Genomic DNA, 57,671 nt, shown 5'->3' on the forward strand with positions numbered 1-57,671 from the left:
GGGGTGGGCTCGACGTGGAGCTCCGCCGGGGTACCGAACTTTCGCAGCCACACCGCGCGCATGTTGTGCCTCCTGGTTCTGGGGGTGGTCGGGGCTGGTCCGGGCTGGTCAGCGGCTGGTCCGAGGCTGGTCCGAGGCTGGTCTGCGGCTGTTTCAGGCCGGTTCTGGGCCTGTTTCTTGTTCTGCCTGTTTCCGAACCTTTTCCGACCGCTCGCCCCGGCCTCGTCCCCCTCGATCCTCGCCGGGCGGCGCGCCCGCCGGATCCGGCCCGAGGCGGCACCGGTATGAGACTTTCGTCCTAAGACCGCTGACAGCTCCTGCTAGCAGCGCTAGCATGGAGCCATGGGCAACCAACAGTTGAACGCGCGCGTCCCCGACGCGATCGCCGAGGCCGCCCGCGCCGCCGCCGCGGACGCCGGCGTGAACCTCGGCGAGTACCTGACCGGCCTGATCGACGCCGACACCCGCGGTCGCCGCACCGTCTTCGACTCGGTCTTCGACCAGTTCGTCCAGGACGCGAAGGCCTCCGGCGCGTTCGGCGACGACCTCATGCCGGCCGCGTGAGCCCAGAGGCCTCCCCCGGTCGACCGATCGACATAGCCTGGCTCCTCGACGCCGCCCAACGCCTCCCCGGCGACCCCGCCGTCGTGGACTACGGCGCCCTGTTCGCCGCCCTGGCCCGCACCGAGGCGGTGGTCCTGGGCCGCCGCGTCTACGAGCAGCCGCACCATCAGGCCGCTGCGATGCTGCACCAACTGGCCCGCGTCCCGGCGCTGGAGAACGCCAACCGCTTGTTCGCCGCCGCGACCGCCGTGGCGTACCTCGCCGCGTGCGGACTCCCGGTGCTACCGGACGTGCGCGAAGCGGCCCGGCTGGCGGGGGACGCGGCCGAGGGGAAGTTGGATGTCGGGGCGATTTCGTGGGTGCTGCGGAACTGGACCAAGGACTAGCAGCCGCGTGATGGTGTGATGGCCCGGTCCATAGGCGGGCGCCCGGACCACAGCGCTCGCCCGTTCGCTGCGGGGCGCCGCAACTCCTCTTACCCCTGGTCAGAAGTGGTCGGGTTCTCCGGCCGCCCGCTATCGGTCAAGGCGCCCGCGTCGTGACGACGGCGGCGCGGCCGGGAGTTCGGCACCTCCGACTCGGCCGCCCGGAACAGCAACAAAGCCAGGACACGGCGGGCATCGGCACGGCGAGACGCGTCGGCCAGGCAGCCCACCAGGACCGTGACAGCGATCGCGGTGGCATATACCCCGCCGACGTAACCGCCTGCGGTGAACAAATGGGACAGAGTGAAGCCCATACGGTCGCACGCGCAAGCACCCGGCGTCTCGCGCGCAGCCTCCCGTCTTGGATGTCACGGCCGACTGTGTGGTGCCCTGGATGACGGAAGCCGATCTGCCGGGAGGCGACCGCCACTGCGGCCATCACCCCCGTGCCTCCGGGTTCAGGCCGTCGCCGTGACCACTGCTCGGGTTCGCATCCTTGTCCGATGCACAGTTAGCGCCCAATGCGACGGCGCCCCATGCGGGTTACGAAATCCACAGCGGCGGGACCAAATCCATCCCGTCACGGTGCATCAATCAGTATCCCACCTTCGGTCCCGCACACCAGAAAATGCTGACTCACACCGAACAGTGCGGACTCACGCCGAAGAAGGTACAGCGCAACGTTTCCGCTCAAATGACGGTTATGGGCTAGGCATCAGGATCGATGGCATCCAGCCTCGTATATGCGTCCTACAGACCGCCCGCCAGTGATGAGAACGGGCCGGACCGACGATCAGCTTCGTCGGCACGGGCCTCCTCTTTCGCCTCCGCAACGCGCTGACCTGCGACTACAGCACCGGCAGATACCGGTTCAGCTCGAACGGCGTCACCTGGTGCCGGTAGTCCAGCCACTCGGCGCGCTTGTTCCGCAGGAAGAAGTCGAAGACGTGCTCGCCGAGCGTCTCGGCGACCAGCTCGCTCTCCTCCATGCGGGAGATGGCCTCGGACAGTGACGAGGGCAGCGTTTCGATGCCCAGCGCGCGTCGTTCGCCGTCGGTGAGGGTCCAGATGTTGTCCTCGGCGCCTGCGGGGAGTTCGTAGCCCTCCTCGACGCCCTTGAGGCCGGCGGCGAGCATTACCGCGAAGGCCAGGTAGGGGTTGCAGGCCGAGTCCAGGGAGCGGACCTCGACGCGGCTGGACTGGGACTTGGAGGGCTTGTACATCGGGACGCGGACCAGGGCGGAGCGGTTGTTGTGGCCCCAGCTGATGTAGCTGGGGGCCTCGCCGCCGCTGAAGAGGCGCTTGTAGCTGTTCACGAACTGGTTGGTGACGGCGGTGAACTCGCTGGCGTGGTGCAGGAGGCCGGCGATGAAGCTGCGGCCGGTTTTGGACAGGCTGTACTCCGCGCCGGGTTCGTGGAAGGCGTTGCGGTCGCCTTCGAACAGCGACAGGTGGGTGTGCATGCCGCTGCCGGGGTGCTCGGCCAGGGGTTTGGGCATGAAGGAGGCGTAGACGTTCTGTTCCAGCGCCACCTCCTTCATCACGTGGCGGAAGGTCATGATGTTGTCCGCCGTGCTCAGCGCGTCGGCGTAGCGGAGGTCGATCTCCTGCTGGCCCGGGCCGCCCTCGTGGTGGCTGAACTCCACCGAGATGCCCATCGACTCCAGGTGGGTGATGGCCTGGCGGCGGAAGTCGTGGCCGATGCCGTGCGGGGTGAGGTCGAAGTACCCGGAGTGGTCCACCGGCTCCGGGGCCTTGCCCGGCTTGGGCTGGCCCTCGAACAGGTAGAACTCGATCTCGGGGTGCGTGTAGAAGGTGAACCCGCGCTCGGCGGCCTTGGCCAGTGTGCGCTTGAGGACCCAGCGGGGGTCGGCGTAGCTGGGCGCGCCGTCCGGCATCAGGATGTCGCAGAACATGCGCGCCGTGCCCGGGGACTCCGCGCGCCAGGGCAGGATCTGGAACGTCGCGGGATCGGGCTTGGCCAGCATGTCCGACTCCGCCACCCGGGCGAAGCCCTCGATGGACGAGCCGTCGAATCCGATGCCCTCGCTGAACGCCTGTTCAAGCTCCGCCGGGGCGATCGCCACAGATTTCAGGAAGCCCAGGACGTCGGTGAACCATAGGCGCACGAAGCGGATGTCCCGCTCTTCGAGGGTGCGGAGTACGAACTCCTGCTGACGTTCCATGAGCACAGTATGAACGAGGTGAGTTTCCATGTGATTACGGCGCTAAGAAGTCCCGCGCGCGAGGACGGTTCGTGGCCATGCGATAACGGAAGGAGCGCAGCGGCCAGTTGGTGGTGACGCGGCCGTCCGCGGTCTTGTACCAGGACGTGCAGCCGCCCTCCCAGGCCGTGCGCGCCAGCAGCCTCCGCATGGTCGCGTCGTACTCCGCCAGCGCCTCCTCGGCCACCTCGACGTGCCCGCCGCGGGTCGCCCGCAGCCACCGCATGATGTACCGGACCTGCGACTCGATCATGTAGACCACCGAGTTGTGGCCGAGGTTCGTGGTCGGTCCGTAGAGCAGGAACATGTTCGGGAACTCCGGCACCGCCATGCCGAGGTACGCGCTGGCGCCTTCCCGCCAGCGGTCGTGGAGCCGCGCGCCGCCACGCCCGACGATGTCGATCGGCGCCAGGAACTCCGTGGCCCGGAACCCGGTGCCGTAGATGAGCACCGATACGTCCCGCTCACGGCCGTCCGCGGTACGCACCCCGCCAGAGGTCACCTCTGTGACCGCCTCAGTGACGACCTCCACGTTGTCCCGCGCGAGCGCCGGATACCAGTCGTCCGAGATCAGGATCCGTTTGCAGCCGATCGGGAAGTCCGGCGTGAGCTTAGAACGCAGCTCAGCGTCGTCCGGGATCTGCTTGTGCATATGGCGCGTGGAGAACCTCTGCACGCAGCGCCCTAGAGAGCTCCCCGCTATAGCGGAGTACAGCAGAGCCTCTCCCACGACCGCGTACATGAACCCGCGCATCGCCAAACGCAGACCCGGCACCCTTCGGAACGCCCAGCGCGCCGCCGCCCCGAAGGCGTAGTCGTACTTGGGGATCACCCAGTTAGGGGACCGCTGGAACACATAGAGGCGGCGCGCATAGGAGGCGATCTCAGGGACGAACTGCACGGCCGACGGACCGGTCCCGATGACGGCCACGTCCCGGCCGGCGAACGCCTCCGGCGGCCAGGCCGGATCCCACCGCGCCGAGTGGAACGCCGCCCCCTGGAACCCCTCGCGTCCCGGCACAGAGGGGTACCGCGGTCTGTTGAGCTGGCCCACGCCGCACACCAGGACCCGGGCCGTGTAGTCGGACCCCGAGGCGTCCCGGAGCCGCCACAGACCCTCCTGCGGCTCCCACCGCGCGGAGACGATCTCGGTGTCGAGCTGAAGATGTGGTCCGAGTTTCCAACGCCTCACACAGCCACGCAGGTAGTCGAGGATCTCCCGCTGCTTGGGATAGGCACGGGTCCATCCGGAGTAGCGCGCGAACGAGTACGAGTACAGGTGCGACGGGACGTCGCAGCCGCAGCCCGGATACACGTTGTCCCGCCAGACCCCGCCGACGTCCGACCCCTTCTCGAACACGACGAAATCCCGCACGCCGTCGCGCTTCAACTGGATCGCCATACACAGTCCGGAAAACCCGGCACCGATGATTGCCACTCGATGTGCAACCTGATGCCTACTCCCGGTCGTCATGTAGTGAGTAGACCGCCATACCGACGCCGCGTCGACATGGCGGCTCGTGCCGTACTCCGATACTCGGCCAGCAAAGCGGAACAGATCCGGACAGAAGCGGACAGGATCCGGTCACACCGGGTATTCGCGAGGAAACTCTGAAGATCTTTGCCGAAAAACTCTCCGGAACCCCTCGCCAAGCGTTGTTGAACGGAGAATAATCCTGCAACGAGACCTCATCGTCCCCCCGTGCGATGGGGTCTCCCATCCCGAGGCCTCACCGTCCCCCCGTGCGGTGAGGCCTCGGACCTTTTCCGGGTTCGGGTCGACCCCCGCGGAACCTGTGCGCGTCCCCGCCGGAACCCGTGTGCACCCCCCTTAACGTCACCTCGACGAGAACGGGGTAGCCTGTTCCCATGACCACCAGCTCCGTCCCGACCTCGCGGCTGCGCATCACGCTGGCGCAGCTCAACACCTCCGTCGGCGACATCGCCGGCAACTGCGACAAGATCGTGGAGTGGACCGGCCGGGCAGCCGCCGCCGGCGCCGACATCGTCGCCTTCCCCGAGATGGCCGTGGTCGGCTACCAGGTCGACGACCTGGCGCTGCGGTCCTCGTTCGTCACCGCCTCGCAGGCCGCGCTGAACGCGCTGGCCGGCCGGCTGGCCGAGGCCGGGCACGGCGACGTGGTCGCGGTCGTCGGCTACCTGGACGGCAGCGACCAGGTCGAGCGCCGCACCGGCCGCCCGGCCGGCTCCCCGCAGGACGCGATGGCCGTGCTCCACCAGGGCCGGGTGATCGCCCGCTCGACCAAGCACCACCTGCCGAACTACGGCGTCTTCGACGAGTTCCGCTACTTCGTGCCCGGCGACACCCTGCCGGTGGTGCGGGTGCGCGGGGTGGACGTGGCCATCGTGATCTGCGAGGACCTGTGGCAGGACGGCGGCCCGGTCAGCGCCGCGCGCGACGCCGGCGCCGGGTTCCTGCTGTCGATCAACGCCTCGCCGTACGAGCTGAACAAGGACGACGCGCGCCTGGAGCTGGTCCGGCGCCGGGCCGCCGAGGCCGGCTGCGCGCTGGCCTACGTCAACCAGGTCGGCGGCCAGGACGAGCTGGTCTTCGACGGCGACTCGGTGGTGGTGGACTCCGGCGGCGCGATCGTGGCCCGCGCCGGCCAGTTCACCGAGGAGATGCTGACCTTCGACCTGGACCTGCCGACCGCCGAGGGCCTGCCGCCGACCGCCCCGGTCGCCGACGGGATGACCGTGGACCACGTCCTGGTCTCCGCCGAGCCGGCGCCGGCCCGCGAACCGATCGCGGCCCCGGTCAGCGAGCGACTGTCGGACGAGGCCGAGATCTGGGGCGCGCTGGTCCTGGGGCTGCGCGACTACGTCCGCAAGAACGGCTTCCGCTCGGTGGTGATCGCGCTGTCCGGCGGCATCGACTCGGCGCTGAGCACGGCCATCGCCTGCGACGCCATCGGCGCGGAGAACGTGTACTGCTACGCGATGCCCTCGAAGTACTCCTCGGAGCACTCCAAGGGCGACGCCGCCGAGATGGCCCGGCGCACCGGCGTGCACTTCGGCACGGTGCCGATCGAGCCGATGGTCAAGGCCTTCCTGGCCACTGTCGGCGAGGCGGTGACCCCGCTGACCGGCCTGGCCGAGGAGAACCTGCAGGCCCGGGTCCGCGGCACCACGCTGATGGCGCTGTCCAACCAGCACGGCCACCTGGTGCTGGCCAACGGCAACAAGAGCGAGCTGGCGGTCGGCTACTCGACGCTGTACGGCGACGCGGTCGGCGGCTACGCGCCGCTGAAGGACCTGTTCAAGGTGCGGGTCTGGGAGCTGGCCCGCTGGCGCAACAAGGCCGCGGCCGAGCGCGGCGAGGTGCCGCCGATCCCGGAGAACTCGATCGAGAAGCCGCCGTCGGCCGAGCTGCGCCCGGGCCAGCTGGACACCGACTCGCTGCCGGACTACCCGGTGCTGGACCGGATGCTGGACCTGTACGTCGAGCAGGACCAGGGCCGCGACGCGCTGGTCGCGGCCGGCTTCGACGAGGCGCTGGTGGACAAGACGCTGCGGCTGGTGGACCTGGCCGAGTACAAGCGGCGGCAGTACCCGCCGGGGACGAAGATCACGTCGAAGGCGTTCGGGCGGGACCGGCGGCTGCCGATCACGAACGCGTGGCGGGAGCGGTCGCTGCGGAACTGATCACGGGATTGATGACGGGACTGATGACGGCACTGCTGAGCCGAGCAAAGCTCGCGGGCTGAGCGCGCCCCGGCGGGGTAGAGGACACGGCAAGGAGGCCGACATGATCCTGGTGACCGGAGCGAGCGGCACGCTGGGCCGGACCCTCGTCCCGACCCTGACCAGGCGCGGAGCGGACGTGCGCGCCCTGAGCCGGCGGACGCGCGGCGGCAGCGGCCCCGGCGGCCCCGGCTCGTTCGAGTGGGCGGTCGGGGACCTGGCCGGCGGCGCCGGGCTGGACGAGGCGGTGGACGGGATCGACGTGATCGTGCACGCCGCCTCCAACACCCGAGGGCAGGGCAAGGGCGACACCGACGCGGTCTGGCGGCTCGTGGAGGCCGCCAAGCGCGGAGGGCGGCGGCCGCACCTTGTGTACATCTCGATCGTCGGCGTCGACCGGATCCCGTTCGGCTACTACCGGATCAAGCACGAGGTCGAGCAGGCGGTCGAGGCGAGCGGCCTGCCGCACACGATCCAGCGCACCACGCAGTGGTTCCAGCTGCTCGACAAGTTCCTGACGCTGGCGGCCAAGTCCCCGGCCGTCCCGGTGCCGGCGGCGCCGTTCCAGCCGCTGGACGCCGCCGAGGCCGCCGTGCGCCTGGCGGACCTGGCCGGCGGCGAGCCGCTGGGGCGTGTCGAGGACATGGGCGGGCCAGAGCTGCTGGACTCCGGGGACATCGCGCGAGCGTATCTGCGCGCGACCGGGAAGCGGCGGCTGCTGGTGCCGCTGCGCGTGCCGGGGCAGGCCGGGCGGGCCTTCCGGGCCGGGGCGCACACGTGCCCTGAGAGCCGACAGGGCAAGGGCACGTGGACGGAGTACCTGGCGGGCGAGTACGGGGCCTGACGGGGCCCGCAGGCACCGTCCCGGCGTACGACGACACCCACCGTCGGCACTGTCTTCTCAGAGCACGGCCTGAACGCACGCCCTCAGTGCACGTTCTCAGAGCCCGCCGTCAGCGCGGCCTCAGCGCGCGGCGATGCCTTCCAGCAGCGTGTCCACCAGCGCCCTGACGAACGCGTCGTCCACCGGCCAGCCCGGGTGCTCGGACTTCATCGCGTGCACGATCGGCCCGGCGAACATCCGCACCCCGAGCTCCACGTCCAGGTCGGCGCGCAGCTCCCCGGCGGCGATGCCGTGCCTCAGGATCATGCGAAGCAGCTCGCGCCGGGGCTCGATCGCCACCTGCTGGTACATCTGCACCAGCTCCGGATGCAGCTGGGCGGCGGCCATCACCGAGGCGTACACCAGCCCGGCCGTGTCCTCGTGCATGATCTCGGCCATGGTGTCCAGGTACTCGACGATCCGGTCGCGGGTGGAGCGGTCGTCGCTCAGGTCCGGCGGCGGGCACTCCTGCCACAGCGTGGCCATCGCGTCGACGACCAGGCTCTCCTTGTTCGGCCAGCGCCGGTAGACGGTGGCCTTGCCGACCCCGGCGCGGGTCGCGACCTGCTCCATGGACAGCGAGCCGTACGGCACGCCCTCGCTGAGCAGCCCCAGCACCGCGTCCAGAATGGCCCGCTCGGCGGCCTCGCTGCGCGGGCGGCCCGGCCGGCGGCGGCCGTCCCGCACGCCGGCGCAGGCCGGGTCGCCGCAGGCGCCGTCCACGTGCCCGGGATGGCGCTCTTCGGGGCGGGGGCCGTCATGGATCATCGTCATAGCGTTCCATCATCTCCTCGATGCGGGGCCGATGGGGACAACACGGGAGATACGGCGATCCGGCTCGGTCCGGACCGGTCCGGACCGGTCCGCCGGCCGACCGCCGGACGCCCATGATCGGGCGTCGCGGCGGGCCGGGTCATGTCCTGCCGTGCTGCGTTTCCGGTCCCGCTCAGGCCACTCCGGCGGCTTCGGCCGCGGCCGCGGCGTCGGTGCCGGTGCCGGACTGCGGGCCCCGCTGCGGACCGGCCGCGGCCCCGGCCTGCTTGCGCGGCAGCCAGGTCAGCGACACGATCGCGGCGAGGAAGGCCACGATGGCCGAGATCGTCACGGTCATGTGCATCGCGTGGATGAACGCCGCGTCGGCCTGCGGGTAGAACCGGGCCAGCGCCGGGATGTGCTCGCCGGCACCCTTGGTGGCCTGGATCGAGCCGTCGATGTCGTGCAGCGTCGAGGCGTTCGGGATCACGGTCTTCAGCGGGCCCTCCATCCGGCTGCGGTACGCCGTGGTGAGCAGCGTGCCCAGCACCGCGACGCCGAGCGCGCCGCCGACCTGCCGCACGGTGTTGCTCACCGAGGAGCCGACGCCGGCCTTCTCCCGGGGCAGCGAGGTCATGATCGTCGTGGTCGCCGGCGGCATCACGTTCGCCATGCCCATGCCCTGCAGGAAGAAGATCAGCAGCAGCAGCCAGGCCGCCGAGGTCTGGTTCACGAACTGGTACATCAGGAACGTGACGCCGATGGTCACCATGCCGAAGGTGGACACCGCGCGGGCCCCGAAGCGCTGCACCAGGCGGGCCGACAGCGGCGAGAAGATCAGCTGCGCCAGCGCGAACGGCGTCAGGAACAGACCGGCCTTCAGCGGGGTGTAGTTCAGCACCGACTGCAGGTAGAAGGACAGGAAGAACAGCACGCCCATCATCGCGAAGAAGGACAGGCCGACCAGCATCACCGAGGCGGAGAACGGCCGCGAGCTGCGGAACAGCCGCACGTCCAGAGCGGGGTGGTCGGTGCGCAGCTCCCAGTACACGAACCCGGCGGACAGCAGCACCCCGGCGGCCAGCGAGCCCCAGATCTGCGGGTTGCCCCAGCCGACGTCGGCGCCGCGGATGATGCCGTAGACGAACACCACGATCCCGGCCATCGACAGGAACACGCCGAGCGGGTCCAGCCTGCCGGGCTTGGGGTTCCTCGAGTCCGGCACCAGGATCGTCATCGCGATCAGCGCGATCACGATGATCGGCACGTTGATCAGGAAGACCGAACCCCACCAGAAGTGGTCCAGCAGCAGGCCGCCGAGCACCGGGCCGATGGCCACCCCGAGGCCGACGCCGCCGGCCCAGATGCCGATCGCCTTCGGCTGCTCCTTGGGCTCGAAGACGTTGGCGATGATGGCCAGCGTGGCCGGCATGATCGCGGCGCCGAAGAAGCCCATGGCGGCCCGGGTGATGATCAGCGTCCCGGGGCTGCCGGCGTAGGCGCACAACACCGAGGAGATGCCGAACCCGACCATGCCGGCCATCAGGATCTTCTTGCGCCCGAACCGGTCGCCGACGATCCCGAAGGTGAACAACAGGCCGGCGAAGACCAGCGTGTAGGAGTTGATCGCCCATTCCAGATCCGACTGCGAAGCCCCCAGACCCGGCTGGTGCGGATCGTTCTTGGGCTGCGAGATGATCTTCAGGGCGACGTTGAGGATCGTGTTGTCCAACACGACCACGAGCAAGCTGAAAATGAGTACACCGAGGATCGCCCACCGGCGCCTCTGCAGGGTCTCCCGATCCATGTTCCCCTATCCCCTCGATCGGTGCGGATCAGATACGGAACGCACCCGTATCGATTTCCTGCGGCGACTGTACGCCGGGGCTTATCGAAACGCAACCGTTCCGTATTGAATTCCGAGGGGCACGTGCGGGCTGGTCAGGCGCCGGAGCGGACGCCCAGGCCGCCGCCGGGGTCCATCGCGCAGATCGCCCGGGAGGCCGGCTGCGATTCCAGGACGATCTGACGCCGCTCATCACCGCGCGGACGGGTACCACGGAACTGGCGGCCCGCGCGGTGATCGCGACCGCCTTCGCCTGCCTGGACGCCGCGACGATGACCTGGGTCGGCAACGACGGCGACGGCGACGTGATGGACCTGTACGACGCTTGCCTGGCGGCCGTGCAGCAGCGCTAGCGAACTGCTCTGCCGCCCTACCGATACGTGTCCGCGGACCCGCCGGAAACCTGGTCGATCAGCGCGGTCAGCCGGTCCCGGAACCCGAGTCGCGGACCGCCCCGGCCGCCGCGGCGGCCGTCGCCCTCCCCCGCCGTCGAGGCGAGCAGGTGCTGCGCGGCGTCGAAGCCGGGCACGATCCCGTTCTCCGGCACCAGGAGCGCGTCGTGCGAGATGGTCAGCAGTTCGCTCGAGGTTTCTTCGTCCTCTGCGAGGGTCAGGATCGCCGCCCCGCGCCGGCGGGCGTCGTCGACGCGCTCCAGCAGCGGTGCGCCGGGGTCGTCGGGCGCCACGATGAACACCGCCTCGCCCTTGCGGGCCTGTTCCAGCCGGGCCAGCGGCACCGCCAGGTGCGGGGGCGCGCCGTCGGGGACCTGGTGCCGTACCAGGGTCGGCGCGAGCTGCGGCAGGTTCGCCAGCCCGGCCTCGGTGTCCAGGTGCGCGGCGAGGTGCCAGGGCTCCTCCTCCGGGGTGCCGACGAGCAGCAGGCCGCCGGGGCTGCGCGGGGCGCGGATGAGGGTGCGGGCGAAGCCGCGACATTCGCCGAACCACGGGGTGCCGCTGACGAGTTCGCGGAGGAAGGTGGTCTGCTCGGCATCCATGGCATTCATACTGCCGGTCCGGGCGCCGCCAGGACACCCGGACCGGGATATTCAGTGTGGACCAGTGTGGACCAGGGTGGATCAGGGCTCAGTGGTACGAGTGCGACTCGTCCGGGTACGCGCCGTGCACCACGTCACTCGCGAACGCCCGTGCCGCGTCGCCCAGCAGGGCCCGCATGTCCGCGTACTGCTTGACGAACTTCGGCACGCCGCCCGGCGTCAGCCCCGCCATGTCGGTCCAGACCAGGACCTGCGCGTCGGTGCCGGCTCCGGCGCCGATGCCGACGGTGGGGATGTCGATCTCGGCGGAGACCCGCGCGGCCAGCTCGGCCGGGACCAGCTCCAGCACGATCGCGAAGGCGCCGGCGTGCTGGAGCGCTTTGGCGTCCGAGATCAGCTTCTCGGCCTCCTCGTCGCCGCGTCCCGCTATCCGGTAGCCGCCCAGGACGTTCACCGACTGCGGGGTCAGGCCGATGTGCGCCATCACCGGCACGCCGGCCTGCACCAGCGCTTCGACCTGCGGCAGCACCCGGCGGCCGCCTTCGAGCTTCACCGCGCCGACCCCGGACTCCTTCATGAACCGCGACGCGGTCTCCAGGGCCTGCGCGGGCGAGGACTGGTAGGAGCCGAAGGGCAGGTCGCCGATCACCATGGCGCGCTTGGTGCCGCGCACCACCGCACCGGAGAGCATGACCAGCTGGTCGACGGTCACCGGCACGGTGTTCTCGTAGCCGAGGTGGTTGTTGCCCGCCGAGTCCCCGACGAGCAGGACCGGGATCCCGGCCTCGTCGAAGACCCCGGCCGTGAGGGCGTCGTAGGCGGTGAGCATGGCCCACTTCTCGCCCTCGCGCTTGGCCTTGGCCAGGTCCCGGACGGTGACCCGGCGCCCCGTGCCGGTCCCGCCGTAGAGCGAGAGCTTCGGCTGGGCGGCTGCGGATGTGGCCGATGATGTCGGCGATACTGCGGATTCCTGCGTGGCGCTGCTTTCAGCGGTCATGCTGGTTTCTCCTTGAAGAGACGACTCGAGGCGCCGAAACGGCGTACCCGGACGAGGCTGATCGTCTCACGCCGCGCATCCCTTGTTAAGAGGTCCCGAGCACCCGCGCGACCCACGCGTGACTCCCCTCACACGCGTGGAAAGTCGTTTGCAGAGCGTGGGCACCGGCCCGAACAATCGGCCGCGTGACCGGAGATCCAGCGGCGTCCGGCGACGCGCCCCCACAGGCCCGCACGCCCCGACGCCGTCGGTGGCGCGAGCTGAGTGTCGACCTCACGCCGCTGCGGGTGTCGCGCGACTACCGGTTCCTCACCGCCTCGTCGGTGATCTCGGGCTTCGGCTCGTTCCTCACGTATGTCGCGGTCCCCTTCCAGATCAAGGAACTCACCGGATCCGCGCTCGCAGTCGGCCTGCTCGGTGCGACCGAGCTGGTGCCGCTGGTGGTGTGCGGACTGTGGGGCGGGGCACTGGCCGACGCGATGGACCGGCGCAAGATGGTGGTGGCGACCGAGGCCGCCGCGGCGCTGTTGGCGGTGCTGCTCCTGGTGAACGCGCTGCTGCCGCATCCGGCGCTGTGGCCGATCTACGCGCTGACGGCCGCGTTCGCGGCGGCGAACGGCCTGCAGCGGCCCTCGCAGGAGGCGATCGTGCCGCGCATCGTGCCGCCGGACCTGGTGGTGCCCGCCGGGGCGTTGCAGTGGATGCTGGGATCGTTCACGCAGATCGCGGGGCCGGCGGTGGGCGGCGTGCTGGTCGCCACGACCGGGCCGACGGTCTCCTACCTGGTCGACGCCGCGACGTTCGTGATCTCCGTCGGCTTCCTCCTGCGGCTCAAACCGTCGCCCCAGGGCGAGGACGCGGAGGAAGCCAGCCTGCGCGGGATAGCCGCCGGATGGCGTTACGCGCGCAGCCGCCAGGAGCTGATCGGGACCTACGTCGTGGACATCGCGGCGATGGCGTTCGCGATGCCGACCGCGCTGTTCCCGTTCCTCGCCGACCATCTGCACGCCTCGTGGTCGCTGGGGCTGCTGTACGCCGCGCCCGCCGTCGGCTCCGCGCTGGTCTCGCTCACCAGCGGCTGGACGAAGCACGTCCACCGGCACGGCATGGCGGTGATCTGGGCGGCCGGCGCGTGGGGCGTGGCGATCGCGCTGGTCGCGGCGACCCAGCAGGTGTGGATCGTCCTGGCCTGCCTGGCCGCCGCCGGCGCGGCGGACGCGGTGAGCGGGGTGTTCCGGATGTCGATCTGGAACCAGACCATCCCCGACGCCCTGCGCGGCCGGCTGGCCGGGATCGAGATGCTGTCGTTCTCCACCGGACCGATCCTGGGGCAGGTGCGGGCCGGGTCGATGGCGGCGTTGCGGGGCCCGGTGTTCTCGGTCGGGTTCGGCGGCGTGGCCTGCGTCGGGGCGGTGGTGGGGCTGGCGGCGTGGCTGCCCGGGTTCCGGCGCTACGACGCGCGCACCGACACCCACGCCGTCGCGGTCCGGGCCGAAAGGCTGGCGGCCCACGCTGAGCCCTCCCTATGATCGAAGGCCTTACGGGGCCGAACAGGGGGTTGACATGGACGACGGGGACCGGAGTGTGCCGCCGTGGGGCGTGCCGCCGGATACATCGGGGGATTCCGGCGGGCCGCCGCCGGGCGGGGCCTGGCAGGGCAACGGTTTCGGGGGGCCGAACGGACCGCAGCAGGGCGGGCCGGCACAGGGTCAGGCGCAAGGACAGTCGCAGGGCCAAGCGCAAGGACAGTCGCAGGGGCAACCGCAGGGTCGGCCGCAGTGGGGAGCGCCGGGGGAATCGCAGGGTTCGATGACGTCGTTCCCGCTCGCGGCGACCGGCGCGTACGCGGCCGTCCGTCCGCCGGAGCCGCCGCCGATGCAGGCCGCACCGCAGGCGCCGCCGCCGATGACATCCTTCCCGCTCGCCGCGACCGGCGCCTACCAGGCGGTCGGGCAGCAGGGCCGTACGGACCTGTCGGCCAGCGGGTTCGGCGCGGTTCCCGGGATGGCGCCCGAGCCGGGCCACCAGTTCGGAGGCCCGATGGGGCCCGGCGCCCCGAGCGGCCCGTTCGCCCCGCCGGGACCGGCCGGACCGGCCGGAGCACCGCCCTCTGGCGGGACCGACAAGCGTCGCAGGGCCCTGTTCATCGGCGCCTCGGCGCTCGCGGTGGCCGGTGTCGCCGCCGGCGCGATCGCGTTCGCCACCAATGGTGGCGGCAAGAAGCAGCCGGGACCGGCGTCCGCGACGGCGTCCGGCTCGGCGCAGGCGGCCGCCTCCACCGGCGCGACCGGCCCGGGCGGCCAGAACGTCAGCGGCCCGGGATCCCCGTCGTCCAGCCGCAGCGGACAGAACGTGCCGAGCAGCACGCCGTCGTCCTCGAAGCCGGTCGCCGCGCCCGCCCCGGACCTGCTGCACTGGCGCCTGAACGACAAGGTCGGCAGCACCACGGCCGCCGACGGCTCCGGCAAGAACCACGTGGGCGCGCTGTCCGGCGCCGCCGGATTCTCGACCGCGCACGGCGGGTCCGCGGAGTTCAGCGGCCCGGCGAACCAGATCAAGGGCGGCCAGATCCAGACCAAGGGCCCGGCGGTCGACACCACGAAGAGCTTCACGGTCTCGATGTGGGTCGACCAGACCGGCCTCAGCACGCCCACGAAGTTCGCGGCCGCGTTCAGCCAGGACGGGCCGCAGTGCTTCGCGTTCACGTTCAGCTACTCGACGGAGTCCAAGACCTGGTCGTTCGTCCGGTCGGAGTCCGACAGCGCCAACCCCAAGACGGTCAACGCCGGCGCGACGGGCCCGACGCCGATGAACACCTGGGTCAAGCTCACCGGGGTCTACGACGCGCAGGCCGGGACGATCGCGTTCTTCGTGAACGGCGTGCCGCAGGGCGGGCCGGTCAAGACCGGGTCGGCGCCGTACGCCGCGACCGGGCCGTTCGCGATCGGGCGGAGCTGGTACGGGAAGTACGTGTCGAACCCGTTCAAGGGATACATCTCGGACGTGCAGGTGTTCAGCCGGGCGCTGTCGGCCGACGAGGTGAAGGCGTTGTAGCGGCTGTGGACTAGCGGACCAGCGGTGAGCCCGGACACCACGCGGGTGTCCGGGCTCATCGCTAACTGTCGGCGTCCGCGGCCTCGTCCGCCTTCTTCCACGCCTCGTTGCGCTCCTGCACGCGTTGCAAGGCGTGTTCGGCCTCCTCCTGGGTCGCGTACGGCCCGAGGCGGTCCTTGGCGGCGCAGGCGCCCGCCGGCTCGACCAGGCCGTGCTTCACGCAGTAGTACCAGCCGTCGTCGTCCGGCGGCTCGCCCTTCTTGGTCCAGCGCATCGCACTCTCCCTGCTGTCACCGGGTGCCTAGACTGTCTGACTATGGCGACACTCGTACCCGGCACCGTCTCTCCCACTCTGCCCGTCCCGGCGTCGATCAAGCGACCGGAGTACGTCGGACGCAAGGGGCCCAAGCCGTACACCGGCGGTGAGGTGCAGGACGCCGAGACCATCGAGAAGATGCGGGTGGCCTCCCGGATCGCCGCCGACGCGCTGGTGGAGACCGGCAAGGCGGCCAAGCCCGGCATCACCACCGACGAGCTGGACCGGATCGGGCACGAGTACCTGCTGGACCACCGCGCCTACCCCTCCACGCTGGGCTACAAGGGCTACCCGAAGTCGATGTGCACCTCGGTGAACGAGGTGATCTGCCACGGCATCCCGGACACCACGGTGCTGGAGGACGGCGACATCGTGAACGTCGACATCACCGCCTACATCGGCGGCGTGCACGGCGACACCAACGCCACCTTCGAGGTCGGCACCGTCGACGAGGAGTCGCACCTGCTGGTGGAGCGCACGCGCGAGTCCCTGGACCGGGCGATCAAGGCGGTGCGGCCGGGGCGGCCGATCAACGTCATCGGCCGGGTGATCGAGAGCTACGCCAAGCGCTTCGGCTACGGCGTGGTCCGCGACTTCACCGGGCACGGCATCTCCACGGCCTTCCACACCGGCCTGATCATCCCGCACTACGACGACCCGCACGCCACGCTGGTGATGCGGCCGGGGATGACGTTCACCATCGAGCCGATGCTGACGCTGGGGACCGCCGACTACGAGATGTGGGCGGACAAGTGGACGGCCGTGACGCGGGACCGGAAGCGGACCGCGCAGTTCGAGCACACGATGGTGGTGACGAACGACGGCGTCGAGGTGCTGACGCTGCCGAGCGGGGAGTGAGCCGCGCGGGTCGCCGGTGACGGTGGTCCTCGAACCTCAAGTCGCGCTCAAACCGGGCTCAGGCCGTGCTCAGGCTGTGCCCGGACAGCGCCGACGGCACTGAGGCCGTGCACAGACGGCGCTCGACCGCCCTCAGGCCGCCTCAGGCCGCCCTCAGGCCGCCGAGAACTCCGCGAGCACGTCGGCCAGCACCTCCAGCACCACCACCGCGTCCGGCAGCGGCGTGCCGTCGGCGGGCCAGTACACCCAGCGCGCCGTGTGCCCGGACATGCTCACCGACGGCGGCACGAAGACGTAACTGCCGCGGTCGTGCCAGCGCAGTCCGGGGTGCTCCTGCAGGGTCTCCGGGCGGCAGTCCAGGGAGCTGGACCACCACTCGTCCTCGTCGACGTCGTCGGTATCAGGGTTCGTACGCGGCGCGGTGAAGAACAGGTAGCGGCCGTCCACCTCGGCGACCGGCCCCGGGGCCGTGCCGGCGACCAGGATGCGGCGCAGCGCGTCGGCGCCGGCCTGTTCCGGGACGTCCAGGACGGAGTGGGTCTTACCGGTCGGCGTGACGTAGTTCGCCTCGGGGTGCCGGACGCGCCACAGCGCCAGCCGTTCGGGGTCGGTGCTGGCCTCGACCTGCCACGCGCGCGACAGCGGATGCGCGGCCGGCTCGGGGCAGCCCAGGCGATCGCAGCTGCACGAGCCGTCCCGCGGGGCGGCCGCCGGGACCACCGCAAATCCCGCCGCGACCAGCCGGTCGAGCGGATCCAGGAGCCCTTCCGAGCGCAGCCCATCGAGGGAAGCGGCGTGCTCGCGCTTCCGGTTCTTGGCAGGTCGCCAGCTCCTCGGCACCCAAGCCCCCTGACGTGGTCGAAGGCCTAACGCGGTAAGGGTCAGGATACCTCGCGGTAACCGGGTCTTCGTCAGGGGGTGCCAGTGGGGCGAAGCGTGGCGCGGGTAGCGTGTGCGCGTGACCACACCTCCGGAGGCGAACCAGCCCGCCGCCGCCGACCGCCGCATCCCGTTGGCCGGCACCTTCAACGTCCGCGACGTCGGCGGCTACCCGGCCCTCGGCGGCACGGTGCGCGCCGGCCGGCTGCTGCGCGGCGACGCCCTGCACCGGCTCGACGACCAGGCCCGCGCGACCCTCGCCGACCTGCCGGTCCGCACCGTGGTGGACCTCCGCGAGGACTTCGAAGCCCGGCTGTCCCCCGACGCCCTGGAGGGCACCGGCATCGCCGTGCTGCGCCTGCCGGTCTTCCGCTTCACCGGCGACTCCTTCGGCCGGGCCCCCGAGGACCTGAAGTCGGTCTACGACCACATGGTCGACGACTGCGGCGCGGTCCTGGCCACCGCCGTGGGCCACGTGGCGACCCCGGACGCGCAGCCGGTCCTCGTGCACTGCTCGGCCGGCAAGGACCGCACCGGCGTGGTGGTCGCGGTGGTGCTGTCGCTGCTCGGCGTCCCGGACCCGGTGATAGCCGAGGACTACCACCTCACCAGCGCCTACCTCGCCGAGGAGTTCACCCAGGCCGTCGAGCAGCTGCAGGCTTCCACCGGCCTCGGCCAGCGGCTGAACGGCCAGGCGCTGGCGTGCCCGCCGGAGCTGATCCTGGCGACGCTGGAGCGGATGCGCGCCGCGCACGGCTCGGTGGAGGGGTACTTGCTGGCGCACGGGTTGACGGCGGAGCAGATCGCGGAGCTTCGCAGGAGTCTGATAGAGCCGGGCGACGGCTGACGCGCCTGCCGGCGGCCTACCCGACTACCTGCTGGACAACGGGGTCTCTGAAGCGGACCTCGCCGCCTTGTACTCGCGACTCGCCGAGTGACAGAACTCACATATCGGTGAGCACACCGGCGCGCTCACCGACCGCAAGTCAGCCGCCGAACCCACCGGCCCGCCGCCGCGCGAGCAACCGCCTACATCTCCGGCTGCCGCACCGCCGACTGGATCGTCCCGACCACCTCGCCGAAGCCGATGCGCGTGCCGTTCGGGCCCGGCGCGACGCCGCCGATCGCGACGGTGTCGCCGTCCACCAGGAAGGTGCGCGTCGAGCCGTCGGCCAGGGCCAGGGGCTCGGTGCCGTTCCAGGTCAGCTCGATGAAGGAGCCGCGCTGTTCGGGCAGCGGGCCGGAGACCGTGCCGGAGGCGTAGAAGTCGCCGGTGCGCAGGCTGGCGCCGTTGACCGTCATGTGGGCCAGCTGCTGGGCCGGGGTCCAGTACAGGCCGGCGAAGGGCGGGGTGGAGACCGTGTGGCCGTTGAGCTTCACGTCCAGGTGGATGTTGTAGCCCCAGGTCTCGCCCTGCAGGTACGGCAGCGGGACCGGGTCCTGGTAGGGCGGCGCGACGCGTGCGTGCTGCAGCGCGGCCAGCGGCACCACCCACGGGGAGACGGAGGTCGCGAACGACTTGCCCAGGAACGGTCCCAGCGGGACGTACTCCCAGGCCTGGATGTCGCGCGCGGACCAGTCGTTGACCAGCACCACGCCGAAGACGTGGTCCTGGAACTGCTCGACGCGCACCCCGCCGCCGAGCGGCGAGGGCGTGCCGACCACGAAGCCGACCTCGGCCTCGATGTCCAGGCGGACGCTGGGCCCGAACCGCGGCTCCTGGTCGGTCGGGGCCTTGCGCTGGCCGGAGGGCCGGACGATCGGGGTGCCGGAGGGCACGACCGTGCCGGAGCGGCCGTGGTAGCCGATCGGCAGGTGCTTCCAGTTCGGCATCAGGGCCTCGCCGTCCGGCCGGAAGATGCGGCCGAGGTTGGTGGCGTGGTCCTCCGAGGAGTAGAAGTCCACGTAGTCCGCCACCTGGAACGGCAGGTAGAGCACCACGTCGGTCAGCGGAACCAGCAGCGGCTCGACGGCCTTGCGGCGGTCGGGGTCGGTGAACAGCTCGGTGAGCCGCTCCCGCACCGCCGCCCAGGCCGGCGCGCCGAGCGCCATGAACGGGTTCAGGGTGCCGATCGCGAAGTACGCCGCCGGCTCCTCGATGGTGCCGTCCAGCAGGCCGGCCGCCGCCAGCGCGCCGAGGCTGACGACGAAGTCCCCGATCCGGGTCACCACGTGCGCCGGCCGCTCACCGTGGGTCGCGACGCCGTAGGGCAGGTTCTCGACCGGGAAGTCGGTCGGGTCCGGGAGCGGGACCCAGGTGGGCTGTGTCATAACCGTCCTTGCAGTCCTTCTACGCGGTGGGCAGCAGACCGAGCTTTGACAAGTCATCGATCGGCTCCTGGAAACTACAGGAGCCGAAGCCGTGGAACAGATCCCGGGTCCGGGCCGTGTCCTCGACCGTCAGAGCTTTGACACGTTCGGCCAGGTCGGCGCCGTCCGTGACGGCCAGGACCGCCGCCACGTCCTCGATCTCCGCGCCGTCGCTCGCGCGCTCGGCGGCCAGCAGGACGTTCACGAAGCCGTGGTGCGTGAACCCGGTTGCGGCGTCGGTGTGCCGGACCGCGTTGTGCAGCCCGGCCGTGCACTTCAGCCCGAGCTCCAGATCCGCGCAGCCGACCAGGAACTCGGCGACTGCCAGCGGGGTCGGGAACGCCTCGGCGGACAGGCCGCCGGTGCGCAGCTTGGCGTGCAGCAGCTCGCGGCCGGTGACCGTGGGGAGCAGGGAGCGCATGTCGGCGGGCGCGATCTCGATGTAGGCCTCGACGCCGTAGGGCAGCCGCCGCTCCAGCTCCTCCAGGCGCTCGCCCGGATGGCGGATCTCGGCGGCCTCCAGGATCAGCCGGTCGTCGTCTTCGAGCTCTGCGAAAGCCGCGAGCAGACCGTCCACGCCGGTGTCGGCGATCAGGCCCAGACGCAGGCCCGCGTCCTCGTCCAGCAGCGGTTTCAGGTCGGCGAGCTTGGAGACCGGGCACAGGAAGCGGCCGAGCATGCCGCTGTGGACGCCCGCGTCGTAGGCCAGGTGCGCGGGCACCGCCTCGGGCATCGGGGCGTCGCCGGGCGGGAACAGCGCCGCGTCGTCGATCAGCTCTGCGAACAGGACGCCGAGGGCGCCGGGGTCGGCGGTTGACATGACCGCCACGGTAGCCCATGGTCGAAGAGAGCGGACAGTGACGTCCGATTATCGAACACATTCCAGCCCGGAGCGGCTGAGACAGTGAAGGGGACGGCGGCGATGCCCTACTACCGCGCCGTGGGCGAGATCCCGCACAAGCGCCACACCCAGTTCCGCCGGCCGGACGGCGCGCTGCACTCCGAGGAGCTGATGGGCGTCGAGGGTTTCTCCTCCGACTCCGCGCTGCTGTACCACGTCGGACTGCCCACGGCGATCGTGGACTCCGCGGAGTGGGAGCCGCCGGGGCCGATCTCGTCCGCGGTCGCGAACCGGCCGCTGAAGCCGCGGCACTTCCTGACCCACAAGCTGGACGGCTCCGGCTTGGACGCCGTCACCGGCCGGCATCTGTTGCTGGGCAACGGGGACGTGCGCCTGTCCTACGTCGCGGCCACCGAAGCTTCTCCCCTGTACCGGAACGCCATAGGCGACGAGTGCGTGTACGTGGAGTCCGGGTCCGGCGTCGTGGAGACGTCGTTCGGCGCGCTGGCGGTCGGCCAGGGCGACTACGTGATCCTGCCGACGTCCACGATCCACCGCTGGGTCCCGGCCGCGGGCTCCGGCGAACCGCTGCGGCTGTTCGTGATCGAGGCGACCGGGCACATCGGCCCGCCGAAGCGCTACCTGTCGGCCAAGGGGCAGTTCCTGGAGTCCTCGCCGTACTGCGAGCGGGACCTGCGCGGGCCGAGCGAGCCGCTGCTGGCCGAGGGCTCGGACGTGGACGTGCTGGTCCGGCACCGCGCCGGCGGGACCCGGCTGACGTACGCGCACCACCCGTTCGACGTGGTCGGCTGGGACGGCTGCCTGTACCCGTACGCCTTCAACATCGCCGACTTCGAGCCGATCACCGGCCGCGTGCACCAACCGCCGCCGGTGCACCAGACCTTCGAGGGCCCGAACTTCGTGATCTGCTCGTTCGTGCCGCGCAAGGTGGACTACAACCCGCTGTCGATCCCGGTGCCGTACAACCACCACAACGTCGACTCCGACGAGGTGCTGTTCTACACCGGCGGGAACTACGAGGCGCGGCGCGGATCCGGGATCGGGCAGGGCTCGATCTCGCTGCACCCGTCGGGCCTGACGCACGGCCCGCAGCCGGGCGCGGCGGAGCGGTCGATCGGCGCGGAGTTCTTCGACGAGCTCGCGGTCATGGTGGACACGTTCCGGCCGCTGGAGATCGGCGAGGGCGGCGTGGCGTCGGAGGACCCGGGGTACGCCTGGACGTGGTCCGGGCGGCACAACGGGGCCTGAGAGCGTGACGGGGGCCTGCGAGCGCGGGGCCTGATGTCTCGGAGCCGTCCTGACCGCCGGAAGCGCTGACGCCCCTGCGAAGGGACGGCCCGGCAGACCGTTGAGGCGGCCCGGGTTCGGGTAGCGTCACCATGTGCTGAGAAGGACTCTGGCCGCCCTCGGGTGCGCGGCGCTGCTCGCCGGTCTCGCCGTCGGCGCGCCCGCCGCAGCCCGCGCCGCCGACCGCGCCGCCGTCCACGCCACCGCCGCTTCGTGCCCTGATCCGGGGTTCGATCTCCAGGCCTCGCGCCTCTGGGACGCCGCGGGCACCAAGGGCAGCGGCGTCACCATCGGCGTGGTCGGGGCGCCGGACCGGGTCGCGGAGGCGGCGTGCGCGATCAGCGCACTGGCCCCGGACGCGACCGTGGTTTCCGGCTCGGCGACCGGGGCGATAGTGGTCGTCGCGGACACCTCGGTCGATCCCGCGTCGATCGGCGGCCAGGCGCTCCTGATCGCGGCGGCCGGCGACACCGGGGGCCCGATGACCCAGCGTCCGCAGGGCGTCGTGAACGTGGCCTCGGCGCAGGTGACCAAGACCGCGCAGCCGTCGTCCGCCTGGGGCGAGCAGATGACGCTGGCGGCGTTCGGCAACGACACCTCGACCGCGGCCGGCTACGTCGCCGCACTGGCCGCGATCCTGCGCGCCGACCACGGGGACTGGCCGGCGCGCCAGGTCGTGGCGCAGATGGCCGGCTCGATCTACGGGGCGTCCGGGGCCAGGCACGACGACCGGCTGGGGTACGGGGTCATCCAACCCGTGCAGGCGGTGAGCACGGACCCGCCGGTCGATCCCGAGTCCCTGCCCGGGTTCGACGCGCTGTTCCCGGTGAACCAGCCGCCGCGGACCGGTGCCTCGCCGAGCACTCGGTCGGCGCCGACGAGCGCGGCGTCCGGGGCTTCCGGCGCTCCGTCGTCGAATTCCTCAACGGCGGCCACCGGATCTCCTTCGGCCCCGCAGACACCGCAGACCTCTGCGCCGGGCACCACCGACACCGCCAACATCTGGCCGACCAAGCCGGTCTTTCCCACAGGTCCCTCGAACGGGTCACACGCGGCAGCCGGCAGCGGCGGCGGATCAGGGGGCTTCAGCCCGATCCTGTTGATCGGCTTCGTCGTGATCCTCGCTGGTGGCGGGTACGTCCTGTGGCAGCGGCGGCGTCAGCCCAAGCCCGCGCCCGGAAAACCGGAGGCGGAATGGGAGGCTCCCAGCGGTCCCCGGCATTCGGGATACAGCCCACCGGAAGAATGATCGTCCGCTAAGTTGTGGCCCATGCCGCAAAACCACCGGGGCCCGCAGGAACCCAGAGGTTTCTCCCCTAACGTGTCCGGCATGAATGGCGACGAGGCGCCGACGGAGTACATCCCGCGGATAACCGACTCCCCCTCGCCCGCCGAGGCGCAGACGGAGTACATCCCGAAGATCGTCCTCACCCCGCCCCCGCCGTCCGAGTTCCCCGGCGAGAACGGATACCCGGCAGCACAGCCGGAATCCGAGCCCGAACCCGGTCCCCGGTCGGCGCGCGGCTCGGCCCGGGTCGCGCGGCAGGCGCAGCGCAAGCTGGTACTGCTGTCCAGCGTCGGCGAAGTGCTGATCACGCTCGGCGCGGTGATGGCGCTGTACGTCGTCTACACGCTGTGGTGGACGAACGTGGAGGCGCACAAGGCCGCCAACGCCGAGGCCAACCAGATCCAGCAGCAGCTGAAGCCGGCCGGGCCGAGCGGGACGCCGAAGTCGGCGTTCGCGCCGAGCGAGGGCTTCGCGCTGATGACCATCCCGGCCATCGGGAAGGACAACATCCCGGTGATGCAGGGTGTGGACAAGGAGAAGGTGCTCGACAAGGGCGCCGTCGGGCACTACACCACGCCTGCCACCGCGATGCCCTGGGACCCGACAGGGAACTTCGCCGTGGCGGCGCACCGGCGGACGTACGGCGAGCCGTTCCGGTACATCAACCAGCTGCGAATCGGCGACCACGTCGTCGTGGAGACCACGCACGGCTGGTTCGTCTACGCGCTCGACAAGGAGCTGCCGCAGACCGACCCGACCAACATCGGGACGATCGCGCCGATCCCCAAGGGCGGGCCGTTCACCAAGCCCGGCCGGTACATCACGCTGACGACGTGCACGCCGGAGTGGGCCTCGACGTACCGGCTCATCTGGTGGGGACACCTGGTCCGGGTCGATCCGCTGAACGGGCCCGCGCCGGCCGAGCTGAAGGACGCCAACCGGCACACGTGACGGTGCTCTTGACACGGTTGACCTGCGCGATTCTTGGATTCGAGACCCTGCCCGCTACCATGGACCGAAATCCAAGCGAACGCTGCGCGGGACAGGTCACCTAGAAGCCGGTCGGAAACCGGCTTCCGTCATGTGACGCAGAACGCAGTGGCCCGGGGTGAACGACTCCCGGTCAACCACTTCAGGCGCGGCTATCGCCTACCTGGTCATCCAAAACTGGAACCAGGCCGCCTTAGTGACCGTTCTGTAGTACCGCTGCGGCGCAATCCATGCGCTCGCACGCCCCTGAGAACGTGTCCGTTTTCAGAAGGGCTTTATCAGCCATGTCTGCAATCACCCCTGAGAATGATGTCGTGCGCGAAAGCGCCGACGTCGACGAGACTTTTGCTCTGGAGAGCGACGAGGTTCTGGAGAGCGACGCTCTCGAGACCGACGCTCTTGAGACCGACGAGGTCGCGGACCTCGACGAGACCGAAGACCACGACGAGGACGACGACGAGCTCGAGGGCCTGGACGAGGTCGAGACCGTCGACACCGACGCCGCCGGCTCCGAGCCGGTCGCGTTCACCGAACTGGGCCTGCCCGAGGAACTGGTGAAGAAGCTCGCCGAGAACGGCGTGCAGAACACCTTCCCGATCCAGGCCGCGACCATCCCGGACGCGCTGGCCGGCCGGCACGTGCTGGGCAAGGCCCAGACCGGCTCCGGCAAGACCCTGGCCTTCGGCCTGGCGGCGCTGGCGAACCTGAAGGGCAAGCGGGCCCGCAAGGGCAAGCCGCTGGCCCTGGTCCTGGTGCCGACCCGCGAGCTGGCCATGCAGGTCAGCGACGCGCTGCAGCCGTACGGCTTCGCCGTCGGCGCGGACATCGCCTCGGTCTACGGCGGCGCGCCGATGTACAAGCAGGTGTTCGCGCTGCGCCGCGGCGTCGAGGTGCTGGTGGCCACCCCGGGCCGGCTCACCGACCTGATCGAGCAGGGCGAGTGCGACCTGTCCCAGGTCGAGATCGCGATCCTGGACGAGGCCGACCAGATGGCCGACATGGGCTTCATGCCGATCGTCTCGGAGCTGCTGTCGCAGACCGACCCGGCCGGCCAGCGCCTGCTGTTCAGCGCGACGCTGGACGGCGCGGTGGACGAGCTGGTCCGCCAGTACATGACCGACCCGGTCCTGCACTCGGTCACCCCGGACAGCGACGACTCCGCGCAGATGGACCACCACCTGCTGATCGTCGAGCCGGCGGACAAGGCCCTGGTCACCGCCGAGATCGCGGCCCGGCACACGCCCGGCGACGACGACGGCCGGCGCACCATCCTGTTCGCCCGCACCAAGCTGGGCGCGGACCGCATCGCCGAGAAGATCCGCGAGGCCGGCGTCTCCGCCCTGGCCCTGCACGGCGGCATGACCCAGCGCGCCCGCACCAAGACCCTGGCCGACTTCAAGGACGGCCGCGTCCCGGTCCTGGTCGCCACCGACGTCGCCGCCCGCGGCATCCACGTCGACGGCATCGACCTGGTCCTGCACGTCGACCCGGCCGGCGACCCGAAGGACTACCTGCACCGCGCCGGCCGCACGGCCCGCGCCGGCGAGAGCGGCACGGTCGTGACGCTGGTCCTGCCCAAGCAGCGCAAGAGCACGGTCCGCCTCCTGGAGTCGGCCGGCATCGACGCCGAGCTGACGAAGGTGACCCCGAGCTCGGAGGCCCTGCGCGAACTGACCGGCGGCCGCCCGGTGGCGGAGTACGTCGCCGAGGCCGACGCCTACCACGCGGCCCGCCGCGCGGCGCGCGAAGCCCGCCTGGGCGGCGACGACCGCCGCGAGGGGCGCGACAACCGCGACGGCTTCCGCGGCGGCCGCGAGGGCTTCCGCCCGGGCCGCAGCGAGTTCCGTCAGGACCGGGACCGCTTCGACCGCGGGCACCGCGACGGGCGCGGGTTCGGTGGCGGCGAGCGTGGTTCGGAGAACCGCGGCACCGGCTTCGGTGGCGAGCGTCGGTCGTTCGGGGACCGGGACGGTGCGCAGGGTCGCACCGGCGGGTTCAACCGGGACAGCCGTGGCGGGTCTGAGGGCCGCAGCGGTGGCTTCAGTGGCGAGCGTCGGTCGTTCGGCGACCGCGATGGCGCCCAGGGTCGCACCGGCGGGTTCAACCGCGACAACCGCGGCACCGAGGGTCGCAGCGGTGGGTTCAGTGGCGAGCGTCGGTCGTTCGGGGACCGGGACGGTGCGCAGGGTCGCACCGGCGGGTTCAACCGCGACAACCGCAGCTCCGAGGGCCGTACCGGCGGTTACAGCGGCGAGCGTCGCTCGTTCGGCGACCGCGACGGCGCCCAGGGTCGCACCGGCGGGTTCAACCGGGACAACCGCGGCACTGAGGGTCGTACCGGTGGCTTCAATCGGGACAGCCGTGGCACTGAGGGTCGTACCGGCGGGTTCACCGGCGAGCGTCGCTCGTTCGGCGACCGCGACGGTGCGCAGGGCCGCACCGGCGGGTTCAACCGGGACAACCGCAGCACCGAGGGTCGTACCGGTGGCTTCAATCGGGACAGCCGTGGCACTGAGGGTCGTACCGGCGGGTTCAACCGTGACAGCCGTGGCACCGAGGGTCGTACCGGCGGTTACAGCGGCGAGCGTCGCTCGTTCGGCGACCGCGATGGCGCCCAGGGCCGCACCGGCGGGTTCAACCGCGACAACCGCAGCACCGAGGGGCGTACCGGCAGCTACAACCGCGACAACCGTGGCACCGAAGGCCGCACCGGCGGCTACACCGGCGAGCGCCGCTCGTTCGGCGACCGCGATGGCGCCCAGGGCCGCACCGGCGGGTTCAACCGCGACAACCGCAGCACCGAGGGCCGCACCGGCGGCTACAACCGCGACAACCGCAGCTCCGAGGGCCGTACCGGTGGATTCAACCGGGACAGCCGTGGCACCGAAGGCCGCACCGGCGGCTACAACCGTGACAGCCGCGGCACTGAGGGTCGCACCGGCGGCTTCGGCGGCTCGCAGGGCCGCAGCTACGGCAACCGCGACGATCGCGGTGGCTTCGGCAACCGCGACAACCGCGGCGGCACCGGCGAGCGTCCCTCCTTCGGCGACCGCGACAGCCGCCCGAGCCGCGACGACGAGCGTCGCACCTTCGGCGAGCGCACCGCGTTCGGCCGCCCGCGCGGCGGCTACAGCAACGAGCAGCGGGACAACCGCCCGCCGCGTGACCGTCGCTGGTGATCGCTGAGCACCGATCGAAGTACTGGTTGAAGTACTGACTGAGTAACTGGCAAGGGACCGCGCACCGTGCGCGGTCCCTTTCAGCTTTCCCAGCTCGTGGCAAAACGCAGGGGCCCCGCCCGAAGGCGAGGCCCCTGCGCCGTGCGACAGCGAATGAACTACTCAGTGATGCCCGTGCCCGGCCTCGATCTCCTTGTACTCCTCGACCGTCGTCTCGACGTTGTCGGAGAACATCGCCTTGGAGGCCTTGGCCCGCAGCTTCAGCGCACGGTTGCCCGGGCGCTCGACGCCGTTCTCGTCCGTGGCGGGGCCGAGTTCCAGCGGCTTCTGCACTTCGTGCGCGGTGAGGCGGTAGCGCTCGCCGGCCGACAGCGGCTCGTGGACCTCGGTGAACTCCCCTTCCAGCGAGACCTTGATGATGCCGGTCTCGCGGCCGTGGAGGACCTTGTCCTTGTCGCGCCGTTGCAGGCCCAGGGCGATGCGCTTGGTGCACCAGAAGGCGATCACCGGGCCGAGGAACACCAGGACGCGGAACGTCCAGGTCAGCGCCTCCACCGAGAGGTGGAAGTGGGTCGCGATCAGGTCGTTGCCGCCGCCGAGCCACAGGATGCCGTAGAACGTGATGCCGCCGACGCCCAGGGCGGTGCGGGTCGGGCGGTTGCGCGGGCGGTCCAGGATGTGGTGCTCGCGCTTGTCGCCGGTGATCCACTGCTCCAGGAACGGCCACACGGCCAGGGCGGTGAACAGGATGCCCGGGACGACCAGCGAGGGGATCAGCACGTTGAAGGACAGCGTGTGGCCCCAGATGTTCCACTCCCAGTTCGGCATCATGCGAAGGGAGCCTTCGAGGAAGCCGATGTACCAGTCTGGTTGGGAACCCGCGCTGATCTGGTCCGGTGTATATGGCCCGTAGGCCCAGATCGGGTTGATCTGCACCAGGCCCGCCAGCAGGAAGACCACGCCGAAGATCACGAACATGAACCCGCCGGCCTTGGCGGTGTACACCGGCAGCAGCGGCAGGCCGACGACGTTGTCGTTGGTCTTGCCCGGCCCGGCCCACTGCGTGTGCTTCTGCACGAACACCAGGATCAGGTGCGCCGTCACCAGGCCGACGATCAGCGCCGGGATCAGGAGCACGTGGATGGTGAACAGCCGCGGGATGAAGTCGTGCCCGGGGAAGTCGCCGCCGAACAGGAAATACGACACGTACGTGCCGACGATCGGGATCGACAGAATGACGCCCGAGGCGATGCGCAGACCGGTACCGGACAGCAGGTCGTCCGGCAGCGAGTAGCCCGCGAACCCTTCCAGCAGGCCCAGCACCATCAGCGTGAAGCCGATGAGCCAGTTGATCTCGCGCGGCTTGCGGAACGCACCGGTGAAGAAGATGCGCAGCATGTGCACCATGATCGCCATGATGAAGATCAGGGCGGCCCAGTGGTGCACCTGGCGCATCAGCAGGCCGGCGCGCACGTCGAAGCTGATCTTCAGCGTCGAGGCGTACGCGTCGGACATCGACACGCCGTCGAGCGGGAAGTACGAGCCGTGGTATTCGACCTCGCTCATGCTCGGGTTGAACCACAGCGTCAGGAACACGCCCGACAGCAGGATCAGGATGAACGAGAACAGCGCGATCTCGCCGAGCAGGAAGCTCCAGTGGTCCGGGAAGACCTTCCGGATCAGGTTCTTCGAGCCCTTGTAGATCCCGAGCCGCTCGTCCGCCCAGTTGGAGACCGGGTCGGTCTTCACTTCCTCGTTCTCGCCTGCGGCCCCGTGCGCCGGGGCGGTCGTGGCGCTCATCCGCGCTCCCAGAAGCTCGGGCCGACCGGCTCCCGGAAGTCGCTCACGGCGACCAGGTTGCCGTCGGCGTCGACCGTGATCGGCAGCTGCGGCAGCGAGCGCGCGGCCGGGCCGAAGATGACCTTCCCGTCATCGGAGAGGTCGAAGGTCGACTGGTGGCACGGGCACAGCATGTGGTGCGTCTGCTGCTCGTAGAGCGCCACCGGGCAACCCACGTGGGTGCAGATCTTGGAGAACGCCATGACGCCGTCCACCGACCAGTCCCACTGCTTCTTCTTCTGCGCCTCGGAGCCCTTCAGGGCCTCCTGCGGCAGCCGGACGACCAGCACCGCGGCCTTGGCCAGGTTGTCGATCCGGTTCTCCGGGTCGTCGGCCAGGGCCGCCGGGTTGGCCAGCGCCAGGGTGCCGACGGAGACGTCGGAGACCTTCAGCGGCTGCCCGGTGTTCGGGTTGACCAGCTTCTGGCCCGCGGCCCACAGCGTGTGCCGCAGGTTGTCCTTGGGCATCGGGCCCAGGTCGCGCAGCAGCCACACCGCCGGCAGCGGCAGCACCATCATCGCGGTCAGCAGCGAGCGCCGGATCAGCGGGTACTTGGTGAAGCCCGAGTCCGCGACACCCTGCTTGAACTCCGAGACCGCGAACGCGCGGGACTCGGGGTCCGACTTCATCGGGTGCCGCTCCTGGACCAGGTCCACGTCGGTCATCAGGGTCCGGGCCCAGTGGATGGCGCCGCCGCCCAGGGCCAGGAACGCGATGCCCAGGCACAGGCCCAGCGCCAGGTTGTTGGCGTTGACCGCGCCCAGGCCCGTGATGTGCCCGGTCACCCTGGAGTTCGGGATGAACGTGTAGCACACCATCGACCCGATGATGCCCGCGATCGCGACCAGGAACAGGCCCGCGACCTGGCGCTCGGCGCGCTTGGCGGCCCTGGGGTCGAGGTCGGTGACCCGGGGCCGGTAGGCCGGCAGACCCGGGTCCTGGAAGGGGTTCTCCACCGCGGCGTCCTTGGTCAGGGTGCCGTGGCCCGCCCCACCGGTGTTCTCTGGCAGGTGGTCCGTTTCCATGTCCCGATCAGTCATTGTCGGTGGCGTCCTTCCCGGTGGTCGCCTCGAAGTGGGCGACGCGGGCGCGGGACGCCTTGGTGGTGTGCGCGCCGATCCAGCAGGCGAACACGATCAGCAGGCCCAGCACGATCGTCCAGACGAACAGGCCCTCGGAGACCGGGCCGATCGAGCCCAGGTCCAGCCCGCCGGGGTTGGCGGTGGTCCGGGTCTGCACGAGGTAGGCGATGATGTCCTTCTTGTCCTGCGGGGACATCACGCTGTCGTTGAAGATCGGCATGTTCTGCGGGCCGGTGAGCATGGCCTCGTAGATGTGCTTCGTCGAGGTCTCACGCAGCGACGGCGCGAACTTGCCGTCGGTCAGCGCGCCGCCGGCCCCGGCCACGTTGTGGCACTGGGAGCAGTTGGTGCGGAAGAGCACCCCGCCGTTGGACACGCTGGCGGCGTTGGTCGGATCGGCGGCGTACAGCGACGGGTCCGGGACGGCCGGGCCGGCGCCGAGCGAGCCGATGTAGGCGGCCATCGCGTCGATCTGGTCCTGCGTGAAGATCGGAGGCTTGCTGGTGACCTGCGGGCCGATCTGCATCGCCGGCATGCGGCCGGTGCCGACCTGGAAGTCGACGGCGGCGGCACCGACTCCGATCAGCGACGGGCCCGAGCCCTGCACGCCCTGGCCCTGCAGGCCGTGGCACGAGGAACAGGTCGACTGGAAGAGCTTCTGACCCTCCGTGAGCTGCTCCGGCGTGACGGCGGCCGAAGCCGACGCCTTCGCCTTGGCAGAGCCCAAGGTGGCGTAGGTCGCGCCGATGACACCCAGCGCGAGGAAGAGGACGACGAACGCGGCCAGCGGATGGCGCCGTCGTGCCGAAAGCGTGTTCACGACAGAGGATTCCTTACCGATTCCACTGGTCCGGACTACTTCATGATGTAGATGACGAAGAACAGGCCGATCCACACCACGTCGACGAAGTGCCAGTAGTAGGACACGACGATCGCGGAGGTGGCCTGGTCATGGGTGAAGCGCTTGGCGAGATAAGTCCGGCCCAGCACCAGCAGGAACGCGAGCAGACCGCCGGTGACGTGCATACCGTGGAACCCGGTGGTGAGGTAGAACACCGACGTCCACGCGTTGTGGCCGATCGTGTAGTTCTCCTTCACCAGGGCCGAGTACTCCCAGATCTGCCCGGAGACGAAGACCGCGCCCATGATGAACGTGAGGATGAACCAGCTCCGCAGCTTCCGCACGTCCCCACGCTCGGCCGCGAACACGCCCATCTGGCAGGTCACCGAGGACAGCACCAGGATGGTGGTGTTCGGCACGGCCAGGGACATGTTCAGGTGCTTGGCCTGCTCCACGAAGTACTGCGACCCGTGCACTGAGCGGATCGTGAAGTACATCGCGAACAGCGCCGCGAAGAACATCAGTTCCGAGCTCAGCCAGACGATCGTTCCGACGCTGACCAGGTTCGGCCGGTTGGGCAGGCGGTGGGCCTGCCCCGCTTGAGTAGTTGCAGTTGCTGTCGCCACGGCCGCCATTATGTCGTCACCCCATGGCGGCTCCGCGCCGGGGGTGGGTGTTAAGGAACCAGTGTCCTGTGTGTATGGGGCCGAACGAGTTAACGAAGGTCCGGATCAAGCAGTTCCCGGAAGGTCGGAACGGCAGTTGATCATGGACGAGATCGGGACCCCGACCGTCTGGAAGCGGAGCGAGCACGCCGAGTAAGCTCCCCTGCATGAACGCTGCTGACACTAACCAACAAGGGGTGCACGGCAACGCTGGTAGTGCCAGCGAGACCGCCATCAAAGTCCTCATCTACAGCGACGACTCCACCACCCGCGAGAAGGTCGTGCTGGCGCTCGGGCGCCGGGTGGCGGCCGACCTGCCGCCGATCAAGACCCACGAGTTCGCGACCCCGCTCGCCGTGGTCAACGCCGTCGACAACGGCGGCTTCGACCTGCTGATCCTGGACGGCGAGGCCACCCCGGCCGGCGGCATGGGCGTGTGCCGGCAGCTCAAGGACGAGATCTACGAGTGCCCCCCGGTCCTGGTGCTCACCGGGCGCCCGCAGGACGGCTGGCTGGCCACCTGGTCCCGGGCCGAGGCGTGGACGCCGCACCCGATCGACCCGGTCGCGCTGGCAGACTCGGTCGCGGAGTTGGTCCGGGCCCGGCTCGCCAAGCGCGTCTCCGCGTAGGGTTCGCTCTATAGAGAGGCCCTGGGCTTCTCTATAGATTCACCCAATTGAGCGTTCCGTAGAGACGGAGGCGACCCGCCGATGACCGAGCAGCGCACCTGGCCCGAGCTCCTGTCGGCGGCTCTGCGCCGCGACGACCTGTCGGTCGACGACGCCGCCTGGGCCATGGACCGCATCATGACCGGCGAGGCCACCCCGAGCCAGGTCGCGGGCCTGGCGGTGGCGCTGCGCGCCAAGGGCGAGACGGTCGACGAGATCGAGGGCTTCGTCCGCTCGATGTACACGCACGCGCTGCTCATCGACGTCCCCGGGGCCACCGTGGACATCGTCGGCACCGGCGGCGACCGCGCGCACACGGTGAACATCTCCACGATGTCGGCCATCGTCGCGGCCGGCGCGGGCGCGACGGTGGTGAAGCACGGCAACCGGGCGGCCTCGTCCTCCTCCGGCGCCGCGGACGTCCTGGAGCGCCTCGGCGTCCGCCTGGACCTCGCACCCGAGGCGGTGGCCCAGGTCGCGAAGGAAGCGGGCATCACCTTCTGCTTCGCCCCGGTCTTCCACGCCTCCCTGCGCCACGCGGGCGTCCCCCGCAAGGAACTGGCGATCCCGACCTTCTTCAACTTCCTCGGGCCCCTGACGAACCCCTCCCGCCCCCGGGCATCGGCCGTCGGCGTCTTCGACGAACGCATGGCCCCGATCGTGGCCGGCGTCTTCGCCCGCCGAGGCGTCGAAGCCCTGGTCTTCCGCGGCGACGACGGCCTGGACGAGATCTCGGTGGCCACCACCACGACGATCTGGACGGCCTCCGACGGCGAGGTGACCCGCGAGGTCTTCGACCCCCGCGACCTCGGCATCGCCTACTCCCCCATCAGCGCCCTCCGCGGCGCCGACCCGGAGTTCAACGCGGCCGTGGCCCGCCGCCTGCTGGCCGGCGAGCAGGGCGCGGTACGCGACGCGGTGCTGCTGTCGGCGGCTGCGGCCCTGGCGGCGCTGGAGCCCACGCATGAGCCGGTGACGGCACGGCTGGGCGCGGGGCTGGCGAAGGCCGCGGAGGCGATCGATTCGGGGGCCGCGGAGCGGGTGCTGGCGACGTGGGTCGAGGTTTCGGAGCGGTTGGTTCAGGAGCGGTAGGCGGAGCTCGGGCGGTCAGATGCGGGCGCCCGCCGGTCGCCGGGGCGGGCACTCGTGCGGCTAGAACTCGAGGTCGGCCCAGGTCGCCTCGATCGGGAAGGGCAGTTTGGTGCTGATCGCCTCGGCGGTCTCGCCGTTGGTCCAGGTCGCGACCTTGGTGTAGGCGCCGCGGTAGCCCGGCCCGAGCCACCACTGCTCGATGCTGGCGATCGCCGAGTCATCCGGCTTCAGCCGGACGATCCAATAGTGTTCGATCCCGGCCAGCGCGTACTGGGTCATCTTCGACTCGAAGCCGGTCCGCTGGTTGTCCTTGCCGGTGTCCGTGGCGCCGCTGGACGGCGAGACGATCTCCACCGCGAGCACCAGGTCGTATCCCCAGAGCTTGCGTCGGCCCTCTTCCAGGCAGCGGAAGACCAGCACATCTGGTTTGCGAACAGTGGCGCCTGGAACATCCCAGAGCCGCGTGTCGACATCCTGCGCTGTGCGGAGGCAGGGAAACGCTTCCGCCTCGACAGCGCGGCGGGCGGCATTCTTCAGAACGATCGCCAGCGACAAGGACGCGTGCTGGTGGCCGAGAGTCGGCGACTCGCACCTGATCAACCGGCCACGATCGAGTTCGTGATCGTGGCAGAAGTCCTCGGGCAGGGCGTCCCACAGCGCCAGCGAGACGTCGTCGAGGAGGCCGAACTCCTCGACCAGGCTGAAAGCGGCCGTCGCCGCTTCCATGGCGGAGTCCAGCTCCGGTCCGCTCTCGGGCGGTTCGTAGTCCATGGCTACTGTCATACCCCAAAGGCTAGCCACGCCCTCTGACAGGACGTGGCCAACCGATTACCACCTGCGACAGCTGGCTACTGCGCCGTCTGCACTCCCGCCGCCGACCCCGCCAGCCACTGGCTCCAGGTCAAGTTCCAGTCGTCGAAGCCGGGGTTCGGGTTCGTGGTGACGTTCGGCTTGGTGTTCGCCGACTTCTGCACGTCCACCACGTCGCCGATCTTGACCGTGTTGAAGAACCACGCGGCATCGTCCAGGCTCATGCCGATGCAGCCGTGGCTGCTGTTGACGCGGCCGAACTTGCCGTCGTTCCAGGGCGCGGCATGCAGGAAGGTGCCGGATGAGGTGATCTTCACCGCGGATTGGACCTTGAGGTCGTAGAAGTCCGAGGCGTCGGTGAAGTTCACCGAGGCGGAGGTCATCTGCAGAGAGGCGTCCTTCTCCAGGACGACCATCTTTCCACTCCAGGTCGGGTGGTTCGGGACCTCGCCGGCGCTGACCGGGATGGTGCGCAGGACCTGGCCGTTCTTGGTGACGGTCATCTTGTCCTTCACCAGGTCCACGGTGCTGATCACCGAGTCGCCGATGGTGAAGGAGAAGTCCTTGGTGAAGGAGCCATAAGTGGTCTGGCCCGCCTTCACGCCGTTCAGGCCCAGGTGCACCTGCACCTTCGTGCCCGGCTGCCAGTAGCCCTGCGGGCGCCAGTCCGCCTCGGTGTCGCCGCGCCAGTTCCAGGCGCCGTCGACGTGCGGCGTGGTGGTGACCGTCATCGCCTTCTCCACGGCCGCGCGGTCCTTCTCGTTCGGCGCGTTGGTGAAGAAAACGGCCACCGGCTGGCCGACGCCGACCGTGGTGCCGTTGTCCGGCACGTAGTGGTCCAGGCCGAGGCGCTTGCCGGGGGTCAGGGTCGTGAACTTCGACGTGGTCGTCTTCTCGGCCCCGGAGCCGTCCTGCGCCTTCGCCACCACCGTGTAGGTGCTGGAGATCGCCAGCGTGCCGCTGGAGGCCCAGGAGGACCCGTCAGCGGCCAGAGCGCCGGACACCGTCTTGCCCGCGGCGTCGGTGGCCGTGACGCTCTCCAGCTTGCCGTTGACGGCGTTGATCTGGATGCCCTTGGCCGGGTCGACGCCGGCCGCGCCGTCCGCGGGGCTGGTCGAGAGCGCCAGCGGCTGCGCGGCGGAGGACGAGGGGCTCGCGGGGTTCGCCCCGCCACTCGCGCCGCCCGAGGTCCCGGACGAGGCCGTCTGCGCGGCCCCGACCGGCGCGCCCGCGCTCTTGCCGCTCGACGAGCCGCCGCACGCCGCCGTCAGCAGCGCCACCGCCGCCGCCCCCGCCGTCCACTGCGCAGCCCGCCGCCACCGACGCCGCCCGCCCGCGGTAACACCCTGCCCGATGCGGTGTGCCACGAGGCCCTCCCTGTCCTGGTTCTCCTGTGCTTTAGAGCCTTACACCTGGATAGACGCCGAACCCCCCGTGCGCGTTGCATGCGATCTCGAAAGATGGTCAACCATTACATTCCTGAGACACGAAGGAGCCGGGCCTCGGAGCGATCCGAGGCCCGGCTCCTTTGAAGCTCCGGCAGGTGTCAGCCCGACCGGTGTCAGCCCAGCGGGGTCAGTGCCCTGCCCCCGCCTCGCCGTACCGGTTGTTCTCACGCCGGTAGTACTCGAACACCAGCCCGATCACCGAGTACGCCCCGAACGGGAAGGCCACCAGCAGCAGCCACCACCCGAAGATGACGCCCATGAACGCCAGCGCCGCGGAGCCCGCGGTGTACAGCGGCCACCACGAGTGCGGGGCGAAGAAGCCGAGTTCGCCGGCCATCTCCGAGATCTCCGCGTCGTCGCGGTCCTCCGGGCGCGGCCCGATGCGGATCGCGGTGAAGTACAGGTAGAACCACACCAGCGCGCACAGGCCGAAGGCCATCGACAGCGCGGTGGTGCCGACCGTGTCCTTGGACAGGTACCAGTACACCGGGATGTCGATGATCAGGAAGACGGCGACGAACCCGAAGAGCTTGGCTTCGACCTTCACTTGGCACCGTCCTCGTTGTCGGTCGACGTCGAGGCCGACGGCTTGTCCGGGGCGCCGACCGCGGCCTTCTTCCCGTGCCCGTGGCCCATGTCCAGCGCCGCGACCTCGGGGTGGTGCAGGTCGAAGGCCGGGGATTCGGAGCGGATGCGCGGCAGCGAGGTGAAGTTGTGCCGCGGCGGCGGGCAGGAGGTGGCCCACTCCAGGGAGCGGCCGTAGCCCCACGGGTCGTCGACCGTGACCTTCTTGCCGCGCTTGGCGGTGATGTACACGTTGTACAGGAACGGCAGGGTCGAGGCGCCGAGGACGAACGAGCCGATCGAGGAGATCGTGTTCAGCGTCGTGAACCCGTCGCTGGCCAGGTAGTCCGCGTACCGCCGGGGCATGCCCGCCGCGCCCAGCCAGTGCTGTACCAGGAACGTGGTGTGGAAGCCGACGAACAGGATCCAGAAGTGGATCTTGCCCAGCCGCTCGTCCAGCATCTTGCCGGTGAACTTCGGCCACCAGTAGTAGAAGCCGGCGTTCATCGCGAACACCACGGTGCCGAACAGCACGTAGTGGAAGTGCGCGACCACGAAGTACGAGTCCTGCACGTGGAAGTCGATCGGCGGGGAGGCCAGCAGCACGCCGGTCAGACCGCCGAACAGGAACGTCACCAGGAAGCCGACCGACCACAGCATCGGCGTGTCGAAGCTCAGCGAGCCGCGCCACATGGTGCCGATCCAGTCGAAGAACTTGATGCCGGTGGGCACCGCGATCAGGTACGACATGAAGGCGAAGAACGGCAGCATCACCGCGCCGGTGGTGAACATGTGGTGCGCCCACACCGTCACCGACAGGCCGGCGATCGACATGGTCGCCATCACCAGCGTGTTGTAGCCGAAGATCGGCTTGCGGCTGAAGACCGGGATGATCTCGGAGATGATGCCGAAGAACGGCAGCGCGACGATGTACACCTCTGGGTGTCCGAAGAACCAGAAGAGGTGTTGCCACAACAGCGCTCCGCCGTTGTCCGCCTCGAAGATCTGCGCACCCAGGCGGCGGTCGGCCTCCAGCGCGAACAGCGCGGCGGCCAGGACCGGGAACGCCATCAGGACCAGCACCGCGGTCAGCAGGATGTTCCAGGTGAAGATCGGCATGCGGAACATCGTCATGCCGGGCGCGCGCATGCAGATGATCGTGGTGATGAAGTTGACGCCACCGAGGATGGTGCCGAAGCCGGACAGCGCCAGACCCATGATCCACATGTCCGCGCCGATGCCCGGGGAGTGGATCGCGTCGGTCAGCGGCGCGTAGGCGAACCAGCCGAAGTCCGCCGCGCCCTGCGGGGTGAGGAAGCCGCCGACCGCGATCAGCGAGCCGAACAGGAACAGCCAGTAGGCGAACATGTTCAGCCGCGGGAAGGCCACGTCCGGGGCGCCGATCTGCAGCGGCACGATGACGTTCGCGAACCCGATGAACAGCGGGGTGGCGAACATCAGCAGCATGATCGTGCCGTGCATGGTGAACGCCTGGTTGAACTGCTCCGTGGTCAGGAACTGCAGACCCGGCCGGGCGAGCTCGGCGCGCATCAGCAGGGCCAGCAGGCCGCCGATGCCGAAGAAGCAGAACGACGTGATGAGGTACATGTACCCGATCACCTTGTGGTCGGTGGACGTCAGCCACTTGACCACGATGTTGCCGGGCTCACGGCGCTCGTACGGCGCGCTCACTGCGCGCGGTTCACTGATGGCCGTCACTTTTCTTTCCCTGTGGAGTCGTTGCCGATGCCGGTCAGCGGGCCGACGCGCAGCGGGACGCCGTTGGAGTTGTAGCCCACGGGCATCTGACCGGTCTGGCCCTTGCCGGTCACCGGGTCGATCTTGTTGGCCAGGTCCTGCAGGTGCTGCTGGTACTCGGCCGCGGAGACGACCTTGACCTTGAACAGCATCCGGGAGTGGTCGACACCGCACAGCTCGGCGCAGCGGCCGATGAACTCGCCCTCCTTGTTCGGGGTGAGCTCGAACTCGTTGATGCGGCCCGGGACCACGTCCAGCTTGAACAGGAAGTTCGGGACCCAGAAGGAGTGGATGACGTCGGTGGAGGTCAGCGTGAAGCGCACCCGCTCGTTCACCGGCAGCCACAGCACCGGCAGGTCCGCGGGGGTGCCGGCGTCGTAGACGGCCAGCTGCCCCGGGGTCGCCTGACCGGAGACGGCGTCGTAGTTGTAGTTCCAGGACCAGGACCACTGCCGGCCCACGACGTTCACCTTCACGTCGGGGTTCTTGTGCAGCGCGAGGAGCTTGGACTCGTCCTTGGCCGTGAAGAAGAACAGCACCGCGATCATGATGAACGGCACGACCGTGAAGAGCACTTCGATCGGGACGTTGTAGCGGGTCTGTGCGGGGATCTCGATACCGGTGCGCTTGCGGCGGTAGAAGACGCAGCACCAAATGATCAGGCCCCAAACCAGGGCACCGACGGCGAGCGCGGCGATCCACGAGCCCTGCCACAGGTGCAGGATGATCGGCGCTTCCTTGGTGGCGGGCGCGGGAACCCCGAGCCGCTTTGCTTCGTCTACATTGCAGCCGGTGGCGGTCATGGCGACCAGCCCGGCCACGGCAAGAACGCCGAGCTTCGCGCGCCGCGATCGCCGCGCCGGTGAGGTGCGCTGCGGCGACGGGTCGGAGCCGTGTGGACTCAAGGTTGCCTTCCCGAGGTTCAAGCCTTGGCGGCAGGCACGCGGCGGACCGCCGGGATCGCACCCGGTGTGCCCGCACGTCACGGCCCTGCCAGGGGCGGTGTCTTCTCTCTCGCGGCCAAACCCTACTCCAGCCCCAATTGCCTCTTGCGCGGAGGTCCCGGTTAACGCGTGTGGCGGGGTGCGACGGTCACACTTCCGGCCGAACTGACGGGCGTTGATCTGATGAGCGCACCGGCGGCGACGGTCCCGACGACGCGGAGTGCCGGGGGGTGCGCGCGGTTGTGCGACCGGAGCGTGCGGCCGGAGCGTGCGGCCGAGTACGGGCCCGGCCCGGGCCCAGCGCGGGACCGGTGCGCGGCCGGTGCGCGGCCGGACAAGTACCGCGGGTGACGGCGCAGGGTCCGTATCGTCAAGGGTGTGACTCATTTCGACGCCGCCTCCGCCGAGCCCCCGCACCCGGCCGCCCGCGCCGCGCTGCTGGCGGCCCTGGACGAGGGCTGGGCCGACCCGGCCCGGCTCTACCGGGCCGGGCGGCAAGCGCGGATGCTGCTGGACCGGTCCCGGGCGGCGGTGGCCGAGGTCCTGGGCTGCCGGGCCCGGGAGGTGCTGTTCACTCCTTCGGGGACGGCCGCGATCCATTACGGCGTCGCCGGCGTGCTGGCCGGCCGGCGGCGGGTCGGGAACCGGCTCGTGGTGTCAGCGGTCGAGCACTCCGCGGTGCTGCACGCGGCGGAGCTGCACGAGGCCGAGTCGAACGCGGGCGGGCCGACCAGCGCCGAGCCGACCAGCACCGGGCCGCACGACACCGTGGCGACGGTCGGCGTGGACCGGCTCGGCCGGGTGGACGCCGAGGCCTTCGCGCGCGAGCTGCGGGTGCCGGGAACGGCCCTGGCGTGCCTGCAGGCGGCCAACCACGAGGTCGGCACGGTCCAGCCGCTGGCGCCGGTGTTCGCCGCCGCGGTCGAGGCCGCGGTGCCGTTGCTCGTGGACGCCGCTCAGGTGGTCGGCCGGATGCCGGTGCCGCGCGAGTGGTCGGTGCTGTGTGCTTCGTCTCACAAATGGGGAGGGCCGACCGGGGTCGGGATCCTCGCCGTCCGCAAGGGAACGCGGTTCGCGCCGGCGTGGGCCGTCGACGAACACGAAGACGGCCTGGTGCCCGGCGCGGTGAACCTGCCGGGGATCGTCGCGGCGGCCGCCGCCCTGGTGGCCCGGGAGCAGGAGCGGGAGGCCGAGGCGGTCCGGCTGCGGGCGCTGACCGACCGGCTGCGCGCCGCACTGCCGGCGGTCGCAGACGACATCGAGGTGTTCGGCGACCCGGACGACCGGCTGCCGAACCTCGTCGCGTTCTCCTGCCCGGCGGTCAACGCCGAGGCGCTGGTGCTGGACCTGGACGAGGCCGGGTTCGAGGTGTCGTCGGGGTCGGCGTGCACCTCGGACACCGTCACGCCGAGCCACGTGCTGGTCGCCATGGGCGCCGCGGACCGCGGCAACGTGCGGGTGTCGCTGCCGTTCGGCACGGCCGAGGAAGACGTGGAGCGCTTCCTGGCCGTGCTGCCGCGGGTGTTGGAGAAGCTGCGCTGAGGGCGGCTTCTCCGTCGGCTTGCTTAACTCTGATGGCCTAGCAGGTTCAGCTCATTCGGCCCAGCGGCCTCAGGCCGCCAGGTACCGCACGACCTCGCTGGCGGCGGCGCTGCCGTACGCCACCGAGAACCGCTCCAGGAACCGGCCGCGGCTCAGGTCGTACTCCTGCGTGCCGATCGTCTCGATCACCAGCGTCGCCAGCATGCAGCCGACCTGCGCCGCCAGCTCCTCGCCGGCGCCCCAGGACAGGCCGGCGATGAAGCCGGCGCGGAAGGCGTCGCCGACCCCGGTCGGGTCCGACTTCGCCTCCTCCTTCGGGGTGGCGATCTCCAGCACCTGGACGCCGCCGTCCTCGGTCCGCCGGGTGATCCGCACGCCGTTCGCGCCGAGCGTGACCACCCGGGCCCCGACTCGGCGCAGGATCTCGTCGGCGTCCCAGCCGGTCTTCTGCTCGATCAGCGCGGCCTCGTACTCGTTGGTGAACAGGTACCGCGCGCCGTCGACCAGCTGCTTGATGTCCTCGGCACCCATGCGGGCCAACTGCTGCGAGGGGTCGGCGGCGAACGGGATGCCGCGCTCGCGGCACTCCTGGGTGTGCCGCAGCATCGCCTCGGGGTCGTCGGCGCCGATCAGCACCAGGTCCAGCCCGCCGACCCGCTCGGCGATCGGCCCGATCTCGATCAGCCGCGCCTCGGCCATGGCGCCGGTGTAGAAGGACGCGATCTGGTTGTGGTCGGCGTCGGTGGTGCACACGAAGCGCGCGGTGTGCAGCAGCTCGCTGATCCGCACCGACTCGCAGTCCACGTTGTTCCGCTCCAGCCACGAGCGGTACTCGCCGAAGTCCTCGCCGGCGCTGCCGACCAGGATCGGGCGCATGCCCAGCTTGCCCATGCCGAAGCAGATGTTCGGCGCCACGCCGCCGCGGCGGATCTCCAGGGAGTCGACCAGGAACGACAGCGAAACGGTGTGGAGCTGCTCGGCGACCAGCTGCTCGGAGAAGCGGCCGGGGAAGCTCATCAGGTGGTCTGTCGCGATGGAACCGGCGACGGCAACACGCACGGGAGGACTCGATTCTTCTCGGGTATGACGTAGGCGCGACGTCCTGCGGGCACGGCAAATGGGTGGACCCGCGCACGGGCCCACCCACCGTATTAGCCTCCGCCCCGGCCTTCACACACCTTCACAGATGCCGTGCGCGGCCGAGCGGGTCGTTTCCGTCTAGCTGAAGCTGTCGCCACAGGCACACGACGAACCCGCGTTCGGGTTGTCGATCGTGAAGCCCTGCTTCTCGATGGTGTCCACGAAGTCGACCTTCGCACCGGTCAGGTACGGCGCCGACATGCGGTCGGTGACGACGTTCACCCCGTCGAACGTGGCGACGACGTCGCCGTCGAGGGAGCGGTCATCGAAGTAGAGCTGGTAGCGCAGACCCGAGCAGCCACCGGGCTGCACGGCGACGCGCAGCGACAGGTCGTCGCGGCCTTCCTGCTCCAGCAGCGACTTCACCTTGGACGCCGCTTCGGCGCTCAGGATGATGCCCGCCGCGACAGTCGCCTCCGACGAGGTCTCCGTCTGCACGGTCATATGCGTACTCCTTCATCTGGACACCGGCGCCCCGTGGAGCGCGCCTGCACAACAAGGGGGAACCACGCGCCGCCGGAAGCTATTCCGTCTCCATCGTCGCACAGGTCTGGAAGGTGCGGGCGGGGCTGTGCGGGGGGTCATACCCCGCGCGGGGGTCATTTCACGAGTCGCCGAGCTCGCCGAGCACCACGCGCGCCCGGCACGCCCACACCGCCCGGCCTCGCATCGCTCCTACGGCAGCGCCAGCATCTGCTCCAGCGCGACCCGCGCGAAGTGCGCCGTGTCCGCGTCCACCTCGATCACGTTCGGCACCCGGCCGTCGGCCAGCGCCTCCAGCGTCCACACCAGGTGCGGCAGGTCGATGCGGTTCATGGTCGAGCAGTAGCAGACGCTCTTGTCCAGGAACGCGATCTGCTTGTCCGGATGCGCCGCGGCGACCCGCTTCACCAGGTTCAGCTCCGTGCCGATGGCCCAGGCGCTGCCCGGCTCGGCCTCGTCGAGCAGCGCGATGATGCGCTCGGTCGAGCCGACGTAGTCCGCCTTCTCCACGACCTCGTGGCGGCATTCCGGGTGCACCAGCACGTTCACGCCCGGGATCCGCTCGCGGACCTCGTCCACGCACTCCGGGGTGAACCGGCCGTGCACCGAGCAGTGCCCGCGCCAGAGGATCATCTTCGCGCCGCGGAGCTGGTCGTCGGTGAGGCCGCCGTCGGGGCGGTGCGGGTTGTAGACCACGCAGTCGTCGAGCGAGAAGCCCATGTCGCGGACCGCGGTGTTGCGCCCGAGGTGCTGGTCGGGCAGGAACAGGACCTGCGAACCCTTGGCGAAGGCCCACTCCAGGGCCCGCTGGGCGTTCGAGGACGTGCAGATCGTCCCGCCGTGCCGGCCGGTGAACGCCTTGATGTCCGCCGAGGAGTTCATGTACGAGACCGGGACCACGCTCTCGGCGAGCCCCAGGTCCTCCAGGCGCTCCCAGCAGCGCTCCACCTGCTCGGCGGTGGCCATGTCGGCCATCGAGCAGCCGGCGGCCAGGTCCGGCAGGATCACCTGCTGCGCGTCGCTGGTCAGGATGTCCGCGGACTCGGCCATGAAGTGCACGCCGCAGAAGACGATGTACTCCGCCTCCGGCCGGGCCGCCGCCTGCTGCGCCAGCTTGAAGCTGTCGCCGGTGACGTCCGCGAACTGGATGACCTCGTCGCGCTGGTAGTGGTGGCCCAGGACGAACAGCCGGTCGCCCAGCTTCGCCTTCGCCGCCGCGGCGCGGGCGACCAGGTCGGGGTCGGAGGCCGGGGGCAGGTCGCCCGGGCATTCGACGCCGCGCTCGCTGCGCGGGTCGGCGCTGCGGCCCAGGAGGAGCAGGCTGACCGGTGTGGGAGTCGGCTCCTGGAAGGTGGTGGTGCTCATCCCGTTACCCCTTTTCGTCTATCTGACGTTAAGAGATCATACCCTGGTGTCAGTGTGACGAGAAGCCGGGTCGGGCCGGCGTGGTGGACGTCACAACGCCGCCCGGCAGAAAACGATTACCATCCGGAGCGTGCACATCGTCATCGCCATGGACAAGTTCGCCGGCACGCTCAGCGCGCCGGAGGCCGTGCAGGCCGTCGCCGCCGGATGGCTGCGGACGTCGCCGGACGACACCGTGACCGGCGTCCCGATGTCGGACGGCGGCCCGGGCTTCCTGGACTCGCTGGCCGACGCCTTCGAGGGGCGGCGGCGCTTCGGCGAGCAGCTGGCCACGGTCACCGGCCCGCTGGGCACCGAGGTCACCGGGCGGTACCTGATCGAGCTGGCCGGCGGCCCCGCCGGCGAGGCCGACGCCGCCGGGCACCCCACCGCCTACATCGAGGTCGCCGAGGCCTGCGGACTGCACCTGGTGCCGGCCGAGCAGCGCGACGCCAAGGCGGCGACCACGTACGGCGTCGGCGAACTCATCGCGGCGGCCCTGGACGACGGCGCCAAGCGCCTGGTCATCGGCCTCGGCGGCACGTGCACCACGGACGGCGGCGCGGGCCTGCTGGCCGCGCTCGGCGCCGAGCCGGCCGAGGTACTGCGGGCCGGCGGCGGGGCGCTGAAGAGCCTGCACTCGCTGGACCTGACCGAGCCCCGGCGGCGCCTGGCAGGCGTCGAGATCGTCATCGCCAGCGACGTGGACAACCCGCTGCTCGGCCTGCGCGGCGCGGCGGCGGTCTTCGGACCGCAGAAGGGCGCCACCGACGACGACGTCCAGCGCCTCGACGCCGCCCTCACGCACTTCGCCCACCTCGCCGGCGCCATCGGCCAGGAGCCCGGAGCGCTCCGCCGCACCCTCGACGCCCCCGGCGCCGGCGCGGGCGGCGGCCTCGGCTACGGCCTGATGCTGCTCGGCGGCCGGCGCGTACCGGGCATCGGCACGGTCATCGCCGAAACCGGCCTGGCCGAGCTGATCGCCGAGGCGGACCTGGTCATCACCGGCGAAGGCCGCTTCGACCACAGCTCGCTCGGCGGCAAGGTCCCCACCGGCGTCGCGGAGGCGGCCCTGGAATCCGGCAGGCCCTGCCTGGTCCTCGCCGGACTCGTGGAGGTCGGCAAGCGCGAGCTGGCGGCCGCCGGCTTCGCCGCCGCGTACGAGGTCGCCGAGCAGGCCGGCTCGGCGCAGGAGGCGATGGCGCACGCCGAGTTCCACCTGGCGGCGCTGGCCGAGCGGGTCGCGAAGAGCTGGGCGCACGCGTAGCTCGGGGGAGAGCCGTGGCTGGGAACCGGCGGCCGGCGCCTGGCGTCCCAGAGCTATGAGACTCATGCTTCTGGCAGCCCTCGGCGCGGCCGCGGTAGCGGCGACGGCCGGGGCGGTCGAAGGTTGGCGGCACTCCCCCGATTTCCCGAACGGGGTCAGCGGCTATTGGGGCATGGTCGCCACCCGCATGCCGACCGGATCTCCGGTCTACGTCAAGCCGGACTGCTCTGACCCGCACGACTCCGACCCGCACAAGGCAGGCGGCCCGATCCCGCAGGGCTTCGTCCCCGTGCGAGTGATCGAATGCCGTGACAGTGCCGACGAACCGGGGACCGTGACCCAGCACGAGACCCGGGACCCGAAGGCGGTGCGGGCGTTGCTGACCGCCTATCGCACGACGCACGTCCGCGAATACATCAGCTCGGAGATGTTCTGCGCGGCCTATGCCGACAGCGATCCGGCCATCGTCTTCGTGGACGTGCACGGAGTCGCGATCGCGCCCGCGGCCCCGCGCGACACCTGCGACCACGTCGTCACCGCCGTCCGCACCGCCGTCGAGAACGGGCAGTGGACCGTCACCAGCTTCGTGACGGCCCACTGAGCGCGAACGCCGATCCCTACTTGACCGTGATCCATCCGGCGTAGAAGGCACCGAGCCCGAGCCCCACGAACAGCCCGCAGATGATCCAGAACCGCACCACCACCGTCACCTCGGCCCAGCCGACGAGCTCGAAGTGGTGGTGCAGCGGGGCCATCTTGAACACCCGTTTGCCGCCGCTGATCTTGAAGTAGCCCACCTGGATCACCACCGACAGCGTGATGATCACGAACAGGCCGCCGAGCAGCGCCAGCAGCAGCTCGGTCTGCGAGCAGATCGCCAGGCCCGCGAGTGCGCCGCCGAGGGCCAGGGAGCCGGTGTCGCCCATGTAGATCTTCGCTGGGGACGTGTTCCACCACAGGAAGCCGAAGCAGGCGCCCATCACCGCCGCCGCGACGATCGCCAGGTCGAGCGGATCTCGGACCGGGTAGCAGCCCTGGACGCCGGTGCCGAGGGTGGCGCACGACTCGCCGTGCTGCCAGACGCCGATCAGCACGTAGGACGCGAACACCATCACGCACGAGCCCGTGGCCAGGCCGTCCAGGCCGTCGGTCAGGTTCACGCCGTTGGAGGTGCCGGCGATGAGCAGGCCGGCCCAGATCACGAACAGGACCGCGCCGAGGTCGATCGCCGAGATGTTCCGGACGAACGACAGGTGCGTGTCGCCCGGCGTGAAGCCCAGCGCGTTCGGGAAGTGCAGGGCCATCACCGCGAAGGCGATCGCCACGATCCACTGCCCGATCATCTTCGCCTTGGCGCGCAGGCCCAGCGAGCGCTGCCGGAACACCTTCAGGAAGTCGTCGGTGAACCCGACCACGCCCATGCCGACCATCAGGAACAGCACCAGCATCCCGGAGGCGGTGGGCATGCGCATGGTCGCCAGCTTGGTGAAGCCGTAGCCGAGCACCGTGGCCAGCACGATCACCACGCCGCCCATGGTCGGCGTGCCGCGCTTGGCCTGGTGCGTGGTCGGGCCGTCCTCGCGGATCGGCTGGCCGAAGCCGTAGCGGGCCAGGGTCTTGATCGCCATCGGGGTGCCGATCAGCGAGAAGAACAGCGCGATCCCCGCCGCGTACAGGACTCCGCGCATCTGCAGGCCGCTCTCCGAGCCGGCGTGCGGCACCACCGCGCCCACCCCGGCGTGGACCGCCGCGAACGTGCTCACCGGACGCCACCTCCCGCACCGCTCGTCTGCGGCGGAGCGCCTTCCCCGACACCCGGGGCCGCACCCGGGGCCGCGCCCGAGCCCGAGCCCACGCCCTCCAACAGCGCCGCGGCCACCCACTCCAGCCCGATCGCCCGCGAAGCCTTCACCAGCACCACGTCGCCCGGCCGCACTCCGGCCCGCACGAAGGCCAGCGCGGCCTCGGCGTCCGGCACCGCGACCGACTCCCCGTCGTAGGACCCTTCCATCGACGCGCCGCTGTGGATCGCGGCGGCGCCCGGGCCGACCGCGACGGTCTGCGCGATGTTCAGCCGCACCGCCAGGCGCCCGACGGCGTCGTGCTCGACCGCGGAGTCCGCGCCGAGCTCGGCCATCGTGCCCAGCACCGCCCAGGAGCGCGCGCCGGGGCGCGAGCGGGCCATCGTGGCCAGCGTCTTCAGCGCCGCGCGCATCGACTCCGGGTTGGCGTTGTAGGCGTCGTTGACGACGGTCACGCCGTCCGGCGACTCGCCGATCGCCATCCGCCACTTGCTGTCCGGCTCGGCGGCGGAGAGCACCTCGGCCACCTTCGCGCCGGGCAGGCCCAGCTCCAGCGCGGTCGCGGCGGCGGCCAGGGCGTTGGACACCTGGTGCTCGCCGACCAGCCGCAAGGCGACCGGGTACCGGTGCGGTCCCTCGCCGTCGCGGTACAGCAGTGTGAAGCTCGCGCGGCCGTCCGGGCCGACCCGGACGTCCTCGGCGCGCACGTCGGCGTCCGGCGCCTCGCCGAACAGCACCACGCGGCCCTTGGTGCGCCCGGCCATGCCGCGCACCCGGGGGTCGTCGGCGTTGAGGATCGCCACGCCGTCCCGGTCGGGGTTGCAGTTCCCGGCCTCCGGCACGGCCGCGGGCAGCTCGCCCTTGGCCTCGGCGATGGCCTCGACGCTGCCGAACTCGCCGAGGTGCGCGCTGCCGACGTTCAGCACCACGCCGATCCGGGGCGGCGCGATCGTCGTCAGGTGCCTGATGTGCCCGATGCCGCGCGCACCCATCTCGGCGACCAGGTACCGGGTGTCGGCGTCGGTGCGCAGCACCGTGATCGGGAATCCGAGCTCGTTGTTGAAGCTGCCCTTCGGCGCCACCGTCGGGCCCAGTTCGGCGGCCAGCCGGCCGATCAGGTCCTTGGTGGTGGTCTTGCCGGCCGAGCCGGTCACACCGATGACCGTGGTCCGGGGCAGTTCCGCCAGGTGCGCGGTGGCCAGCGCGGACAGCGCCCGCAGCAGGTCGCCGTCCGGGACGGTGACGGTCGGGACGCTCCCCCGGCCCTCCCACGGCTTGCGGTAGGCGTCGTCCGGGGCGGCCAGGACGGCGACGGCGCCGCCGGCCACGGCGGCCGGGACGAAGGCGTGCCCGTCGGCGCTCTCGCCGGGGAACGCGACGAACAGCGCTCCGGGGGCGGCGTCCCGCGAGTCGAACACGACGGGCCCGGTGACGGCGAGCTCCGAGAGCTCCTCCTGTGTGGCGCCGGGGGGACCGCTGAGGGTCCCGCCCACGGTCTGCGCGATCCAACCGAGATTATGGGGGCTCACTGCTCGCTGTGGCCCTTCTCTGCTTTGGCCCCAGCCGCGATGGCCCCAGCCGACGCCTCCAAAGCGGCGCGCAGCACCACCCGGTCGTCGAACGGCTTCTTCACTCCTGCGATCTCCTGCCCCTGCTCATGTCCTTTGCCGGCGACGATCAGCACGTCGCCGGGGCCGCTGGCGGCCACCGCCGAGGCGATCGCCTCGGCCCGGTCGGCCACCACGCGGTAATTCTGGTCGGCACCGGCCAGTTCGGCGTCGGCGCCGGCGGTGACGGCCGCGAGAATGTCCGCTGAACTTTCCGTACGCGGGTTGTCATCGGTGAACACGGCCTCGTCGGCGAGCCGCACGGCGGCGGCGCCCATCAGCGGCCGTTTGCTCTTGTCGCGGTCCCCGCCGCAGCCCACCACCACGCGCAGCCGGCCGTGGCCGCGCTCGGCGACCGGGCGCAGCGCGCGCAGCGCCGTCTCGACGGCGTCGGGGGTGTGGGCGTAGTCGACGACCGCCAGGAACTCCTGGCCCGGCACCTGGACCCGCTCCATGCGGCCCGGGACGCCGTGGACATCGCCGACCCCGGCGATGGCGGTCTCCAGCTCGATCCCGCTCACCGCCAGCAGCACGATCGCGGCCAGCGCGTTGGCGACGTTGAAGTCCCCGGGCAGGCCCGCGCGGGCCTGGTGCCGGCCGCCGTCCGGGCCCACGACGGTGAACGTCGAGGCGTCGGCACCGAGCTCGATGGCCTCGGCGGTCCAGTTGGCGGCTTCGCCCTTGATAGAGAAGGTGTGCACCTCGACGCCGTTAGCCCGGCAGCGTTCGACGATCCTGCGGCCGTGCTCGTCGTCGACGTCGACGACGGCGCGCTCGGTGTACCCCGGGGTGAACAGCTTCGCCTTGGCCTCGAAGTAGTCCTCGAAGTCGGCGTGGAAGTCCAGGTGGTCCTGGGTCAGGTTGAGGAACGCGGCCGCCTTGAACCTGATCCCGGCGGTGCGGCCGTAAGTCAGCGCGTGGCTGGAGACCTCCATCGCGACCGCGTCGACGCCCTTCTCCACGGCGGTCGCCAGGATCGCCTGCAGATCCGGGGACTCCGGGGTGGTGCGCACGGAGGGCACCACCTCGTCGCCGATCAGGATCTGCACGGTCCCGATCACGCCGGTCCTCAGGCCGGCCCGGCGCAGACCGCCGTCGATCAGGTAGCTGGTGGTGGTCTTGCCGTTGGTGCCGGTGACGCCGTACATCGCCAGGTGCGTGGCCGGTTCGCCGTACACGTACGCCGAGAGCCGGCCCGCCAGGGCGCGGACGTCCTCGGCCACCAGGACCGGGACCGCCAGGCCGTCGAGCATCGCGGCGCCGGCCGCGTCGGTCACGACCGCGACCGCTCCGGCGTCCACCGCGCCGGGCGCGAACTCGGCGCCGTGCCGCGCCGCGCCGGGCCAGGCGATGTACAGGTCGCCGGGCCGGATCGCCTGCGAGTCGTGCGAGATCCCGGTGACCGCCGCTTCCAGGAACTCCATGGCCGCGTCCGCGGGGACGACGGCGGCGCCGACGTACTCCGCACAGGCGCGGACGCTGTGCTGCGGGATGTTCTGCGGGCGCGGCGTGGAGGTCATGGGATCCCGATACGTCGTCGGATCGGCGGGGACGGTCACTTGGGGCACGAGCGGAAGGCTACCGGTTCGCGGAGCGCGGTCGTGCGTTCAGCTCCTCGCCGATATTCGCGTCCCGTCCCGCGTTCGGGCCGAACCGGCTGGTGAGGCCTGACGAACGCGGGAGAGACGGCCTCTTGCGTCAATGGGTTAACAATCAGCTCCGGGTGCCCGGTCAGTTACCGGATCCGTAGGTGGTGGGCAGGTTGGCCGGCGGTGTGCCGGTCGGCGCGATCCCGCGGCTCTGCAACCCGAACGACATGACCTGCGTGAACACCGGCGCGGCGATCTCGGCACCGAAGTGCGCGCCGACCGGGGCCTGCAGCGAGACCGCGACGACGATCTGCGGCTTGTCGGTCGGGGCGAAACCGATGAACGACGCGGTGTAGCCGTTGTAGCGGCCCAGCTTCTCGTCGTAGCGGTTCGCGGTTCCGGTCTTGCCGGCGACCCGGTAGCCGGGGATCTGGGCCGTGGTGCCGGTACCGCGCTGGGAGGTGGTGACCGCCTCCAGCATGTCGGCGACCTTCGTCGCGGTCGCGGCGCTGACCACCGGCGTCTGCTGCGGCGCGGCGGCCGGGGTGTACTTGCCGGAGGAGTCGGTCCAGCCCTGGATCAGGCTCGGGGCGATGCGGACGCCGCCGTTGGCGATGGTCTGGTAGACCGAGGCGTCCTGGACCGCGGTGGCGGCCAGGCCCTGGCCGTACAGCACGGTGTAGCGCTCGGTGTCGTTCCACTTCTCCGGCGGGTCCAGCAGGCCGGCGCTCTCGCCGGGGAAGCCGATGCCGGTCTTCTGGCCGAAGCCGAACAGCCGCTGGTACTTGGCGATGGTCTGGTCGCGGTCCACGCCGTGCGGCTGGAACAGGTCGGCGACCTCGATGGTGCCGATGTTGGAGGAGGCGGCCAGGACCCCGGTCATGGTCAGGCTCCAGGGGCCGTGCGAGACGTCGTCGTTGAAGATGTAGCGCCCGACGCGCTGCGGCGAGGTGAAGGGCGGCAGCTGGGTGTCGGGCTCGGCCACGCCGGTCTGGATGGCCGCGGACATGGTGATGACCTTGGCCACCGAGCCGGGTTCGAAGGGCTCGGTGAAGGCGCGGTTGCCCAGGTTCGGGCCGTCCGCGGTGGTGATGTGGCGCGGGTCGAAGGTCGGGTAGTTCGACAGCGCGAGGATCTGGCCGGTCTTCACGTCCTCGACCACGACGGTGCCGGAGACCGAGCCGGTCTGCTGCACCTCCTTGGACAGCGCCTGGTCGGCGGCCCACTGGATGTCCGGGTCGATGGTGGTCTTGACGCTCTCGCCGTCCACCGCCGGCTTCAGGTTCACGCCGGTGGTCGGGATCTCCACACCGGAGGCGGCCTGGTAGGACTCCTGGCCGTCCTTGCCGGCCAGCTTGTCGTTGAGCATCTGCTCGATCCCGGCCTTGCCGACGCCGTCGGAGTCGGTGAAGCCGATGAGGTTCGCCGCGAGCGTGCCGCCGGGATAGGTGCGCCGGTCGTCGCGGGAGTTGGTGTAGACCCCGACGGTGCTGTTCGGGTTGCTGGTGTTGGACACGGCCAGCTGCCGGATCTTCGCGCAGGTCGCCGGCGAGGCCTTGTGCGCCAGCACGACGTAGCGGGTGTCCGTCTTGGTCAGCGCGGCCTGCAGGTCCGCGACGCTGGGCGCACCGCCCTGCGCGTACTCCGGCGCGGCCGAGAACAGGCCGGCGAGTTTCGCGGCGAGCTCGTCGACGTCCTCGTGATAGCGGGCCACCAGGGTCGGGTCGGCGGTGACGTCGTACGCCTCGACGGAGACGGCGAGCGGCGTGCCGTCGGCAGCCAGTATCGCGCCCCGGCTGGCATGCAGCGTGGCGGTGGCCTCGCGGCCCTTCTCGGCGGCCGCGGCATACCCGCCGGCGTCGACGGCCTGGAGCTGGAAGAGCCGGCCGGCGAACAAGGAGAAGGCGAAGAGCAGGCCGAACATCGTGACCCGCAGGCGGCGGCGCGGCGAGCCCATGCGCAGCGTCGGGGTGCGCGGGCCGGGGGGACGCGGCGGGCGCGGGCGGGAGGGGGCGCTGCCTGTGCCCGCGCCGGCCGGACGGCGGGGGGCGAGCTGACGGACGGCGGTTTTGCGAGGACGGGCCGGTGCGCTCTGCGCGTCGCGGTCAGGGCTCTGACGCGGCGGGCGGGCGGGGCGCGGCGGCTGGTGCGCGTCGCGGTCGCCGGCCGGGCGGCGGGGGCGGCCGGCGCTGCGCGGGCGCGGGTCTTCGGGGCGGTCTCGGTCACTCATGGTTGCTCCCCGTTGCTGCTCGGGAGGTGGTGGAAGTCATCGGCCGGCCCCGGTCGGAGTGGGGGTCGGCGTGGTGGGGAGGTGCGGTGCAGCCGCGCCGGGCTTGGCCTGGGGCGCGACCGGAGCGACCGGCGCGGTCGAGCTGGGCGTCGGCGTGGTCTGCGTCGGCACCGGAGTCGGGGTCGGGGTCGGGGTCGGGGTCGTGAGCGGGTTCGCGACCGGGGCGTGCGGTGCAGCCGCGCCGGGCTTGGCCTGAGGCGCGACCGGAGCGGTCGGGCTGGGCGTCGGTGTGGTCGGGGCCGGCGTGGTCGGCAGTACCGCGGCGCCGGGGACCGCACCGTTCGCGGTCGGCGCGGGGGTCGAGGGCTTCGGCGCGGGCGTCGGCGAGCCGAGCACCGAACCGTTCGGAGCCAGGAACGCCGGGTTCGGGTTCGGCACCATGCCCATCTGCGAGGCCTTCGACGCGAGTGCGCCAGGACCGTCCAGGCCGTCCAGCGACTGCTGGATCTGCTCCGACTCCTGCTGAAGCTTGGTCGCGGTGGCTTTCTGCTGCTTTATGGTGAACGCGCCCTTGTTCAGCTCGGTGTTCAGCAACAGCAGCGCCAGCAGCCCGACCAGGCCGAGCACCAGCAGCACCGCCACGAACGGCAACAACGACGGCGTGCCCTTGCGCCCGGCCAGGACCACCAGCCGCGGAGTGAGAGCGCCGCCACGGCCCGAGCCGCCGGAGCCGCCGGAGCCGCCAGAACCCCCCGAACCGCTCCCCGACTTCGCACCGCCCGCCTCGCCGGACGACTCAGTGCCGCCCGACCGGCCTAATCGCTCCCCACCGCCGGTACCACCGCCAACACCACCGTCGACACCGCCGCCACCCGGACCCTCCGCGCCCATCGCTACCCCTCCCTCACGCGCTCGGCGCCCCGCAGCTTCGCCGACGCCGCCCGCGGGTTCTCCGCGACCTCGGCCTCGGTCGGCAGCTCCGCGCCGCGCGTCAGCAGCCGGAACTTCGGCTGGTACTGCTCCGGCACCACCGGCAGGCCGGGCGGGGCCGTGGACTCCGACACCGCCGCGAACGCCCGCTTGACCAAGCGGTCCTCCAGCGAGTGGTACGACAGCACCGCGATGCGCCCGGCCAGGCCGGTGGCCCTGATCGCGGCCGGCAGGGCCCGCTCCAGAACCGGCAGTTCGTCGTTCACCGCGATGCGCAGGGCCTGGAACGTGCGCTTGGCCGGGTGGCCGCCGGTGCGCCGGGTGGCCGCCGGGATGGAGTCCCGTACCAGTTCGGACAGACGCGCGGTGGTGGTGAACGGTTCCCGCTCCCGTTCGGCCACGATGTTGTCGGCGATGCGGCGGGCGAAGCGCTCCTCGCCGTAGTCGCGCAGGATGCGGGCGATGTCAGGGGCCGGATACGTGTTCACGATCTCCGCCGCCGTGATGCCGCGCGAGGAGTCCATGCGCATGTCCAGCGGGGCGTCGTAGCTGTACGCGAACCCGCGTTCGCGCATGTCCAGCTGCAGCGAGGAGACTCCGAGGTCGAACAGCGTCCCGGACAGCGCCGGGACGCCGAGGCGGTCCAGCACCTCCGGGATCTCGTCGTACACCGCGTGCACGAGGGTCGCGCGGTCGCCGAACGGCGCCAGGCGCTTGCCCGCGGCGTCCAGCGCCTGCGGGTCGCGGTCCAGGCCGATCAGCCGCGCCTCCGGGAAGCGCTGGAGGAACGCCTCGCTGTGGCCGCCGAGTCCCAGGGTGGCGTCGAGCACGACCGCACCGGGCCGCCCGAGGGCCGGGCCGAGGATCTCGACGCAGCGTTCGAGCATGACCGGGATGTGCGTCGCGCTAGTCATCGGTGGTGGTTCCGCCTTCGAAGTCTCATCTGGTCCGGGGCCCCACGGTATCGAGCGGACCTCAGGAGTGGCGCACGCCGCGCGCCTTCTGGTCCCCGCCCGTCAAGGCCGGGTGCCGCCAGGCTGGCACCGGGGAAGGTGTGCCAGCCGGGCGGGCCGGTCGAGCGGGAGGAGGCCACAGGGCACGCGGCGTGCGTGAACGGTTCGGATGGTTCGGGTGGTCCGGCCGCCGGAGCTCCGCCAGGCCTGGTCCACCGGTCGCTCCGGCTAGTCGGCAGCCGCCTCCGATCCGGACGCGGCGAACGCGGACTCGGCGCCGTCCAGATAGTCGGCCCACGCCTCGGCGTCCCAGATCTCCAGCCGGGTGTCGGCGCCGATCACCACGCACTCGCGCTTCAGCCCGGCGTACGCGCGCAGCGGCGGCGGGATCACGATCCGCCCCTGCGAGTCCGGCTGGCAGTCGTAGGCGCTGGCGAAGAACACCCGGTGGTAGTCGCGGGAGGAGCGGCCTATCGCCGCGTCGGCCGCGCCGGGCCGCGAGGCGCTGCGCATCTGCGCCGTCAGCTCGGCGAAGCCCTCGGCGGTCCACACCGCCAGGCAGCGCTCCTGCCCCTTGGTGACCACCAGGCCGGCGGCGAGCTCCTCGCGGAAGCGCGCCGGCAGGATCAGCCGGCCCTTGTCGTCGAGGGAGGGCGTGTAGGTCCCGAGGAACACTCGCGCCTCCTCCCGGCCAGTCGACGTCCAGGGCGGTATCGATCGGAACAGCCGGGTCCGTAAAAAATCTGCGCATTGCGCGGTAGTCCCAATCCGGACCCGGTCCCGCTCCACTTCCCCCCACTGTACTCCACCAAACTTCCCGGGCAACCCCGGATCACCGGATCCGGGCAGGTCACGGCGGCCCTGGACGCGGAAGCGGGGATTGCCCCGAACGAGGCGTGCAACGCCGGGGGTCCACCGCACGTCTTGACATCAACGGGAGCGTGACGGGGGTGGTCCAGACCAGTGCGTCAAAGTTTTGGCCGGATCTATTGCCCTAGGCGCCCCGCTGTGAGCGAAGATCTGAGGAGTACATGTTTTCGCTGGCGCGGCGTGCGATCAGCGGGAAGAGTGAACGCCCCGCGCGTGCAGGAGACGCGTGGCGGGGGCCTGGCGGCCCGGGGCCCGGAGCGCGAGCTCCGGCGGGTCCGTGACGTCGGGCGGGGCGGCCGTGCGAACACCGTGCGGTCGATCGGACAGTGTTGGTGGGAGGATCCTGTGACGGTCGGCAACAGCGAGCTGGGATACACCGGGGGCGGCGGTCTGGACGCCGTCGCGACTCCCGCGGTGCGCCCGCAGGGCCCGGTCGGCGGTGCGGACCTGGAGCACCTGTCCGCCGCCACCGCCCGGATCCGCGCCGCGGTGGAGACGGTCATCGAGGGCAAGCCCGAGGTGGTGAAGCTGGCCGTCACAGTGCTGCTCGCCGAGGGCCACCTGCTGCTGGAGGACGTGCCCGGGGTCGGCAAGACCATGCTCGCCAAGGCGCTGGCCAAGTCCATCGACTGCACCGTGCGGCGCATCCAGTTCACCCCGGACCTGCTGCCCTCGGACATCACCGGGGTGTCGATCTTCGACCAGCAGCGCAAGGAGTTCGAGTTCAAGCCCGGCGCCATCTTCGCCAACTTCGTGCTGGGGGACGAGATCAACCGCGCCTCCCCCAAGACCCAGTCGGCGCTGCTGGAGTCCATGGAGGAGCGGCAGGTGACGGTGGACGGCACCACGTTCCACCTGGAGACGCCGTTCATGGTGGTGGCCACCCAGAACCCGATCGAGATGGAGGGCACCTACCCGCTGCCCGAGGCCCAGCGCGACCGGTTCATGGCCCGCATCTCCGTCGGCTACCCGGCGCCGGCCGCCGAACTGCGGATGCTGGACACCCACGGCCAGGTCTCGCCGCTGGACGAGCTGCGCCCGGTGACCGACGCGCACGAGGTGGGCCGGCTGATCGACACCGCGCGGCACATCCACGTCTCCGACGAGGTCCGGCGCTACGCCGTGGACCTGGTCAACGCCTCGCGCACCTCCCCCGAACTGCGCCTGGGCGCCTCGCCCCGGGCCACGCTGCACCTGGTCCGGGCGGCCCGCGCGGCCGCGGCCATGGAGGGCCGCGACTTCGTGCTCCCCGACGACATCCAGCACCTGGCGGTCTCGGTCCTGGCGCACCGCCTGCTGCCCACCGCCGAGACCCAGATCAGCCGCCGCACCACCGAGCAGGTGGTGGCCGGCCTGGTGTCGGCGGTGCCGGTGCCGTCGCTCGGCGGCACGCACCACGCCCGCCGCTAGGAGGGAAGGGCAAAGATGTCCGCCCAACAGAATCAGAACACGGAGAACACCGACGGCCGCGGCGGGCGGCTGGCCGGGCTCACCACCCGGGGGCGGTCGTTCCTGGCCGCCGGGCTGGCCGCGATGGCCTGCGGCATGCTCTTCGACTACAAGGTGCTGCTGCGGGTCGGCGCGATGCTGGCGATGCTGCCGCTGATCGCGATCATGGTGCTGGCGCGGACCCGCTACCGGGTCTCGTGCCGGCGCGCGCTGGAGCCGGCCCGCGTCGGGGTCGGCCAGGAGGCGCGCGTGCACCTGCGGCTGGAGAACGTCTCCCGGCTGCCCTCGGGCACGCTGCTGGTCGAGGACCGGGTGCCGTACGTGCTCGGCTCGCGGCCGCGCTTCGTGCTGAACAAGGTGGAGCCCAACGGCCGGCGCCGGGTGGTCTACCGGGTGCGCTCCGACGTGCGCGGCCGCTACCTGCTGGGCCCGCTGGCGCTGCGCCTGGCCGACCCGTTCGGGCTGGTGGAGCTGTCGCGCTCGTTCTCGGCCCAGCACGCGCTGACGGTGACGCCCCAGGTCTTCGCGCTGCCGAACGCGCCGGTCGGACAGGCCTGGAGCGGCCGCGGCGAGGGGCACGCGACCTCCGTGGCCGCGGCCGGCGAGGACGACATCGGCACCCGCGAGTACCGGCACGGCGACGACCTGCGCCGCGTGCACTGGCGCTCCACCGCCCGCACCGGCGAGCTGATGGTGCGCCGCGAGGAGCAGGTGTGGCAGAGCCGCGCGACGATCCTGCTGGACACCCGGGCGATCGCGCACCGCGGCGACGGCCCGGCCTCGTCCTTCGAGTGGGCGGTGTCCGCGGCCGCGTCGATCGCCATCCACATGGCGCGGCACGGCTACGCGGTGCGGCTGCTCACCGAGACCGGGCAGGCGGTGACCGCCGCGGCGCACGACTCCTCGGCGGCCGTCGGCCTGGACTTCGAGGGCATGCTGCTGGACGCGCTGGCCGTGGTGGAGATGAGCAACGCCGCGACGCTGTCCGGCGCGAACGCGATGCTGCGCCAGGGCGGCGGGGACAGCCTGGTCATCGCCGTGCTCGGCGACCTGTCCGGGGACGACGCCTCGGAGCTGGCCCGGGTGCGGCACTCCACGACCTCGGGCGTGGCGTTCGCGATGGACACCGCGTCCTGGCTCGGCGGCCGGCCGATGGCCCAGGCGCAGACCCGGTTCGCGGGCTCGGCGCAGGTGCTGCGGGTCGGGGGCTGGCGCGTGGTGGGGGTGGAGCCGGGCGACCGGCTGCCCGAGCTGTGGGAGCAGGCGGCGCGCCGCGGCG

At 71.0% G+C, this 57,671-nt stretch carries 48 protein-coding genes and 1 pseudogene (2 of these 49 only partly in view); 19 read left to right on the forward strand and 30 right to left on the reverse strand.

Annotation, left to right across the window (positions count from 1 at the left end; all coding sequences use genetic code 11):
• Window positions 1-62, reverse strand: the start of a protein-coding gene (locus ABH920_RS10925; RefSeq protein ID WP_370348788.1) for a zinc-binding dehydrogenase. It extends 898 nt beyond the left edge of the window; only the first 62 of its 960 coding nucleotides appear in the window; the start codon lies at window positions 60-62; its stop codon lies beyond the left edge, outside the window.
• A gap of 280 nt (window positions 63-342) precedes the next feature.
• On the opposite strand from ABH920_RS10925, the gene ABH920_RS10930 reads away from it, so the two are divergent.
• Window positions 343-564: a hypothetical protein gene (locus ABH920_RS10930; protein WP_370348789.1), complete on the forward strand. Its 222-nt coding sequence runs from the start codon at window positions 343-345 to the stop codon at window positions 562-564.
• Entirely contained in the window at window positions 561-950 is a 390-nt protein-coding gene (locus ABH920_RS10935; RefSeq protein ID WP_370348790.1) for a fic family toxin-antitoxin system, toxin component, read from the forward strand. The genes ABH920_RS10930 and ABH920_RS10935 overlap by 4 nt, the downstream gene beginning before the upstream one ends.
• Before the next feature lie 887 nt (window positions 951-1,837).
• Here the strand turns inward: ABH920_RS10935 and ABH920_RS10940 are convergent.
• Window positions 1,838-3,175 carry a glutamine synthetase family protein gene (locus tag ABH920_RS10940; protein WP_370348791.1) on the reverse strand — a complete coding sequence of 446 codons (1,338 nt, stop codon included), beginning with the start codon at window positions 3,173-3,175 and terminating at the stop codon, window positions 1,838-1,840.
• A gap of 34 nt (window positions 3,176-3,209) precedes the next feature.
• Window positions 3,210-4,688, reverse strand: coding sequence for a flavin-containing monooxygenase (locus tag ABH920_RS10945; RefSeq protein WP_370348792.1), 1,479 nt, complete (start codon window positions 4,686-4,688; stop codon window positions 3,210-3,212).
• Window positions 4,689-5,083: 395 nt separating this feature from the next.
• Between ABH920_RS10945 and ABH920_RS10950 the strand changes: the two genes are divergently transcribed.
• Together ABH920_RS10950 and ABH920_RS10955 are read left to right on the forward strand one after the other, a co-directional pair.
• The gene (locus tag ABH920_RS10950; RefSeq protein WP_370348793.1) at window positions 5,084-6,880 is read left to right on the forward strand and encodes an NAD+ synthase; all 1,797 of its coding nucleotides are present in this window, start codon (window positions 5,084-5,086) and stop codon (window positions 6,878-6,880) included.
• A 103-nt stretch (window positions 6,881-6,983) separates the two neighbouring features.
• Entirely contained in the window at window positions 6,984-7,763 is a 780-nt protein-coding gene (locus ABH920_RS10955) for an SDR family oxidoreductase (protein ID WP_370348794.1), read from the forward strand.
• 120 nt (window positions 7,764-7,883) lie between these two features.
• Here ABH920_RS10955 and ABH920_RS10960 read toward each other — a convergent pair whose 3' ends face one another.
• From ABH920_RS10960 to panB, 4 genes are all read right to left on the reverse strand, one after another.
• Entirely contained in the window at window positions 7,884-8,576 is a 693-nt protein-coding gene (locus ABH920_RS10960; protein WP_370348795.1) for a TetR/AcrR family transcriptional regulator, read from the reverse strand.
• Between the two features lie 172 nt (window positions 8,577-8,748).
• A complete protein-coding gene (locus ABH920_RS10965; RefSeq protein WP_370348796.1) occupies window positions 8,749-10,362 on the reverse strand; it encodes an MFS transporter in 1,614 nt (537 codons plus the stop codon).
• Window positions 10,363-10,771: 409 nt separating this feature from the next.
• Window positions 10,772-11,395: a hypothetical protein gene (locus tag ABH920_RS10970; RefSeq protein WP_370348797.1), complete on the reverse strand. Its 624-nt coding sequence runs from the start codon at window positions 11,393-11,395 to the stop codon at window positions 10,772-10,774.
• A gap of 88 nt (window positions 11,396-11,483) precedes the next feature.
• Complete coding sequence (gene panB, locus ABH920_RS10975; RefSeq protein ID WP_370348798.1) at window positions 11,484-12,392, reverse strand: 3-methyl-2-oxobutanoate hydroxymethyltransferase; 909 nt, start codon at window positions 12,390-12,392, stop codon at window positions 11,484-11,486.
• 185 nt (window positions 12,393-12,577) lie between these two features.
• On the opposite strand from panB, the gene ABH920_RS10980 reads away from it, so the two are divergent.
• Both ABH920_RS10980 and ABH920_RS10985 read left to right on the forward strand, forming a co-directional pair.
• Window positions 12,578-13,921 (forward strand): MFS transporter, encoded by a 1,344-nt coding sequence (locus ABH920_RS10980; protein ID WP_370348799.1) that lies wholly within the window; start codon window positions 12,578-12,580, stop codon window positions 13,919-13,921.
• Between the two features lie 34 nt (window positions 13,922-13,955).
• Window positions 13,956-15,446, forward strand: coding sequence for a LamG domain-containing protein (locus ABH920_RS10985; RefSeq protein WP_370348800.1), 1,491 nt, complete (start codon window positions 13,956-13,958; stop codon window positions 15,444-15,446).
• A gap of 61 nt (window positions 15,447-15,507) precedes the next feature.
• Here ABH920_RS10985 and ABH920_RS10990 read toward each other — a convergent pair whose 3' ends face one another.
• On the reverse strand, window positions 15,508-15,720 hold the full coding sequence (locus ABH920_RS10990) for a hypothetical protein (RefSeq protein WP_370348801.1): 213 nt from the start codon (window positions 15,718-15,720) through the stop codon (window positions 15,508-15,510).
• 42 nt (window positions 15,721-15,762) lie between these two features.
• On the opposite strand from ABH920_RS10990, the gene map reads away from it, so the two are divergent.
• The gene (map, locus tag ABH920_RS10995; RefSeq protein ID WP_370348802.1) at window positions 15,763-16,620 is read left to right on the forward strand and encodes a type I methionyl aminopeptidase; all 858 of its coding nucleotides are present in this window, start codon (window positions 15,763-15,765) and stop codon (window positions 16,618-16,620) included.
• Between the two features lie 153 nt (window positions 16,621-16,773).
• Here map and ABH920_RS11000 read toward each other — a convergent pair whose 3' ends face one another.
• Window positions 16,774-17,460, reverse strand: coding sequence for a bifunctional DNA primase/polymerase (locus ABH920_RS11000; protein WP_370348803.1), 687 nt, complete (start codon window positions 17,458-17,460; stop codon window positions 16,774-16,776).
• A gap of 118 nt (window positions 17,461-17,578) precedes the next feature.
• On the opposite strand from ABH920_RS11000, the gene ABH920_RS11005 reads away from it, so the two are divergent.
• Entirely contained in the window at window positions 17,579-18,346 is a 768-nt protein-coding gene (locus ABH920_RS11005) for a tyrosine-protein phosphatase (RefSeq protein WP_370348804.1), read from the forward strand.
• Between the two features lie 182 nt (window positions 18,347-18,528).
• On the opposite strand, the gene fahA is transcribed toward ABH920_RS11005, so the two are convergent.
• Complete coding sequence (fahA, locus tag ABH920_RS11010) at window positions 18,529-19,770, reverse strand: fumarylacetoacetase (RefSeq protein ID WP_370348805.1); 1,242 nt, start codon at window positions 19,768-19,770, stop codon at window positions 18,529-18,531.
• Between the two features lie 19 nt (window positions 19,771-19,789).
• Window positions 19,790-20,629: a hypothetical protein gene (locus tag ABH920_RS11015; RefSeq protein WP_370348806.1), complete on the reverse strand. Its 840-nt coding sequence runs from the start codon at window positions 20,627-20,629 to the stop codon at window positions 19,790-19,792.
• A gap of 102 nt (window positions 20,630-20,731) precedes the next feature.
• On the opposite strand from ABH920_RS11015, the gene ABH920_RS11020 reads away from it, so the two are divergent.
• The 4 genes from ABH920_RS11020 (at window position 20,732) to ABH920_RS11035 (ending at window position 27,415) form a co-directional block, all read left to right on the forward strand.
• A complete protein-coding gene (locus ABH920_RS11020; protein ID WP_370348807.1) occupies window positions 20,732-21,919 on the forward strand; it encodes a homogentisate 1,2-dioxygenase in 1,188 nt (395 codons plus the stop codon).
• A 133-nt stretch (window positions 21,920-22,052) separates the two neighbouring features.
• On the forward strand, window positions 22,053-23,207 hold the full coding sequence (locus ABH920_RS11025; RefSeq protein WP_370348808.1) for a hypothetical protein: 1,155 nt from the start codon (window positions 22,053-22,055) through the stop codon (window positions 23,205-23,207).
• 81 nt (window positions 23,208-23,288) lie between these two features.
• Complete coding sequence (locus ABH920_RS11030; protein ID WP_370348809.1) at window positions 23,289-24,197, forward strand: class E sortase; 909 nt, start codon at window positions 23,289-23,291, stop codon at window positions 24,195-24,197.
• A gap of 353 nt (window positions 24,198-24,550) precedes the next feature.
• Window positions 24,551-27,415, forward strand: a complete 2,865-nt coding sequence (locus ABH920_RS11035) for a DEAD/DEAH box helicase (RefSeq protein WP_370348810.1) — start codon at window positions 24,551-24,553, stop codon at window positions 27,413-27,415.
• Between the two features lie 162 nt (window positions 27,416-27,577).
• Here ABH920_RS11035 and ABH920_RS11040 read toward each other — a convergent pair whose 3' ends face one another.
• From ABH920_RS11040 to ABH920_RS11055, 4 genes are read right to left on the reverse strand one after another with little or no spacing between them, the layout of a single operon-like run.
• A complete protein-coding gene (locus ABH920_RS11040) occupies window positions 27,578-29,215 on the reverse strand; it encodes a cytochrome bc complex cytochrome b subunit (protein ID WP_370348811.1) in 1,638 nt (545 codons plus the stop codon).
• Window positions 29,212-30,294, reverse strand: a complete 1,083-nt coding sequence (locus ABH920_RS11045; protein WP_370348812.1) for a Rieske 2Fe-2S domain-containing protein — start codon at window positions 30,292-30,294, stop codon at window positions 29,212-29,214. The genes ABH920_RS11040 and ABH920_RS11045 overlap by 4 nt, the downstream gene beginning before the upstream one ends.
• Entirely contained in the window at window positions 30,287-31,156 is an 870-nt protein-coding gene (locus ABH920_RS11050; protein WP_370348813.1) for a c-type cytochrome, read from the reverse strand. The genes ABH920_RS11045 and ABH920_RS11050 overlap by 8 nt, the downstream gene beginning before the upstream one ends.
• A 35-nt stretch (window positions 31,157-31,191) precedes the next feature.
• The gene (locus ABH920_RS11055) at window positions 31,192-31,812 is read right to left on the reverse strand and encodes a heme-copper oxidase subunit III (RefSeq protein ID WP_370348814.1); all 621 of its coding nucleotides are present in this window, start codon (window positions 31,810-31,812) and stop codon (window positions 31,192-31,194) included.
• Window positions 31,813-32,009: 197 nt separating this feature from the next.
• On the opposite strand from ABH920_RS11055, the gene ABH920_RS11060 reads away from it, so the two are divergent.
• On the forward strand, window positions 32,010-32,471 hold the full coding sequence (locus ABH920_RS11060; protein ID WP_370348815.1) for a hypothetical protein: 462 nt from the start codon (window positions 32,010-32,012) through the stop codon (window positions 32,469-32,471).
• An 81-nt stretch (window positions 32,472-32,552) separates the two neighbouring features.
• Window positions 32,553-33,602, forward strand: coding sequence for an anthranilate phosphoribosyltransferase (trpD, locus tag ABH920_RS11065; RefSeq protein WP_370348816.1), 1,050 nt, complete (start codon window positions 32,553-32,555; stop codon window positions 33,600-33,602).
• Window positions 33,603-33,662: 60 nt separating this feature from the next.
• Here the strand turns inward: trpD and ABH920_RS11070 are convergent, their stop codons facing one another.
• From ABH920_RS11070 to coxB, 5 genes are all read right to left on the reverse strand, one after another.
• Window positions 33,663-34,385 carry a Uma2 family endonuclease gene (locus ABH920_RS11070; RefSeq protein ID WP_370348817.1) on the reverse strand — a complete coding sequence of 241 codons (723 nt, stop codon included), beginning with the start codon at window positions 34,383-34,385 and terminating at the stop codon, window positions 33,663-33,665.
• 65 nt (window positions 34,386-34,450) lie between these two features.
• A complete protein-coding gene (locus ABH920_RS11075; RefSeq protein ID WP_370348818.1) occupies window positions 34,451-35,779 on the reverse strand; it encodes an Ig-like domain-containing protein in 1,329 nt (442 codons plus the stop codon).
• Window positions 35,780-35,987: 208 nt separating this feature from the next.
• The gene (locus ABH920_RS11080; protein WP_370348819.1) at window positions 35,988-36,407 is read right to left on the reverse strand and encodes a cytochrome c oxidase subunit 4; all 420 of its coding nucleotides are present in this window, start codon (window positions 36,405-36,407) and stop codon (window positions 35,988-35,990) included.
• Window positions 36,404-38,143, reverse strand: coding sequence for a cytochrome c oxidase subunit I (ctaD, locus tag ABH920_RS11085; RefSeq protein WP_370348820.1), 1,740 nt, complete (start codon window positions 38,141-38,143; stop codon window positions 36,404-36,406). The genes ABH920_RS11080 and ctaD overlap by 4 nt, the downstream gene beginning before the upstream one ends.
• Window positions 38,140-39,087 carry a cytochrome c oxidase subunit II gene (gene coxB / locus ABH920_RS11090; protein WP_370348821.1) on the reverse strand — a complete coding sequence of 316 codons (948 nt, stop codon included), beginning with the start codon at window positions 39,085-39,087 and terminating at the stop codon, window positions 38,140-38,142. The genes ctaD and coxB overlap by 4 nt, the downstream gene beginning before the upstream one ends.
• A gap of 417 nt (window positions 39,088-39,504) precedes the next feature.
• On the opposite strand from coxB, the pseudogene ABH920_RS11095 reads away from it, so the two are divergent.
• Window positions 39,505-40,665, forward strand: a pseudogene (locus tag ABH920_RS11095) (cysteine desulfurase family protein); the annotation flags it as partial.
• 72 nt (window positions 40,666-40,737) lie between these two features.
• On the opposite strand, the gene ABH920_RS11100 reads toward ABH920_RS11095, so the two are convergent.
• The 3 genes from ABH920_RS11100 to nadA all read right to left on the reverse strand — a co-directional run bounded on the left by ABH920_RS11100 (window position 40,738) and on the right by nadA (window position 43,656).
• A complete protein-coding gene (locus ABH920_RS11100) occupies window positions 40,738-41,727 on the reverse strand; it encodes a carbohydrate kinase family protein (RefSeq protein ID WP_370348822.1) in 990 nt (329 codons plus the stop codon).
• 159 nt (window positions 41,728-41,886) lie between these two features.
• Window positions 41,887-42,252, reverse strand: coding sequence for an iron-sulfur cluster insertion protein ErpA (gene erpA / locus ABH920_RS11105; protein WP_370348823.1), 366 nt, complete (start codon window positions 42,250-42,252; stop codon window positions 41,887-41,889).
• Window positions 42,253-42,483: 231 nt separating this feature from the next.
• Window positions 42,484-43,656, reverse strand: coding sequence for a quinolinate synthase NadA (gene nadA, locus ABH920_RS11110; RefSeq protein ID WP_370348824.1), 1,173 nt, complete (start codon window positions 43,654-43,656; stop codon window positions 42,484-42,486).
• 130 nt (window positions 43,657-43,786) lie between these two features.
• On the opposite strand from nadA, the gene ABH920_RS11115 reads away from it, so the two are divergent.
• Complete coding sequence (locus tag ABH920_RS11115) at window positions 43,787-44,962, forward strand: glycerate kinase (protein ID WP_370348825.1); 1,176 nt, start codon at window positions 43,787-43,789, stop codon at window positions 44,960-44,962.
• Between the two features lie 64 nt (window positions 44,963-45,026).
• Complete coding sequence (locus tag ABH920_RS11120) at window positions 45,027-45,563, forward strand: hypothetical protein (protein ID WP_370348826.1); 537 nt, start codon at window positions 45,027-45,029, stop codon at window positions 45,561-45,563.
• Window positions 45,564-45,579: 16 nt separating this feature from the next.
• On the opposite strand, the gene mraY is transcribed toward ABH920_RS11120, so the two are convergent.
• From mraY to mraZ, 7 genes are all read right to left on the reverse strand, one after another.
• On the reverse strand, window positions 45,580-46,650 hold the full coding sequence (gene mraY / locus ABH920_RS11125; protein WP_370349029.1) for a phospho-N-acetylmuramoyl-pentapeptide-transferase: 1,071 nt from the start codon (window positions 46,648-46,650) through the stop codon (window positions 45,580-45,582).
• Window positions 46,651-46,721: 71 nt separating this feature from the next.
• Window positions 46,722-48,257: a UDP-N-acetylmuramoyl-tripeptide--D-alanyl-D-alanine ligase gene (gene murF / locus ABH920_RS11130; protein WP_370348827.1), complete on the reverse strand. Its 1,536-nt coding sequence runs from the start codon at window positions 48,255-48,257 to the stop codon at window positions 46,722-46,724.
• Window positions 48,258-48,289: 32 nt separating this feature from the next.
• Entirely contained in the window at window positions 48,290-49,939 is a 1,650-nt protein-coding gene (locus tag ABH920_RS11135; RefSeq protein WP_370348828.1) for a UDP-N-acetylmuramoyl-L-alanyl-D-glutamate--2,6-diaminopimelate ligase, read from the reverse strand.
• A 163-nt stretch (window positions 49,940-50,102) separates the two neighbouring features.
• On the reverse strand, window positions 50,103-52,190 hold the full coding sequence (locus ABH920_RS11140; protein WP_370348829.1) for a peptidoglycan D,D-transpeptidase FtsI family protein: 2,088 nt from the start codon (window positions 52,188-52,190) through the stop codon (window positions 50,103-50,105).
• Between the two features lie 36 nt (window positions 52,191-52,226).
• The gene (locus ABH920_RS11145) at window positions 52,227-53,081 is read right to left on the reverse strand and encodes a hypothetical protein (RefSeq protein WP_370348830.1); all 855 of its coding nucleotides are present in this window, start codon (window positions 53,079-53,081) and stop codon (window positions 52,227-52,229) included.
• A 2-nt stretch (window positions 53,082-53,083) separates the two neighbouring features.
• Window positions 53,084-54,034: a 16S rRNA (cytosine(1402)-N(4))-methyltransferase RsmH gene (gene rsmH, locus ABH920_RS11150; protein ID WP_370348831.1), complete on the reverse strand. Its 951-nt coding sequence runs from the start codon at window positions 54,032-54,034 to the stop codon at window positions 53,084-53,086.
• A 267-nt stretch (window positions 54,035-54,301) separates the two neighbouring features.
• A complete protein-coding gene (gene mraZ / locus ABH920_RS11155; protein ID WP_370348832.1) occupies window positions 54,302-54,748 on the reverse strand; it encodes a division/cell wall cluster transcriptional repressor MraZ in 447 nt (148 codons plus the stop codon).
• 585 nt (window positions 54,749-55,333) lie between these two features.
• On the opposite strand from mraZ, the gene ABH920_RS11160 reads away from it, so the two are divergent.
• Together ABH920_RS11160 and ABH920_RS11165 are read left to right on the forward strand one after the other, a co-directional pair.
• The gene (locus tag ABH920_RS11160; protein ID WP_370349030.1) at window positions 55,334-56,353 is read left to right on the forward strand and encodes an AAA family ATPase; all 1,020 of its coding nucleotides are present in this window, start codon (window positions 55,334-55,336) and stop codon (window positions 56,351-56,353) included.
• A gap of 15 nt (window positions 56,354-56,368) precedes the next feature.
• A protein-coding gene (locus ABH920_RS11165) for a DUF58 domain-containing protein (protein ID WP_370348833.1) crosses the window boundary here: on the forward strand, window positions 56,369-57,671 show its 5' portion. It continues 47 nt past the right edge of the window; only the first 1,303 of its 1,350 coding nucleotides appear in the window; its start codon is at window positions 56,369-56,371; its stop codon lies beyond the right edge, outside the window.

The organism is Catenulispora sp. EB89 (assembly GCF_041261445.1).
Classification (GTDB): domain Bacteria; phylum Actinomycetota; class Actinomycetes; order Streptomycetales; family Catenulisporaceae; genus Catenulispora.

Coding starts and splice junctions, on each gene's coding strand:
- ABH920_RS11120 (WP_370348826.1), top strand. CDS start 45,027: ATGCTTCTGGCAGCCCTCGGCGCGGCCGCGGTAGCGGCGACGGCCGGG.
- ABH920_RS10965 (WP_370348796.1), bottom strand. CDS start 10,362: ATGGATCGGGAGACCCTGCAGAGGCGCCGGTGGGCGATCCTCGGTGTA.
- map (WP_370348802.1), top strand. CDS start 15,763: ATGGCGACACTCGTACCCGGCACCGTCTCTCCCACTCTGCCCGTCCCG.
- ABH920_RS11145 (WP_370348830.1), bottom strand. CDS start 53,081: ATGGGCGCGGAGGGTCCGGGTGGCGGCGGTGTCGACGGTGGTGTTGGC.
- trpD (WP_370348816.1), top strand. CDS start 32,553: ATGACCGAGCAGCGCACCTGGCCCGAGCTCCTGTCGGCGGCTCTGCGC.
- ABH920_RS11015 (WP_370348806.1), bottom strand. CDS start 20,629: ATGTCAACCGCCGACCCCGGCGCCCTCGGCGTCCTGTTCGCAGAGCTG.
- mraY (WP_370349029.1), bottom strand. CDS start 46,650: ATGCGCGGAGTCCTGTACGCGGCGGGGATCGCGCTGTTCTTCTCGCTG.
- ABH920_RS10955 (WP_370348794.1), top strand. CDS start 6,984: ATGATCCTGGTGACCGGAGCGAGCGGCACGCTGGGCCGGACCCTCGTC.
- ABH920_RS10970 (WP_370348797.1), bottom strand. CDS start 11,395: ATGGATGCCGAGCAGACCACCTTCCTCCGCGAACTCGTCAGCGGCACC.
- ABH920_RS11060 (WP_370348815.1), top strand. CDS start 32,010: ATGAACGCTGCTGACACTAACCAACAAGGGGTGCACGGCAACGCTGGT.
- ABH920_RS10930 (WP_370348789.1), top strand. CDS start 343: ATGGGCAACCAACAGTTGAACGCGCGCGTCCCCGACGCGATCGCCGAG.
- panB (WP_370348798.1), bottom strand. CDS start 12,392: ATGACCGCTGAAAGCAGCGCCACGCAGGAATCCGCAGTATCGCCGACA.
- erpA (WP_370348823.1), bottom strand. CDS start 42,252: ATGACCGTGCAGACGGAGACCTCGTCGGAGGCGACTGTCGCGGCGGGC.
- nadA (WP_370348824.1), bottom strand. CDS start 43,656: ATGAGCACCACCACCTTCCAGGAGCCGACTCCCACACCGGTCAGCCTG.
- ABH920_RS11070 (WP_370348817.1), bottom strand. CDS start 34,385: ATGACAGTAGCCATGGACTACGAACCGCCCGAGAGCGGACCGGAGCTG.
- ABH920_RS10940 (WP_370348791.1), bottom strand. CDS start 3,175: ATGGAACGTCAGCAGGAGTTCGTACTCCGCACCCTCGAAGAGCGGGAC.
- rsmH (WP_370348831.1), bottom strand. CDS start 54,034: ATGACTAGCGCGACGCACATCCCGGTCATGCTCGAACGCTGCGTCGAG.
- ABH920_RS10950 (WP_370348793.1), top strand. CDS start 5,084: ATGACCACCAGCTCCGTCCCGACCTCGCGGCTGCGCATCACGCTGGCG.
- ABH920_RS10945 (WP_370348792.1), bottom strand. CDS start 4,688: ATGACGACCGGGAGTAGGCATCAGGTTGCACATCGAGTGGCAATCATC.
- fahA (WP_370348805.1), bottom strand. CDS start 19,770: ATGACACAGCCCACCTGGGTCCCGCTCCCGGACCCGACCGACTTCCCG.
- ABH920_RS11030 (WP_370348809.1), top strand. CDS start 23,289: ATGAATGGCGACGAGGCGCCGACGGAGTACATCCCGCGGATAACCGAC.
- ABH920_RS11140 (WP_370348829.1), bottom strand. CDS start 52,190: ATGAGTGACCGAGACCGCCCCGAAGACCCGCGCCCGCGCAGCGCCGGC.
- ABH920_RS10960 (WP_370348795.1), bottom strand. CDS start 8,576: ATGACGATGATCCATGACGGCCCCCGCCCCGAAGAGCGCCATCCCGGG.
- ABH920_RS10985 (WP_370348800.1), top strand. CDS start 13,956: ATGGACGACGGGGACCGGAGTGTGCCGCCGTGGGGCGTGCCGCCGGAT.
- ABH920_RS11020 (WP_370348807.1), top strand. CDS start 20,732: ATGCCCTACTACCGCGCCGTGGGCGAGATCCCGCACAAGCGCCACACC.
- ABH920_RS10990 (WP_370348801.1), bottom strand. CDS start 15,720: ATGCGCTGGACCAAGAAGGGCGAGCCGCCGGACGACGACGGCTGGTAC.
- ABH920_RS11055 (WP_370348814.1), bottom strand. CDS start 31,812: ATGGCGGCCGTGGCGACAGCAACTGCAACTACTCAAGCGGGGCAGGCC.
- ABH920_RS11040 (WP_370348811.1), bottom strand. CDS start 29,215: ATGAGCGCCACGACCGCCCCGGCGCACGGGGCCGCAGGCGAGAACGAG.
- ABH920_RS11045 (WP_370348812.1), bottom strand. CDS start 30,294: ATGACTGATCGGGACATGGAAACGGACCACCTGCCAGAGAACACCGGT.